Raw genomic sequence first — 57671 nt, forward strand, 5'->3', positions numbered from 1 at the left:
GGCAGCCATGCTGCGGATTTTAACGGAGTTAGGCGTCGATCTGAGTAACGCTAACATTGTCGATGGTTCAGGGCTGTCACGCTATAACTTGCTCAATGCGCAGCAGTTAGCGGCGGTATTGGCACTCATCCATAAGGACAGCCGCTTTAGCCCGTTAATGACCAGTCTGCCGCAAGCAGGAATAAGCGGCACCTTAAGGTATCGCATGGGTTACAACAAGCCGCCGCTGAAACAGCAAATTTTTGCTAAAACAGGCTCGATGCAAGGCGTGTCTAACTTAGCGGGGTTTATCCGTTTGCCTGAGCACAGTGACACCCTGTTTGTGGTGCTTGAGAATGGCATGAGTCCCGAGCTTAAACATCAGCATAAACCATCGTTTAATGCCGAGTTTCTCAAGCAATTGATTTCAGTGCTGCAAGTGCCATCCCCCACCACAGCAGCGCTTAGTACCGCTGCTCACTCGGTCCAAGATTAAATACTGCCGAGTAGAAACAGCATGATATAAAACAAAAAAGCACTGAGTCATCAGTGCTTTTCTCGTTTTTATTTCGTTTTTATTTAAACGAATCCATCACAGCCTTGTTAAAACAACTCTGCAGGCATCGCCATAGTGGTCGCATCACCGGCTCTGACTTGAGCAATATGGTAATCCGCTTTAGGCAGTAACTTATCAAAATAGAACTTAGCTAAATAGGCTTTCTGCTCGGCGAACGCTTTATCTTCATGATCAGCGACTTTATCGACCATAGCCAACCAGTAGAAACCATACAGGGTGTAACCAAAGGCATCTAAGAAGTCGACCGCGCAAGCATTGATAAGCGCAGGTTGAGCGACTTTGTGCTCATTAATCGACTCAGCGACTATGACTAATGCATCTAAACGTGCGCATACTGCGGCCACTTTCACCGCATCAACGTGAGTAAATGCGCGCATTTGTGCTTTCAAGTCAGCGACAAATTCGTTTAATGCGGCAAGATTATCGCCCGTGACTTTACGGCCAAGGAAATCGATGGCTTGAATGCCATTGGTGCCTTCATAAATTTGTGCGATACGAGTATCACGAACTAATTGCTCAATACCCGTTTCACGAATATAACCATGTCCACCAAAGACTTGCTGCGCCATGATCGTCGCATCAAGACCGCGATCGGTTAAAAAGGCTTTAGCGACTGGCGTTAATAAACCCACATAACGCGCTGCTTTAGCTTTAACTTCATCTTGAGCATATTTGGCCAAATCTAGCTGTTGACCAGTAAACACAGACAAAGCACGGCCCGCTTCTGTCATCGCTCGAATGGTCAACAACATACGGCGCACATCGCCGTGGACGATAATAGGATCAGATTCACTGCCCGTCGGCGAGCCGCCAGCGGCAACGCCTTGATTACGCTCTTTAGCATAATCGGCTGCCATCTGATACGCCGCCTGAGCACTGCCCAGCCCTTGAATACCAATCGCTAAACGCTCGTAGTTCATCATAGTGAACATGCACACGAGACCGCGATTGGGTTCACCAATCAAGAAACCTTGTGCATTATCAAAGTTCATCACACACGTTGCTGAACCTTTAAGGCCCATCTTGTGCTCGATAGAACCGACTGATACACCATTCGCATTCGCTAAGCTGCCATCGGTATTTACCGATATTTTAGGCACTAGGAAGAGTGAAATCCCTTTGCTATCCGGTAGCTTGGCAAGCACTAAGTGGATGACGTTTTCAGTTAAATCGTGATCGCCACCCGTAATGAAAATCTTGCTGCCCGTAATGGCATAACTACCATCATCCTGCGGTAAAGCTCGAGTGCGAATATTACGCAGATCAGAACCCGCTTGCGGCTCTGTCATATCCATAGCACCCGCCCATTCGCCGGAATATAACTTAGGCAAATAAGCTTGTTTTAATGCTTCGCTGCCGTGGGCATTGATACATAAAGCCGCCCCCGCAGTTAACGAGCCATAAAGCGTAAATGCATTACAGGCACTGTAAGCCATTTCGTCGACTAAGATCCCCAGCATCTTTGGCATGCCCATGCCACCAAACTCAGGATCGCCACACAAGCCAATCCAACCGCCCTGCGAATACTGTTCATAAACGGCTTTGTAGCCATCAGGGGTAATCACTTGATTGTCTTGATGCAACACGCCCTGCTCATCGCCCGTCCGGTTCAACGGATGGATCAACTCACTGCTGATCTTGGCTGCTTCTTCAAGAATGGCATTGGCCGTGTCAATATCGACCATTTCAGCAATCTCAGGCAATTGTGCCCAGGTGTTTGGGGCATCAAATACCTGTTCCAGTAGGAAACGCATATCCGTTAACGGAGCTTGATAAGGGTTCATTGGTAGACTCTTAAACGTAGGATTAAAACAGTTGTTTTAATTTATACCAGTTCACTGTAGAAAACAATCTCATTACAAATACAGCCGCGAATAATATGGAGGTACGTGAGCAAAGTATAAATTCAACCCATAAAAAAACCCTTAAGCTTGAACTTAAGGGTCTCTATTTTATAAGCTTTACCACAGGATTGTCGCAGCGTTAGCTCACAAGCTTGTGCTTATTACCACATTAAATCATCTGGGATCGCATAATCAGCATAGGGATCATCTTCAACCACCACAGCTTTAGATTCATCCTGTTGCCACAGATAACCGCACCACTGCGGCACCAGCAGTTTCACTCGCTCGGCTAACTTATGTGGTACTAAGTAACTCTTATCTTCGTAGCGCACTATGCCTAACTGCCCTTTGAGCAATTCTGCCTGCAGTTTTTCATCTATGTATAAAGAATAGATTTTATTATCAAGAGTATAGTTAAACTTCACTTCAGCATAAGTTGGGATCTTAATCGCAGACTTAGTGAACTCTGTGATTAAACCGCGCACCTGTCCACGTTCTGATGCCTCTGCAAAACGTTGTTCGTTCAGCGCTTTATCTTTTAGCGCCTGAAGACGTTTTTGCTCGGCCACTTCTTGCTTAAAAGCACTGGAGCCATCATCTATTCGTGATTTTTTGTCACGGCGTTTTTGGGTCTTAACGTCGCGAACCTTTTGTTTACTGGCAAGCCCTGCTTTGAGTAGCTGCTCTTGTAATGCATTAGCCATGGATCATTACCTACTTAATCTATATAAAATCAAAGTTCTCGATTTTGAATATCAAACATCTAAAACCAAACTACATTTTTGCGGCCAATTCGCCAAGCTCTGTCATCGCAATACTGGCGCCGCCAAGTGACCAACCGCCATCAACCGGCAGCACAACTCCCGTAATATAGGACGCCAATTCAGAGCCTAAGAATAATGCTGCATTGGCGATATCCTGACCTGCGCCGTTGCGTTTTAATGGAACGGATTGGGCAACCTTCTGCTGTAATGCGGCGCTGGGTGCGAGGCGATTAAAGCCTTCAGTGTTAGCTATGGGGCCTGGCATAATCGAATTAATTCTCAGCCCCTCACAGCCCCACTCTAACGCTAAGGTTCGCGTCAGCATATCCACGCCCGCTTTTGCCGCGCACACATGAACTTGCATGGGCATAGCAATTGAAGCCTGCGGCGCCGAAATCTGGATAATATTGCCATTGGGGCGACGCAGCAAAGGATAAGCCTGCTTTAGCACTTGAAAACTGCCGAGCAAATCAATGTCCATTACCGACTTAAAACCATTGGCCGAAAGCTTTGCGGCGCTGGCAGGGAAATTACCCGCCGCGCCGCTAACTAGCACATCGATAAAACCAAACTCAGAAGCGATTTTATCAAAACCAACGTCAAGGGCGCTAAGATCGCGCACATCAAAACTCACACCCAAATGAATTCCGTCAGGATTGGCCTGTTGCAACTGCAATACCGCGGCATCGATTTTATCTTGACTGCGACTCGCGACTGCGACATTGGCGCCAGCCTGCGCGAACGCAATTGCAATGGCGAGATTTATCCCACTGGTGCCACCGACAACGACAACATTCTTACCTTGATAGTTAAACATCGTAGCATTAAACATGGGCGTTCTCCGTGAACTGTGAGATATGCACTCAGGGTGTGATTAATTATTTTATGCCAATGATTGGTGAATCGCTTGCAATGCCGCTAACGGATCGGCGGCTTTAGTGATTGGACGGCCAATCACTAGGTAATCTGAACCCGCTGCAATCGCTTGAGGCGGCGTCATCACCCGGTGTTGATCGCCAGCATCACTCCCAACTGGGCGGATCCCCGGCGTAACGAGTTTGAAGTCCTTACCTAACAGTGATTTTAACGCTGTTGCTTCTTGGGCTGAACACACCACGCCGTCGAGTCCTGCTTGCTGCGTCAGCTTAGCTAATCGCTGAACATGCTCAAACGCAGGCACATTGATGCCGAGTAATTTAAGATCATCATCACTCATGGAGGTTAATACCGTCACAGCGATCAGCATAGGCGCTTTGTCGCCGTATGGCAGCAAGGCCTTTTTGGCAGCTTCCATCATGGCTAAACCACCACTGGCATGCACGTTCGTCATCCATACACCCAGCTCTGCGGCAGCGGCCACGGCTTTGGCGACAGTATTGGGAATATCGTGAAATTTCAAATCGAGGAACAAATCAAAGCCACGATCATGGATATCTTTCACCAGTTGCGGGCCAAACAAGGTAAACATTTCTTTGCCGACTTTAAGGCGGCACATGTTGGGATCGAGTTTTTCTATCAGTTGTAAAGCGTGGTTTTTGTTATCGTAATCAAGCGCTACGAGGATAGGTTTAGTCGTCATCATCTCTCCAACAGAGTTACACTAACTATAGATATTATCTTATTTACTCGCCGTCTAAGCCTCTGATCCGCTTGATACTGCCCCAGTTTTTACAGGAAGGACAATGCCAGTAAAGTGCATGGGAAGGGAAACCACACTCTTTACAACGGTAGCTTGGACGGAATTTAATTTGTTGCTCAACGAGCTGCTCTAGCATAGTTAAACTTTGCTTGGCTTGCCCTTCCTCAGCTTGACGCAAATGCATCTGCATCAAGTGCTGAAAACCTTTCATGGTCGGATGCCGATATAGGGCATCGAGCACCATGGTCTCTGCCGCTTTAATCTCATCCAGACTTATCATGTGCTGCGCTAAGGCGACAACTACAGAAGCACCCGCGCCATCGGCCATGGCGCCCGCCAGTAACTCTTGGAAGCCTTCTTTGTCTTGTGTGTCGCGATAAACTTGTTTGGCCGTAGGGATTGCATCGGCAAAAAGCTCGATATCGGCTTTTTTCAGTTGCAGCAGCATTTGCTTGCACTGGGCATAATCTTGAATATCGAGGTATTTTTTCGCCAAGGTCAATAACGCTCGGCCGCATTGGGGATCTTGCTTCAGCGCCTGTTGCAGCAGTTTAATCTTCTGTGCATCGTCGCTGGCTTCATCGGCTAACTGGCAATAGAAATGCGCCGTTAACGGCTTTAAGACTTGCTGACGTTTACGACTTAGACGCTTAGTGATATCAATGGCTTTTTGCCACTCTTTAATCACTTGATAGATAGCAATCAGCTGAGTTTCAGATTCTTCACTGTGATCGTCTTGGCTAACCAAGTTGATAAAGATCTCTTCGGCCCTATCGTAAAATCCTGCGGCCAGATAATCTTTACCCAGCTCCATCATAGCGATGTCACGTTGTTCATTGGCTAGGTTTGGACGGGCAATTAAATTCTGATGGATACGAATGGAGCGGTCGACCTCGCCTCGCTTACGAAAAAGCGAACCGAGTGACAGATGGGTATCTATGGTTTCATCGTCAACATCTAGCATACTGATGAACAAATCAACGGCTTTATCCGATTCGTTCGACAGTAAGAAATTGAGGCCAGTAAAATAATCCCGGCTCAATTGTTTACGTTGATTGCTTTGATTCTGCCTTATGCTCCGTCGCCCCATATACCAACCGTAGGCGGCAGCAATGGGAAGCAACAGAAAGAGTATCTCAAGCATATTAGGCGTCTACATCCTGAGGGGCTTTAGCCATCACTTGGTTTAGTTTCTTTCTCGTTGTCGCTAAGCTCAATTTCAAGCGCACGATATAGTAGCTTGCAACTAACCAGCTCAAGATGAAACCAGCAAAAAAGACGATCGCTAGCACAACAGGTAAACGATATTCACCCTGTGCGACAAAATAGCTGATGGTCACCACTTGTTCGTTACGCGCGCCAAAGATCAACGCCAGAATAAATAACAGTGCCACAAGCACAGTTGCTACAAATGATTTCACGCTGCACTCCCTAAACGCGTTTCAATTTAATGATTATCCAAGAAATTCACTGAGCTGACCAGCATTGCCTTGCAATAGATACAAAAAAGCCTCCTAACGGAGGCTTTTTACTATGCGGTCAATCACACATTAACGGCGTCAACACGCTCGCGCAGTTCTTTGCCTGGCTTAAAGTGCGGGACGTATTTACCTTCCAAATCGACTGATGAACCAGTCTTTGGATTACGGCCAGTCCGCGGTGCACGATAGTGAAGCGAGAAACTACCAAAGCCACGGATCTCAATACGATCACCGCTTTCTAATGTTGTTGCCATTTGCTCCAACATTTCTTTGATTGCGCCTTCAACCTCTTTCGCCGACAGCTGCGACTGCCTGGTGGCGAGTTTTTCGATAAGTTCAGATTTCGTCATCCTAGCTATCCCCTATTATCAAGCCAAACACAGTCGCCTAATGGGGAGAGAAGTCTCCCCAAACAACAGGCGATTATTTACGAGCTGCTTTAAACGCTTCAGCCATTGCATTGCTAATAACAGCGTCATCTTGTTTGTTCAGAGTCGCCATTACTTCTTTCTCTTCAGCTTCGTCTTTCGCTTTGATTGACAGGCTGATAGAGCGGTTCTTACGGTCAACACCCATGAACTTAGCTTCGATTGCATCACCTACATTATAGACAGTAGATGCATCTTCGATACGCTCACGTGAAATGTCAGCTACACGGATGTAACCTTCAACAGTGTCAGCCAGTTCAACAGTCACACCTTTAGCATCAACAGCAGAAACAGTACCGTTTACGATAGTACCTTTCTTCTTGTCAGCCAAGTATGCGTTGAATGGATCATCTTCAGTTTGCTTAACACCTAAGCTGATGCGCTCACGCTCTGGATCTACAGACAGAACCACTGCATGGATTTCATCGCCTTTCTTGTATTCAGAAACTGCATCTTCGCCAGTACCGTTCCAAGAAATGTCAGACAGGTGAACTAGACCATCGATACCGCCGTCAAGACCGATAAAGATACCGAAGTCAGTGATTGACTTGATCTTACCAGAAACCTTGTCGCCTTTGTTGTAACGAGTTGCGAAGTCATCCCATGGATTGGTCTTACATTGTTTCAGACCAAGAGAAATACGACGACGCTCTTCATCGATGTCCAGAACCAGAACTTCAACTTCATCACCTAAGTTAACAACTTTAGATGGGTGAATGTTCTTGTTAGTCCAATCCATTTCAGAAACGTGAACCAGACCTTCAACGCCTTCTTCGATTTCTACGAAGCAACCGTAGTCAGTTAGGTTAGTAACGCGACCAGTTAAACGTGTGTTTTCTGGGTAGCGTTTGCTGATTTCTAACCATGGATCTTCGCCAAGTTGTTTCAGACCTAGAGACACACGAGTGCGCTCACGATCGTACTTCAGTACTTTAACGTTGATTTCATCGCCAACATTGACGATTTCTGATGGATGTTTAACACGTTTCCACGCCATATCTGTGATATGTAGCAGACCGTCAACACCACCTAAATCTACGAATGCACCGTAGTCAGTCAGGTTCTTAACGATACCCTTAACTGCTTGACCTTCTTGCAGGTTTTCTAACAGTGCATCACGCTCAGCGCTGCTTTCTGATTCGATAACTGCACGACGAGAAACAACAACGTTGTTACGCTTCTGGTCTAGCTTGATAACTTTGAATTCTAATTCTTTGTACTCTAAGTGAGCGGTGTCGCGAACTGGGCGCACATCAACTAGAGAACCTGGTAAGAAGGCACGGATACCGTTTAATTCAACAGTGAAACCGCCTTTAACTTTACCATTGATGATACCGATTACAGTTTCAGCATCTTCATAAGCTTTTTCCAGAACGATCCAAGCTTCATGACGTTTCGCTTTTTCGCGAGACAGTTGAGTCTCACCGAAGCCGTCTTCAACAGAGTCAAGAGCTACGTCAACTTCATCACCAACAGCGATTTCTAAAACACCTTGAGCGTTTTTGAATTGTTCAGCTGGGATTGGGCTTTCAGACTTCAGACCCGCGTCAACCAGTACCATACCGTTTTTGATTGATACAACAGTACCACGAACGATAGAACCTGGACGGAATTCCAGAGTTTGAAGGGATTGTTCAAATAGATCAGCAAAAGATTCAGTCATGTTTAGGTTACTTTCTTTATTAAACCACTGTCCGTCCTAGACGTGGAGTCAGTCAAATTATCCGTATCATCCTTAATACGAATACCTATCCGGTGGGCTAACTTAGTTAGTGTCGGATAATTTTTGGTTGATAAAGTTAAGCGCAAGCGCTAACACTTCATCAATACCCTTTCCGCTTGTATCGATAATGAGCGCGTCCTCGGCGGGGACTAAAGGAGCCACCGGACGATTCATATCGCGGTCATCACGTTCGATAATTTCACTTAAAAGGCGCTCGATATTAACATCGAAGCCCTTGTCCTGCAACTGATTATAGCGTCTTTGGGCACGCTCTTCAGCTGAGGCGGTTAAATATAATTTTGCCGGCGCACTTGGGAAAACCACAGTTCCCATGTCGCGACCATCGGCAATTAATCCTGGCGCCGTTTTAAAGGCCCGTTGACGACGTAATAACGCTTCTCTCACCCGTGGAAACGCGGCGACTTTTGAAGCGGCATTTGAGCACTCTTGAGTGCGAATGTCGGTGGTGACGTCTTCACCTTCCAATATCACTTGAACCGGATCGGTATCATTGCCTGTTAAAAACTTCACATCGAGATGTGCCGCTAACAGCGTGATAGATTCTTCATTTTCCAGTTCAACGTTATGATGAATTGCTGCGAGCGCAAGAACTCGGTAAATAGCACCACTATCAAGTAGTTGCCAACCTAGATGCTGAGCCAATAATTGACTAATTGTACCTTTGCCAGCACCACTTGGGCCGTCGATTGTGACTACAGGAGCCCGTTCAGACATACATTCCTCCGCAAAAAATTACCATCATCCGTGAGTTCATCAAGTGAGCCCCCGAAAATGAGCGCGCCGCATTGTACAACAAAAGACAAACAAAATCCGTGGATTTTTTATGAAGATTAGCAGCCGCGCAAATACGGCTGACTATTCTTGACATCGCTTGTTGTTACAAAAACAAAACAGAATGAATTAGCCTTGCAGACTCGCAAACTGCTTAAAGTAGTCTGGGAATGTTTTAGAAGTGCAATCAGGGTCATTGATGGTAATACCGCAATCTGCAAAGGCCAGCATCGAAAAGCACATAGCCATGCGGTGATCATTGTAGGTATCGATTTCTGCGGTATGAATTACCACAGGCGGGGTGATTTTAATGTAATCGTTGCCCTCTTCAACCTCGGCGCCGACTTTACGTAATTCCGTCGCCATGGCCGCTAAGCGGTCGGTCTCTTTAATACGCCAGTTATAGATATTGCGGATAACCGTAGTGCCTTTAGCAAATAACGCGGCAGTTGCAATGGTCATGGCCGCATCGGGAATGTGGTTCATGTCCAAATCAACCGCCGTTAATTGAGATCCACGCGCGATAATATAGTCTTCGCCCCACTCGATATCTGCGCCCATTTTTTCGAGCACATCGGCAAATTTCACATCGCCTTGAATACTTAAACGGCCCACACCGGTGACTTTGACTTCGCCGCCCTTTATCGCCCCTGCCGCGAGGAAATACGATGCCGATGACGCATCACCTTCTACCAATACTTTACCCGGTGATATATAACGCTGGCCTGCAACAATCTCAAAACGGGCATAGTTATGGTTAATGACTTTAACGCCGAACTGCGCCATCAAGGCGATAGTGATATCGATATAAGGCTTAGAGACTAACTCGCCTTTGACATGGATATTCACGCTGCCCTTTGCGAGCGGCGCCACCATCAATAAGGCGGTTAAAAATTGGCTTGATAAGTCACCCGCAATCTCAACATCGCCGCCATTAAGACCGGTGGCATTAATCGTCAGCGGAGGGAAACCGTCATTTTTAAGGTAAACGACATTGGCACCGAGTTGCCTTAAGGCATCGACTAAGTCGCCAATCGGGCGCTCTTCCATACGCGGTTCGCCCGTGAGGGTAAATTCGCCTTGGCCAAGAGTTAAGGCGGCGCACAAGGGGCGCATTGCCGTGCCTGCATTACCTAAAAATAATTCCTGCGCAGATTCAGAGGAGATCACACCGTCTAAGCCATCGAGTTCACACACAGTATTGTTTTGCGATAAACGGTAGTTCACCCCTAACTGCTTGAGGGAGGCCAGCATGTGGCGAATATCATCTGAGTCGAGCAGATTGGTGAGCGTGGTCGTGCCTTGGGCTAAGGTGGCCAATAGTAAGGCACGATTTGAAATACTTTTTGAGCCCGGAATATTGATCTCACCGCGGACTTGCACAACAGGTTCAAGACGTAATTGCTTCATGAATAAATCTTCTTTCTCTATAGGGCGTCATCATCACGATCACGCGGACTGAATACGCAAAATGGCAACTTCACGCTACACAGCGTCAAGTTAAGATTACAAATAAAAGGAGATTGGGGCCTTGTTGGTGCTTCGTCGTTATAAAATTACCGATTGTCGCTAAGGATTCAACCGTTTTTTCGAGAAAAATGGCATTTTGGTCAGATTATTTACTGAGTTCAGTGTAAAAATAACAAAAACGCAAAATTTAAGCGGTTAATTTAGGATTTAACCGTATTTTTTGCAGACTTTTTTGCCAAGATAACTGGTGTGTAATCACAGTTTTCACTTTAAATACTTTACCTTTCCGCGCTATTCTAAGCTCCAAACGATAAATAACGCATATCTGATACAAACAATCACGTTTGCACTATAACCAGAAAGGTAGATGGAGCTATGTTTAACTCACTCATCGCAATGCCAGCAGATCCCATCCTTGGCTTGTTGACTCAGTACCGCGAAGACACCCACCCACAAAAAGTGGATTTAGGTGTGGGCGTTTATAAAGACCCTACAGGCGTTACCCCGATCCTCAGTTGCGTGAAAAAAGCCGAGAAATTCCGTCTCGATACCGAAACCACCAAAGTGTATATCGGCCCAACAGGCTCGCCACAATTCAACACCTTAATGACAGAATTAGCCTTCGGTGCTGACCACAGTGCCATTATCGCTAACCGTATCCGCACCGTTTCAACACCCGGTGGTACTGGTGCACTGCGCGTGGCCGGCGACTTTATCAAACGCTGCAACCCGAATGCGGTGTTATGGGTAAGCGACCCAACTTGGGCAAACCACATCGGTTTGTTCGAAGCGGCTGGTATTACCGTTAAAACCTATCCGTATTATGACTACGATAGCAAATCATTGAAATTTGATGAGATGCTTGCTGCCCTATCGCAGGTGAGTCCTGATGATGTGGTGTTATTCCACGCCTGTTGCCATAACCCGAGCGGAATGGATTTAACCACAGTGCAATGGGATAAAGTGGTTGCCCTGACAAAAGAGCAAGGCTTTACTCCACTGATTGACATGGCATACCAAGGTTTTGGTGATGGCGTTGATATTGATGCCTACGGCGTGCGCAAAATGGCGGCAGCGGTCGATAATATGATCCTTTGCAGCTCATGCTCGAAAAACTTCGGTCTGTACCGCGAGCGTATCGGTTCCTGCTCTGTGATTGCCAAAGATGCCCATACTGCCAATGTCGCGCAATCTGTGCTGCTTTATGTGGTTCGCTGTCTCTACTCTATGCCGCCTGCCCACGGCGCCGCGATTGTTGAGACGATTTTAGGATCGGCAGAATTGACCCAAGAATGGCTTGATGAGCTGAAAGTAATGCGCGATCGTATCAACGGCAACCGCGCCATTTTAGTGGATAAACTTAAAGCCAATGGCGTAGACCGTGACTTTAGCTTTATCGCCCGCCAAAAAGGCATGTTCTCCTTCCTCGGGGTGGATCCAGAGCAAGTGGCGCGCCTACAAAAAGAATTCAGTATTTATATGGTGGGTTCAAGCCGCATCAGTATTGCTGGGATCAGTGAAGATAACGTCGATTACTTAGCCCAATCAATTGCTAAAGTGCTCTAAGCACGGCTGAGTTTATCTGCACCGCTCACTCTGCTGTACTCCCGCAATAAAGGAATACAGCAGAGTTCATTTACCGCCTCAAGTGTTAAATTATTCAATCGTTCTACCCGATAAGTTTTGACCTTTTATTCTCTTCGTTTTATCCCCAAATATGGCAAGATGCGCCACGTCTCACTGTTTCAAGCATTTATTTTCAATCGTAAAACCACATTCTAATGATTTTGACATCGCGGCTTTATCGCAAGAAACCACAAATTGTGACCTCGGTCGGCGGATTTCCATTTCATCAATCAGTGCTGCGGCTATTTTCACTTTTTAAAGCCAGAGTCGCCCAGTAGATTAATGGTCGTCATAGAACTTGCGGATATTACGCCATGTTATTACAAGATAAATTAGTGCAAATCGTCACCAACCCGCAGCTTTCATCTAAGCAAAAATCCAACTATTTAGCGTTGGAGGCAGAGGCGAGCTTGCCCTACATGCCGATATCGACTGAGGTAAAAGCCGCGATGAATGACGGCATTATCTGCGATATGTTTGAAGGCCATGCGCCTTTTAAACCGCGCTATGTGTTGCCAGATTATGCTCGCTATCTAAATCAAGGTTCAGAATATTTAGAGCTTTCACCGGCGCAGGATTTAGATGAAGCCCTCAATGCCTTGACCATCCTTTATCACCACGTGCCTTCTGTGACCAATATCCCTGTATATTTAGGTCAGCTGGATGACATTTTGATGCCTTTCGTTGAAAGAATGGATGCGGAAGTCCTTTATCGTAAATTAAAACTGTTCTGGATCATGCTCGACCGAACCCTGCCCGATGCTTTTATGCATGTGAATATTGGCCCTACAGATAACATCGTTTGCCGCACCCTACTGCGCATTGATGCCGAGTTAAAACAAGTTGCCCCCAATTTGACCTTTATGTACGACCCCGCCGTCACACCGGATGAATTGTTGTTGCTTGCGACCACCAATATTTGTCAGTGCAGTAAGCCGCATATCGCGAATTACCCTCTGCATTCCGGTGCGTTTGATGAGCGCGGTTTTGGTATTGTCAGTTGCTACAATGCCTTGCCATTAGCGGGCGGCGCCAATACCTTAGTTCGACTTAATCTTAAAGAAGTGGCGTTAAAGGCCAATTCTATAAACGATTTTTTTGATACTGTATTGCCAAATTACTGCTCACTCACCTTCGAGCTCATTGAAGCACGCTCGGCATTTTTGCATCAAGAATCACACTTCTTTGACAGCTTTTTAGTTAAAGAGCAATTGATTGATGAATCGCGCTTTGCACCCATGTTTGGTATTTACGGCATGGCAGAAGCCGTGAATATTCTGCGGACATTCACGGCTACTGATGCAACGAAGTTATCTCAACGAGATCAACACACTGGCTATGGTCATCAGACAGATGCAAACCAACTTGGCTACCGTATTTCTGCCACGCTCGATGCCATAGTGAAATCCACACCCGTCGCGCATGGTTACCATGGGCGAGCACTGCTGCATTCACAGGGCGGCATCAGTATCGATAAAGACGTGACCCCAGGCGTTCGCATTCCCTATGGTACTGAGCCCAATCCCATCGCTCATATTCAAGCCTTAGCGCAACATCATCAGTATTATACGGCGGGGATTAGCGATATTTTGACTATCGATGAAACCGTAAAATCCAATCCCCAAGCCATGTTCCAACTGTGTAAAGCGGCGCTTGAGTTAGGCTTTAGGGAATTTACCGCCAATGTGGCCTCTAACGATTTAATGCGCGTGACCGGCTATATGGTAAAACGCTCGGATATTGAAGCGTTTAAGCAGTGCGGCTCACGCCTCAATACCACAGGCTTAGCCGCAGAAGCGGCAGTTAATACGGGGATATTGCAGCGCCAAGCACGAGTCATCGCCCATGAACACTCCCCTTGTGTCTTTGAATTGGCAAGTAATGGTCAGTCAGCTATTGCCCTTTTCCTGCGTTGACGGGCCTGGCAGCAGGCTCGTGTTATTCCTGCAGGGCTGCAACTACCAATGCAAAAACTGTCACAACCCACATACGATAGGCTTTTGCGATGCCTGTGGCGATTGTGTCGCTACCTGCCCTGACAATGCGCTGACATTGATAAACCTCTATAACAAGCCTCGCATTCGCTGGGATAGTGAGCGTTGTAGCCAATGCGATAACTGTCTTGCCGTGTGCCCGAAACAAGCGAGCCCTAAGGTCACGCATTACACAGTTGAGGAAATACTAGGGATTCTGCACAGTCAGCGTCACTTTATTAATGGTATTACCGTGAGCGGCGGCGAAGCGAGTCTGCAACTACCGTTTATTATTGCGTTGTTTAAAGGGATTAAGGCGACAGAGTCGTTATCACACTTAACTTGCATGCTCGATACCAATGGCAGTTTGAATCTAACCGGTTGGCATAAACTGCTGCCGTTTTTAGATGGCGCTATGGTGGATCTTAAAGCGTGGCAGCAAGATACCCATAGATACATTACTGGTCGCGACAACCATGCCGTGTTCAAATCCATTCAGCTATTGGCGCAGCAGCAAAAACTGTATGAAGTAAGATTGCTGCACATTCCGAGCATCACGGATTATGAGCAGGAGATAGAAGCGCTGGCAACCTATTTGCTTCAGCTAGGTGCGGATATGCGGGTCAAGTTAAATGCCTTTCACCACCATGGCGTTGTCGACGACGCGTTAACGTGGCCAAGCTGCACACAAGCCGATATTGAACGCTTAGCCGCAAAGCTTGCAAAGCGAGGCGTCACCAATCTTATCTTACCCTCTTGCTATATTTAGCGACTGCAAAGCAAAATTTGCTCGTACAGCCAGCGCAGCGCGGGATCTTTCATACTTTGTCTATGCCAAACGAGACTGTAAGCCACTTTGCCATATTCTATGGGTAAGGATTTAACGGTTAAGCCTTTAGCTTGGCTGGCAATAGATGCCCAGCGGCGCGAGCAGGTGAAAAGCAGTTCACTGTGGTGACACATTAACGCTGCGCTGCCAAAGTCAGGGACTGAAATGAGTACAGCACGTTTTTTAGATTGCTGGGCGAGCAAAATATCAAAAAATGGCGTACTCAGATCTGTGTCCGTAATGCCAATATGGCGGTAACTTAGGTAATTATCGAAGCTGATCTGCGGCTGTTTAGCCAAGGGATGGGACGAATTCATCAGACAGACCATTTCATCGCTGAACAAGGTTTCCCACACCAGATCGTCTTGAAGAGGATTAGGTTGACTCAGATCGTGGGGTAACAGCACAAAATCTAACGAGCCTTTGATGAGTCCATCAAAACCAATATTGTCTTTACTATAAATATCGAGATGGATATGGGGGGCCAAATTGAGAATATGGGCACTTAATTTGGCGGCCAGCAGTTCAAAGGTACTTTCGCGCATCGCAAGTGAAAAACGCCCCTCAAAATGGGCTGAATTAAACGCATCTTGACTCATGATCTGATTCATATCATTGATCATTTGCTGCACGCTTGGCCCTAGTCGTCTTGCCAAAGGTGTGGCGACCAGTGAGTTGCCATTACGATAAAACAGTTCATCGTTCAAACTGTCCCTGAGCTGGCTTAAGGTTTTACTGACGGATGAGGGGCTAAGACATAAACGTTCGGCGCTGGCGGTTACGCTCAGGGTATCAAGCATCACATGCAAAGTGATCAAGTGCTTCATACTAATGCGCGAAAGCTTGGCCAAATCCATCTGTGACATCCTATTGATTTATCTTCTATGCACACTCAAATGCGTACTTTTAAGCATGATAAACAATAGCATGCAACCAACCCAACACATTGCTGAGAATATTCCCCAGTAATGCGCGTCAGCTCACAGGCTTGCTCACTGCCCTCTCTAATTCAAGCCATTTTTAATCCAAGCCATTTTTAATCCAAGTTATCTTTAATATAAGGTTCTTCCCAAGGTCATCTTGCTTAACGCCACTGTCGATAAATTACAGCCAACAAAAAAGCGAATGCATTTGAGCATTCGCTTTTGGGATGTCTAACTTGGGATGGCTAACTGATGATCAACATTCAATAAGCATAACGTTGATATTCAGGCAGCAAAGCCTAGACACTAAGCGTCGCAAGCTAGTGAGTAACTCAATACAGCTAAGCCTAGCTATGTTTGTTTGCAAACTCATTCATAAACTTGACCAAAGCAACTACACCATCGAGTGGCATTGCATTATAGAGGCTAGCACGCATACCACCTACGATACGATGGCCCTTTAAGGCAACGAGTCCAGCTATTTGGGCTTGCTTTAGGAACTCACTATCGAGCGCTTCGTTAACTAATTGGAAAGTCACGTTCATTTGTGAGCGGTTCGCTGCAACAACCCCATTACGGTAGAAAGCATTACCATCAATGCATTGATATAACATCTGCGCTTTTTGTTGATTAATTTTTGCAATACTCGCAATGCCGCCAATGGACTTAAGCCAAGCAAAGACTTCAGCGGCGAGATACCAAGCAAAGGTTGGCGGTGTGTTGAACATAGAGTCATGCTCAACGGCTAAACGATAGTCCATGATGGACGACTGCGGTAAACTCGGCAGTGTTAACATGTCATCGCGCACTATCACTATCGACAGACCCGATGGACCTATGTTCTTTTGTGCGCCAGCGTAAATCAAACCGTAGCGGCTGACGTCGATTTCACGTGACATAATGGTTGACGATAAATCGGCAACAATTGGCCAAGGTGAGTCTAATTCATCAAAAATTTCGATACCATCTACTGTCTCATTAGGGCAGTAGTGAACATAGCGATAATCGGCATCGATTTTATGTAAATCAGGTAAGACAACCGCATTGATTCCATTGTGTTTTTCAACAATATTCAAGCTATCAATCTGCGCTTCACCCACGAGCTTTTGTGCTTCGGCTAATGCGGCAGATGACCATTGACCACTGACTAAATACAGAGCTCTGCCATGATTACCTAAAAAATTATTCACAACAGCGGAGAACTGTCCACGACCACCGCCGTGCATAAATAGCACATGGTAATTTGTGGGGATCTGCATCAGTTCACGTAAATCGGACTCGGCTTGTTGTGTAAGCGCGATGAACTCTTTACTTCGGTGGCTGATTTCCATCACGGAAACGCCTTGGCCATTCCAATCAAGTAATTCCTGTTGTGCTTTTTTCATTACCGCTGCGGGTAACATTGCAGGTCCAGCACAGAAATTATAAATCGCGCTCACTGACACTCTCCTTAATCCCAACCATGATGTAGGTATTGATAAATACGAAACCATTCTAAAACGAACAATGCTATCAACATCAATGCCATTAAAAAAACGAGCGTCCAATTGGACGCTCGTTAATATGACACTTAATTACTCTTCGTCTTGCTCATCATCAGCAAGTTCGTCTTCATCTTCGTCCAACTCTTCTTCGTCCAACTCTTCTTCGTCATCCAGCGCTTCTTCAAGAGCGTCGTCGGCTAATTCGCCTTCGATAATGACAGGAACAATCGGTAAACCGTTTTCATCCAGCTCGACTTCATCTTCTTCAGTTTGGATTTCGTCGATACGTTGTAGGCCGACCACTTTCTCGTCGCCCGCAGTGCGGATAATCGTTACACCTTGAGTATTACGGCCAATGATAGACACGCCGCCCGCAGGTGTACGCACTAAGGTGCCTTTATCACTGATGAGCATCAGTTCGTCATTCAGACCCACTTGTACTGCGCCAACAACAGCGCCGTTACGCTCGCTCACCTTGATTGAAACCACACCTTTAGTCGCACGGCTCTTCGCAGGGTATTCAGACAGTTGCGTCCGTTTACCGTAACCGTTTTCAGTCACAGTCAGAATCGCGCCATCACCTTTAGGTACGATAAGCGACACGACTTTTTGACCTTCTTCTAAACGGATACCACGAACGCCCGTTGCAGTACGGCCCATAGGACGTAAGGACAAGACTTCTTCACCGGTTTCTGGATCGAGTTTCACTTCGCCTGTTTCAGAATCACGGACTTTCTCACCAAAGCGAACCACTTTACCTTCGTTCGAGAACAACATGATTTCGTCATCACCGTTCGTGATATCGACACCGATCAGTTGGTCACCGTCTTTGAGGTTAACGGCGATAATACCGTTTGCACGTGGGTTGCTATAAGCAGTCAGTGCGGTTTTCTTCACAGTACCGTGTGAAGTCGCCATGATGATGTATTTATCAGCGGCGTATTCACGTACTGGCAGAATCGCCGTAATGCGTTCACCTTCAGCCAAAGGTAGCAAGTTAACAATTGGACGACCACGTGCCGTACGGCTCGCTAATGGCAATTGATACACTTTAAGCCAGTACATTTTACCAAAGTCAGAGAAGCACAAAATGGTGTCATGGGTATTGGCAACTAACAGTTTTTCAACGAAATCTTCGTCTTTTACCTTAGTTGCCGCTTTTCCTTTACCACCACGGCGCTGAGCTTGGTAATCGGTTAACGGTTGATACTTGGCATAACCTAAATGCGACAGTGTGACCACAACGTCTTCTTCGTTGATAAGATCTTCGAGACTCATATCGACTTCGTTGGCATTGATCACGGTACGACGAGCATCACCGTATTCTTCAAGGATTTGAACTAACTCTTCCTTGATGACTTCCATCAAACGCTCAGGACTGCGCAGAATAAACAGCAGACCCGCGATAAATTCGAGCAGCTCTTCGTATTCGGCGATGATCTTATCGTGTTCAAGACCGGTTAAACGGTGTAAACGCAGTTCCAGAATCGCCTGAGCTTGTTGCTCAGTCAGGAAATATTGACCGTCACGGATACCGTATTGTGGCTCTAACCACTCAGGACGCGCGGCGTCATCGCCCGCTTTTTCCAGCATGCCTTGAACGTGGCCTAATTCCCAACCTTGCTCAACCAATTTAACTTTGGCATCCGCAGGCGTTGGCGAGGCTTTGATCAGCGCAATAATCGGGTCGATGTTAGCCAGTGCAACCGCCAGTGCTTCCAAAATATGGGCACGCTCACGGGCTTTACGCAGTTCAAATACGGTACGGCGCGTCACGACTTCACGGCGATGCAGAATAAAGCATTCGAGCATTTCTTTAAGATTAAACAGTTTAGGCTGACCATTGGTCAGGGCCACCATGTTAATCCCGAAAGAACACTGCATTTGCGTTTGAGCATAAAGGTTGTTTAATACCACCTCGCCCACTTCGCCGCGCTTAATTTCGATAACGATACGCATACCGTCTTTATCAGACTCGTCGCGTAGACCGCTGATCCCTTCAAGCTTTTTATCTTTAACCAGCTCGGCAATCTTTTCGATTAAACGGGCTTTGTTCACTTGATACGGGATTTCAGTCACGATAATGCGCTCACGGCCATTATCTTCGGTTTCCACATCCGCCAGTGCACGCATGATCGCGCGGCCACGGCCGGTTTTATAGGCATCAATAATGCCTTTGCGACCGTTGATAATTGCTGCCGTTGGGAAATCCGGACCTGGGATGTATTCCATCAACTGTTCAATCGACAGTGAAGGTTCTTCAATCAATGCCAAACAGCCTTTCACGACTTCCGTTAGGTTGTGTGGTGGGATGTTGGTTGCCATACCGACCGCAATACCCGATGAACCGTTAATTAACAGGTTAGGTACGCGTGTAGGTAGTACAGCTGGGATCTGTTCTGTGCCGTCGTAGTTAGGGACAAAATCCACTGTCTCTTTTTCAAGATCGGCCAGTAATTGGTGCGCCAACTTATCCATACGGATTTCGGTATAACGCATTGCCGCCGCTGAGTCACCGTCGACCGAACCGAAGTTACCTTGGCCGTCTACTAAGGTGTAACGCAGTGAGAATGGCTGGGCCATACGGACGATAGTGTCATAAACAGCAGAATCACCATGGGGATGATATTTACCGATGACGTCACCGACCACACGGGCAGATTTTTTGTAAGGCTTGTTCCAATCGTTCTTCAATTCACTCATGGCAAACAGAACACGGCGATGAACCGGCTTTAAGCCGTCGCGCACGTCTGGTAATGCACGTCCCACGATAACGCTCATGGCGTAATCAAGGTACGAATTCTTTAGTTCGTCTTCGATATTAATTGGCGAAATAGATGATGCCAGATCAGTCATAAACTGCTCGTTCCCCTGAAAAATAGCCGACAACGTATAATCCGTATCATTGCCTAGCCCAAAAACGTGATTTGGCATTCTAACACAGTTATTTAATGTCGCCAGACCTATCATTATCGAATTGAGAGTCTGGTGGCTTAATAGATGAAAACACTGTCAATTTGGTCGTTTGAGCGATAAACAAGCGTTGAAATTCGTGGCTTAGGATGAGAAAAAATCGTCAAAGGGATAAAGTAAAAGGTCGATACGGAGCACAACAATTAACATAAAAGCAGAAAACTGCTGAAAATTCACTCAACCACAAGGGCTTAGCTCAGTCGAACACTTTGTTTATCAAACATAGTCGTTATAATAGCCGCACAATACAGCTACTTCAGGTAATAGCATGCATCAGAATACCAATGTTGACCCACAGGAAATCGCAAAGTTTGAACGTATGGCCGAAACGTGGTGGGATCTCAACGGTGAATTTAAGCCGCTGCATCTATTAAACCCGCTGCGCTTAAATTATATCGATCAAACTGCTGGCGGCATTTTCGGTAAGAAAGTGCTCGACGTTGGTTGCGGTGGCGGGATTTTATCTGAAAGCATGGCCCGTATCGGTGCCGAGGTTGATGGTCTTGACATGGGTGATGAGCCCTTAGAAGTCGCCCGCCTACATGCCCTCGAAACCGGCGTAAGCATTAATTATGTAAAAAATACCGCCGAGACCCACAGCCAAGATCATCAAGCCTATTACGATGTGGTGACCTGTATGGAAATGCTGGAGCATGTGCCCGATCCACAATCTGTGATCAAGGCTTGCTGTGACATGGTTAAACCCGGTGGCTTTGTGTTTTTCTCCACCATCAACCGCAACATTAAATCCTATGTGCACACGATTCTGGGCGCAGAATATTTACTGAAGATGCTGCCAGTTGGTACCCATGAGCATAAAAAATTCATTAAGCCTTCGGAATTGATTGAACTTGTGGACAATACCGATCTTATCTGTACCGATGCATTAGGCATCAGCTACAACCCGCTGACGGGCATTTTTAAATACACGCCTAAAGTTGATGTCAATTACATGATAGCGACGCGTAAGGTTGATTAATATGAGTCTGGCACAGATCAAAGGCGTACTGTTCGATCTCGACGGCACCTTAGCCGATACCGCGCCGGATCTGGTGCAGGCCCTTAATTTAAGTCTTCAAGACGTCGGCATCGCCGCGCAGCCGTTAGCGGCCATGCGCTACGCCGCATCCCACGGCAGTTTTGCCTTAGTCGATGCGGCGATACCCAATGCAGCGAATGATCTTCGCACTCAAGTTCAACAAGGGCTGCTCGCCCACTATCAGCGCATTAATGGCGATCACTGTGCGCTATTCGCAGGTATTGCAGCATTACTCGACTGGCTCGAGTTAATGCAGCTGCCATTTGGGGTGATCACCAATAAGCCAGCGCGCTTTACCCGTCCCTTATTGCGAAAACTGAATTTACACTTGCGTATGCCAGTGATTATCAGTGGTGATTCGACCAAACACCCAAAACCCCACACAGCACCTATGTTATTAGGGGCTCAGCAACTGAACTGCGCTCCAGAGCACATTTTGTATCTTGGGGATGCTGAGCGAGATTTGCTCGCAGCCAAGGCAGCGGGCATGTTAGGTGGCGTTGCCCTATGGGGTTATCTGGGGGTCAACGACAAGCCATCGCAGTGGCCTGCCTACGCGCACTTTGCCAGCCCTACTGAGTTACATCAGGCATTAGCCGACGCATTCGCCTGAAAACTCGCCCATAAAATGGTTAACAAACTTCACTTTTGCACTCGAAGATACACCTTTTACTAAAGTGACTATGCAGACGCACATATGTGTGTTTGCTTGATTTTTTACCTGCGAATAAAATCAGGCTGCGAAAGGTCGGCGGATAAAAGATCGGCACTTGTGCGCGATCGCGATCTAAAGAAAAGATCGCCTAAAAATCCCCCATGAGTGCGACACGCTAACCTGAAATTGAGCTTCAAGGTTAGTCGTTACTAACGCTAAGGCTTATCCTCAACTTATCCACAAGATGTCCCCTGAATTCAGACTTGCAAATAGGGGCAAACCTCACTATCTTGTATCCCAGATAATTTAAAACACCATATCTTGTGTATAGGTAGCAATCAGACACACTAGAAGTTCGCCGCTTAATTGACTTGTTTTCCACCAGTCAGCTGTATTTAAGGGACGGTTATTGATTGTTTTACAAGGATACGTACGGTGAACTTGCTCACCTAAATAGATATAAGAACCAAGGCCTATCTCCAAATGAATAGCACTATGACAGTCACAAAACGCTGTGGCGATCGTGAGAATATCGATCTCGAAAAAATACACCGCGTAATTACTTGGGCAGCCAAGGGATTAAAAAACGTTTCTGTTTCTGAAGTTGAACTTCGCTCGCACCTACAGTTTTTCGATGGCATCCCAACCGAAGCCATCCATGAAACCATTATCAAAGCGGCGGCGGATTTAATTTCTCCAGAATCACCGGACTATCAGTTCCTCGCCGCCCGTTTAGCGGTGTTTCATTTGCGTAAGAAGGCCTTCGGTCAATTCGAGCCGCCAGCACTGTATACTCACGTGACTAAGTTAGTTGAGCTTGGCAAGTATGACATGCACATTCTGCAGGATTACAGCCGCGAAGAACTCGACGTGATGGATACCTATATCGACCATTGGCGCGATATGGACTTCTCTTACGCAGCGGTAAAGCAGCTTGAAGGCAAATATTTAGTTCAAAACCGTGTGACACACGAAATCTACGAGAGCGCGCAGTTCCTCTACATTTTGGTCGCGGCATGTTTGTTTGCCCGTTATCCAAAAGAGACGCGCCTGAAATACGTTAAAGATTTCTATGACGCGGTATCAACTTTTAAACTGTCGCTGCCAACGCCAATTATGGCCGGTGTGCGCACCCCAACGCGTCAGTTTAGCTCTTGCGTACTGATCGAATGTGGTGACAGCTTAGATTCCATCAACGCGACCGCTTCGTCTATCGTGAAATACGTCAGCCAACGTGCGGGTATCGGTATTAACGCCGGTCGTATTCGCGCCTTAGGTAGCCCAATCCGTGGTGGTGAAGCCTTCCACACAGGTTGTTTACCTTTCTATAAGTATTTCCAAACCGCAGTGAAGTCGTGTTCTCAAGGCGGCGTGCGTGGCGGTGCTGCGACCCTCTTCTACCCTATTTGGCACTTAGAAGTCGAATCTCTGCTGGTATTGAAAAATAACCGCGGCGTCGAAGACAACCGTATCCGTCATTTAGACTACGGTGTGCAGCTGAACAAAGTCATGTATCAACGTCTGATCAAAGGCGAAAACATCAGCCTGTTTAGCCCATCTGACGTACCTGGCTTATATGATGCTTTCTTTGAAGATCAAAACGAATTCGAACGTTTATATGTGCAATATGAGCAAGACAGCAGCATTCGTAAGAAAACCATAAAGGCAGTTGAGCTGTTTTCACTGATGATGCAAGAACGCGCTTCAACCGGCCGTATCTACATTCAGAACGTGGATCACTGCAACACCCATAGCCCGTTCGATTCTAAAGTCGCGCCGATCAGACAATCTAACCTGTGTCTTGAAATCGCCCTGCCGACAAAACCATTGAACAACATCGATGATCCTAATGGTGAAATCGCGCTTTGTACGCTGTCAGCACTCAACTTAGGTTCAATCAAAGAATTATCTGATATTGAGCCATTAGCCGACCTCGCGGTACGCGCACTGGATAATCTGCTGGATTATCAAGATTATCCTATCAAGGCAGCACAACTTGCCTCGATGAATCGCCGTACCTTAGGTATAGGCGTAATTAACTTCGCTAACTACTTAGCAAAAAATGGCATGAAGTATTCCGATGGCAGCGCGAACGAGCTGACCCACAGAACCTTCGAAGCGATTCAGTACTATTTACTGAAAGCCTCAATGAACTTGGCCAAAGAGCAAGGTGCGTGTCCGTTATTCCACGAGACCACTTACTCTCAAGGTATTTTGCCAATCGATACCTACAAACGTGACCTAGATAAAATTTGTGCAGAACCGTTGCACTTAGACTGGGAATCACTGCGTAGCGATATCAAGCAATATGGCCTGCGTAACTCGACGCTGTCGGCATTAATGCCATCAGAAACCTCGTCGCAAATCTCCAATGCGACCAATGGTATCGAACCACCGCGTGGCCTTATCAGCGTGAAATCGAGCAAAGACGGTCAGCTAAAACAGGTGGTACCTGATTTCGATACACTAAAAGATAGCTATGAATTGCTATGGAAAATGCCAAGCAACGACGGTTACTTACAGCTAGTGGGTATTATGCAGAAGTTCGTTGATCAAGCGATTTCAGCTAACACTAACTACGATCCTTCGCGTTTTGAAGGCCGTAAAGTACCGATGCAAACCCTGCTGAAAGATTTGCTCAATGCTTACAAGTTAGGTGTGAAAACGCTTTACTACCATAACACTCGCGATGGTGCGTCGGATTCACACGATGACATCACCAATTTAGAGAAAGAAGACGATGGTTGCGCCGGTGGCGCGTGTAAAATCTAGTCTTTAACGTTAACGCGGCTCTTACAAATAAAAAGTATAGGGATCCCGATTGAGTGGATCCCTATCCATTGGAAAATAGCACCATGGCCTACTCTACCTTCTGTCAAACACCCAACGATGCCACCCGTGAACCTATGTTTTTAGGTCAATCGGTCAACGTGGCTCGTTACGATCAACAAAAATATGAAGTGTTCGAAAAACTGATAGAAAAGCAGTTATCTTTCTTTTGGCGCCCGGAAGAAGTAGACGTCAGTCGCGATAAAATTGACTACGGTGCATTGCCCGATCATGAAAAACACATCTTTATTTCTAACCTGAAATACCAAACCCTGCTCGACTCGATTCAAGGTCGCTCACCCAATGTGGCCTTTTTACCACTGGTGTCGCTGCCTGAACTAGAGACTTGGATTGAGACTTGGTCTTTCTCTGAGACGATTCACTCGCGCTCATACACCCATATTATTCGCAATATCGTTAACGATCCTTCAGTGATCTTCGACGATATCGTCGTGAACAAAGAAATCTTAAGCCGTGCAACCGATATCGCTGCTTACTACGATCACTTAATCCAATTGACTCAAGTGTTCCATTTACTCGGCGCAGGGACCCATGTTATCGATGGCAAAGAAGTCATAGTCAATACCCGCACCCTGAAAAAAGCCTTGTACCTGTGCATGATGTCAGTCAACGCACTAGAGGCGATTCGTTTCTATGTTAGCTTTGCCTGCTCATTTGCCTTTGCTGAACGTAAGCTAATGGAAGGTAACGCGAAAATCATTCGCCTTATTGCCCGTGATGAAGCCTTACACTTAAACAGCACTCAGCATATTTTAAGCATAATGCAAGGCGGTAAAGACGATCCAGAAATGGGTGAAATTGCCGCAGAATGCCAACAGGAAGCTTTCGATTTATTCTTCAAGGCCGCAGAGCAAGAAAAAGAATGGGCCAAATACCTGTTCAAAGACGGCTCTATGATAGGTTTGAATGAACAGATCCTCTGCCAATACGTTGAGTTTATTACTAACCAACGCATGAAGTCGGTGAATCTGCCACAACCTTATCCTGAAATAACCAATCCATTACCTTGGATGAAAAACTGGTTAGAAAGCGATGCGGTGCAAGTCGCACCACAGGAAGTGGAAGTGTCTTCATACCTAGTCGGTCAAATCGACTCAGCGGTTGATGGCGATGAATTCCTCGACTTCGATCTCTAAGACGCTCAAAAGTGACATTTAAAATGGCATTGCAACAGTGACATCGAAAAAACGACCACAAAATCTGTTCGCGAAGGCGCCAATCGTGCGCCTTCAAGGTCAACCTGTGTTGCTCTTTACCGAGCAACAAGGCACCTTGCTGCAAGCGCTCGAAGCCAAAAAAGTCAAAATCTTCTCAGAATGTCGCAATGGTTTCTGCGGTGCCTGCAAAACACGCGTCATCAGCGGAAAAGTCAGCTACTTAAACGAACCCTTAGCCGAACTTAAACATGATGAATGTTTACCCTGCTGCTGTGTGCCTACCGAAGATTTAGAGCTCGACTTGTCACCTGAAGGTGCGGCCGTAGTCACCTATGCTGCCAAAGGGTCACAACACATGGGCCGCAACGGCCATTCACCAACACAGAGCGCTATATCCCACGGTTCAAAGCAGCAAGTCTCGCCAACATTCATCGAAGTGTGCGAAAAATGACCTCTGAGTCTGATAGGGGCTAATTGAGCCTAGCGGTTTAAATGTCTTTTTTCGCCATCACCCTATGCAGCTCATTGACCTCTGTCAGCGCCGCACTGCCATACCAAGGTAATAATTCCAGCACTAGACTGCCCGCTTGAATTGCAGGATCGGTTTCCGTTAAGGCTTTTGCCTCTTCAACCGTATTAACGTCAAAGACATAAATACCGCGTAATTCGCCATCGTGTAAAAAGGGCCCCGCCAGCACTAATTTGCCCTCATTGGCAAGGCGGGTGATATTGTCCAAATGCGCCCTTTGCAATTGTTCGGCCTGTGCCTGTGTTCTATCCCGATTAGGGCCCCGCTTTAAAAAAGCCATTACATAGTGCTTCATACCGTATTCATCGGCACCGGCATTTTTAGCACGCTGCGCGTCAAACGGTGGAGTACTGTGGGCCGAAAAACTCACCATTAATCCACATAATAGGCAAGTGATAAGGCTGATGGTGATCTTAGCGTTAAAGACAGTGTTAAGCTGCATAGCGGTTCCCTCTGCGTGGGTTATGGGCGAGTTATGTTGCTTAATTTAAGCATTTAAACCTTAGCGTATTTGCGGCAACTATGTTGAAAAGGCAATAAAAAAGCCTGATTAAGACTCAGGCTTTAGATGCTATATGGGCTTTTGAAAATGACTATAAACGCATCGCCAGTTCGGCGCCTTGGCGAATCGCCCGTTTAGCATCAAGTTCTGCGGCGACATCGACACCGCCAATTAAATGCACTGGCATGCCTGTCGCTTTCATCTCATCCACCAAAGTGCGATTCGATTCTTGGCCAGCGCAGAGGATAACATTATCCACTGGCAATACTTCTGCTTGCTCGCCAACGCGAATATGTAAACCCGCGTCATCAAACTTATCGTAACTCACGCCTGTTTTCATCTTCACATCATGTTGCTTAAGCACAAGACGATGGATCCAGCCGGTGGTTTTACCTAAGCCCTTGCCCATCTTCGACGTTTTACGTTGCAGTAAATAGACCTTACGATGATCGGTATTGTCGGAATGTGGTTCTGTTAGGCCGCCCGCATGCTGGTAAGTTTTATCTATGCCCCACTGTTGCAGCCATTTATCTGGGTCCAAGGTGCTAGATTGGCGCTCACATAAGTAATGCGCCATATCAAATCCGATACCGCCAGCACCAATCAAAGCCACCGTATTACCGACAGTCACTTCACCCGAGAGCACTTTTTGATAATCGACCACCCGTGGGTCATCAAAGCCGGGTAAGACTAAATCACGCGGCACAACGCCTGACGCTATCACTACTTCATCAAATTTTTCGGTCGCCAATACGCTGGCATCGAGGCGAGTGTTTAATCTCAGCTCCACCTTATGCAACTTAATTTGATTGATGAAATAACGGATAGTCTCGTTAAACTCTTCCTTTCCAGGGATTTTACGGGCGAGATTAAACTGTCCACCCACCTCGGATTTCGCTTCAAACAAGACAACATCATGGCCACGCATGGCGGCATAAACAGAAAACGCCATGCCCGCAGGGCCTGCCCCCATCACCGCAATACGCTTTTTATTTGCTGTGGGTAAGAAGTTGATTTCAGTCTCATAACAGGCGCGAGGATTCACTAAGCAGGTTGCGCGCTTGAGGGAAAAGGTATGGTCAAGACATGCTTGGTTACAGCCAATGCAGGTGTTGATAAGCTCCGGAGTGTTCGCCGCGGCTTTATTCACAAACTCAGGATCAGCGAGGAAAGGCCGCGCCATCGATACCATGTCAGCTTGACCAGAGGCGATAATCTGCTCACCAATCTCAGGGGTGTTAATGCGGTTAGTCGCAATTAAGGGCACAGAAACTGATTGTTTGAGCTTTTCAGTCACCCACGCAAAGGCGCCGCGGGGCACACTTGTCGCAATGGTCGGTACGCGCGCTTCATGCCAACCAATACCAGTATTTAAAATAGACACGCCAGCTTGCTCTAACCACTGGGCGAGCTGCACCACTTCATCCCAAGTCGAGCCGTTATCCACTAGATCGAGCATAGATAAACGGAAGATAATGATGAAGTCTTTACCGACTTTTGCCCGTATCGCGTTAACAATCTCAATCGGGAATTGCGCCCGCTTTTCAAACGCACCACCCCATTCATCGGTGCGGGTGTTGGTGCGCGCACTGACAAACTGATTGATCAAATAGCCTTCAGATCCCATCACCTCAACGCCATCGTAACCGGCTTTCTTGGCAAGAGCGGCTGAGCTGGCGTAATCCTTAATGGTCGAGCGCACTTGGCGACTAGACATAGCAGACGGCGTAAAAGGTGTAATGGGTGATTTAATTTTGCTCGGTGCTTGGGAAAAAGGATGATAACCGTAGCGGCCCGCATGCAAAATTTGCATGCAGATCTTACCGCCGGCCTCATGTACAGCCTGCGTGACCACGCGATGCTTACCGACTTGCCAAGGAAAACTCAGCTGACAGGCATGGGGCGTAAGGCGACCGCGAAGATTGGGGGAAATACCGCCCGTTACAATCAAACCCACGCCGCCCAGAGCGCGTTCTTTGTAGAACGCTGCCAGTTTCTCAAATCCGCCCTTTTCTTCTTCCAAACCTGTGTGCATTGAGCCCATAAGCACGCGGTTTTTGAGCTGGGTGAATCCCAGATCTAAGGGTTCTAATAAATGGGGAAACGACATTCAAACATCCTTTTAAAACAAGTGATTTAAATCAGCATACCTTGAGTCAAATCTAAGCTCAACCGTTGGATCGAGGCCATTAGTCAAAATCCTTTACAATTGTGTTTAGCCTGTAGCGCCATTTTCAGTTAGCATGGGCAGATTGGACTTATAAAGGAGTGGCAAATGTCCGCTAACCCATCGTTTTTCAAGAGAATATGTTTGTTTATTTGGCACACCCTCAACGGGACGCGTAAACTGATACTCAATCTGATCTTTTTTGGCATCTTAGCCGCCATTATCATCTCCATTGGCAGCAGCGAAGATATTCAAGTTGAAGATAATTCAGCACTGGTGCTTAATCTGGCTGGTTCGATTGTCGATCAGAAGCAACAGGTCGATCCCTTAGAAGCCGCATTCAAGCAAGGCAATAATGGCAATGCCGATGGGGAAATCCTGCTCGCCGATGTGCTATATGTGATTGATAATGCCGCGCAAGATCAAAGGATAAGTACCCTAGTACTTGATCTAGCCGATTTGAAACGTGCCGGGATCAGTAAGCTGCAATCTATCGGTGATGCGCTCAATCGCTTTAAAGAAAGCGGTAAAAGAGTGGTCGCCATAGGCAATTACTACGAACAAAATCAATATTTCCTCGCCAGTTTTGCCGACACCATTTACCTCAATCCCCAAGGCGGCGTGTCGCTTGATGGTCTGAGTATGTACAACCAGTACTTCAAATCGGCCTTAGATAAACTCAAAATTAAAGCGCATATTTTCCGCGTAGGGACCTTTAAATCCGCGGTTGAACCCTACATGCGTGACGATATGTCCGACGCCGCTCGCGAAGCCAGCAGCGCGCTTTTAGCGGATGTATGGCAAAGCTACACCCAGACTGTCGCAGGCAATCGCAATATTGAGCCTAACTCGCTGGTGCCCGATGCAACCACTTATTTGGCCGAGCTCGATAAAGCCAATGGTGACTCTGCGGCAATGGCCATCAACATGAAATGGGTTGATAGCTTAGCTACCACGGAAGATTTTCGTCAAACCATGCTAGAAACCATGGGCAAAGCCAGCAGCGGTGACAGTTTCAAGCAGGTGAGTTTTTATGATTATTTAACCTTAGTGACGCCATTGCCAAGCTTTGTTGAGCAAGACAGTGTCGGCATTATTGTCGCAAGCGGTACGATTCTGAACGGCACTCAACCTGCGGGCCAAATTGGCGGCGAAAGCACTGCCGAGCTGTTACGTAAGGCCCGTTTCGATAAACACGTTAAAGCCTTAGTGCTGCGCGTCGATAGCCCTGGCGGTAGCGCCTTTGCCTCGGAGCAAATTCGTCAAGAATTACTGGCACTTAAAGCAGCGGGCAAACCTGTTGTCGTCAGTATGGGCAGTTTAGCCGCATCGGGTGGTTATTGGATTTCGGCCAGTGCCGACTACATCTTCGCAACGCCAACCACGCTCACGGGCTCAATTGGGATCTTCGGCATGATCACCACCTTCGAAGATTCTCTGGCCAGCATAGGCGTGCATACCGATGGCGTATCGACGTCGGAATGGGCGGGATTGTCTGTGACGCGCACGCTGTCACCGCAAGTTGAAGCGATTATCCAACGTCATATTGAACGTGGCTATTTAGACTTTATCTCGCTGGTCGCTAAAGAACGTAAAATGACCATAGAACAAGTCGATAAGATTGCCCAAGGCCGTGTTTGGAGTGGTAAAAAAGCCCTTGAGCTTGGCTTAGTCGATGAACTGGGTGATTTAGATGAGGCGATTGCTAAAGCCGCTAAACTCGCTGATATGACACTATTTGATACCCGCGTTATCGAACAAGAACTGACACCAGAGCAACGCTTTATGCAACAGATGTTTGCCTCAGTCTCGAGCTACCTGCCCGCCTCACTGAGCCAATCATCGATGTTAGAGCAAATGCTAGCGCAATGGACCAGCAGCTTGAAAACGTTAACCTCTTTTGATGATCCAAATAACGTCTACATCTACTGCGATACTTGCAACATGATGAACTAAATCTGCCAGCGTCTAGGTTGCAGCTCGCAACTTCAAGATGATGACAAAGACAAAGCCCGGATCTCCGGGCTTTTTTATTGGGTTTATGTCAGTTAAATCGTATAATTCGGCCACTTGAAGCTAAGAAAACGACAAGAATGACTAAACGCTCCATTTATGTTGCCTATACAGGCGGCACCATAGGTATGCAAAAAACCGATAACGGCTTCGTCCCCGTGGCGGGATTCCTGACTCAGTGCGTGCAATCTATGCCCGAGTTTTACCATGAAGAAATGCCGACATTCGTGATCCACGAATATTGCCCACTTATCGACTCTTCCAATATGGCGCCGACTGATTGGCAGATGATCGCTGATGACATACAAGCTAATTACGATAAATACGATGGCTTTGTGATCCTCCATGGCACAGATACCATGGCGTATACGGCTTCGGCGCTGTCGTTTATGCTGCAAGGCTTGTCAAAACCTGTGATAGTAACGGGCTCACAAATTCCCCTCGCCCAGCTGCGCTCAGACGGACAAACTAATTTATTAAATTCACTCTATATTGCGGCGAATTATCCGGTCGCAGAAGTGTGTTTATTCTTCAACAACAAACTCTTTCGAGGTAATCGCTCGACTAAGGCCCATGCCGACGGTTTCGATGCTTTTGCTTCGCCTAACTTCCCGCTACTGCTTGAAGCTGGGATCAAAATCAATCTGCGCGCTGGCAAAATCACCGTTGCCAACGATACCCCATTGGAAGTGGCGCATATTAGCCCGCAGCCTGTCGGTGTGGTGACTTTGTATCCAGGTATCTCGACCCAGATTTTTGAGAACATTCTGCAGCAGCCGGTTAAAGCCCTCATACTACTGACATTTGGTGTGGGTAACGCGCCGCAGGATGCTGCCTTACTCAAAACCTTAAGGCAAGCGGATGAACGTGGCATAGTGCTGGTGAATCTTACCCAGTGTTTCCAAGGTAAGGTGAATATGGGCGGCTACGCCACAGGCAATGCACTCGCAAAAGCGGGCGTGATCAGTGGCGCCGATATGACTATAGAAGCAGCCTTAGCTAAACTGCATTATTTACTATCTAAAAATTTGCAGCCAGCCGAGATAAAAGCAGCCATGTTACAAAACTTGGTCGGTGAATTGAGCATAGATTAAAGATAGTGTCTGTTAATCTGTTCGTAGTTCTCAATCACTAGCAACAAAAAAGCCCATATTTAATGGGCTTTTTTATGTTAACTCAGATTAAACGACGTCAAATGAGTACTTGTCTAGGTGCTTTTACAGAGAGCTATTTACAGAGGCTATTTGCATTGAAGTTATTTGATACTAAATCAATATTAACGTCACATAAACAGCTAGTCCTAGATCCACGCCTAACATCTTAGCAAACTCAAACCACCTTGAAGTCAGTGAGTAATTTATAAATCCTGCACTTTAAACTCAGCAATCGGCTCACCGCGGAATTGCTTTTTCAGCTCGGCTTTAGACAATTCATTGATTTTACCGTCAGGCGCAATAGTGAAATGCTCAGTTTGCTCAAGCTTGCGAGCTTGATACAACATCACGACCTGCAGGGTCGATTCACGCTGCGCTTCACTTAACACAGTGCCATCTTCCCACTTACCCAGCTCTGCTGCAGTACGAAGCCTTTGATAGACTTCAATGGGCATTTGATCGATCACTTGATTAATATCTGTCATACACTTTTCCGCTTATGTAACACGATTCTGACTCGTGTGATGAGATAACCCACAAAACCAAACACAAAGCATATTCCAGCTATATTCGCCCGCATACCTTCGGCAGGTTCACCACCCCAAAACCAAATCACCACACCAGCAATAAACAAGGTCATAGCAACAAAACTCTGATTCATTAAGCTGCTGGACTTTTGAATATGACTAATGCGCGATAAAGACTCATTGTCACCATTGGTGCTCGCTTGACAATGGGGACATGAAGGCGCCTTACTCGACATCCGCTTGCGACACACTGGACATTCAATTAATGCCATATCAGCCTCGCCCTAACGTAATTTATCAACAACGGCGAGCATGGCGATAAGCGATGCTTCACCTAAATAAATACTGCGCTCTGGCGACCAACCCACAAAAGGATCGGCCAGATTGTTATTGTCTTTAAAAGGCATTTCGAGGGTATTGGATAAACACTCAAAGGTCTGAGCGACCCAATTAGAGGCAACCGTTAGATTCGCTTGGCCTGGCTCGTCTTTGTCATAGCCAAACTGAGTTTGGAAATCGGCACTGGCTAAGGTCAATGCTTGACTGAAGTCCGCTTGCAGCTGCGCCAGCTTATCATTGTAGGCAGGCACGCCCTCACAACCCGCTAGAAACACATAAGGTAAGCCTTCATCGCCGTGGACATCATAAAACAAGTCGACACCGGTTTGCTGCATCTTGTTGACAACGTGGTACACCTCGGGACTCTTTTCTAAACTCGGCGTTTGCCACTCGCGGTTAAGATTGATGCCAATCGCATTGGTACGCAGATGGCCTCTGACACTGCCATCGGGATTCATGTTCGGCACTATATAGAAATTGGCTTTGTCGAGCAGCGCTTTGGCAGTTGGGCAATCATTATCGAGTAACCGATTCACCAGACCTTCGACTAACCATTCAGCCATGGTTTCGCCCGGATGTTGTCTGGCGGTGATCCAAATATTGCGTTTAGAAGGATCGCCATTCCCTACTTTCATCAGGGTAATATCGCGGCCATCTAAGGTCAGGCCCAAATGCTCTAAATTGACATCTGGGTGTAACTGGGCGCTGCTGAGTAAATCTAAGTGACGCTCATAGCTGTATGGCGCAAAGTAAGCGATTTGAATCGCATCGCAATCCAGCTCTAAGCTAATGCTCAGTTTGCCGTCTTTATACTGTGTAGGAATACGGAACCAATGCTGACGGTCGTAACTGGCTACTGCTTGATAGTCTTCCCATCCCTTGGTATAGGAAGCCGTCCCCGCGTTGATGATATTTAAGGTGTAATGGTTACCCACCTCACCTTCGAATCGAAAATTGAACCATTGATAAAACTCGCCGCCCGCATCGGGACGAATAGCAAGTTGAATATCGTCTTTATTATCAAGATTGACGACTTGGATATTTCCGCCATCAAAGTTGGCACTGATCCGCATAATGATTCCTAATAGGTTGTTAAAGCTAAGGGCAGTTAATGGCACGCGACTGATAGCACGCGGCACATTTTATTATATGGCCGATAGGATAAACCAAAACATCCCAAGGGGAAAACGAAAGCCAGTAAAATCAGTCAAGGCAGTTGCAGTCGACCTTTTATTGACCAAGTTTCACGCCAAACATCCCTCAAACTTAGCCGTTAACGAGGTGGTAAACGATGGTGTTAAGCCATAAAACTATAACCTTGGCCTCGCACTGTATTGATTAAGTTACGCGGCAAGCTGATGTTGGCTAATTTACGGCGCGTGTTACTAATGTGCATATCAAGATTGCGGTCAAATCGGCCCAGATCTTTTTGTAATACTGAGCGTTGCAACTCTTGTTTCGTGATGACTTGACCTTTTCTTTCAAACAGATATTTAAATAATTTAAATTCGGTTTGAGTCAAATCTACATACCGTGTACCAATGGTGATCCTATAACTCATATCATCAAAGTTAATCACTTTCGCCGCCACAGTCGCTATTTGCGGCGAGTGAGATTGACTGACACAAAGACGCCGCTCTAAAGCACGTAAGCGCACAAATAGCTCTTTGATACTAAATGGTTTACTCAAAAAATCATCGGCCCCCAATTCATAACCTGTGATGCGATCGTCTTCATTATCCCGCGCAGAGACCATCAATACCGGCGTTGAGCATTCCCGCGCTTTTAGCAGCTCAAAACCATTCATTTGCGGCATGACCAAATCGAGCACTATGATGTCGGGTGCAAAACGTTCAATACATGCCAGACCATCGACACCATTCACCGCACATTCAACTTCATGTCCTTGCGTGCCCAAGGCATCGGCCAACCAAGCACTAAACAAGGGATCATCATCGACTAAGAGTATTTTACTCATCCTTAAAACCCAAACGAGAATCTATATCATTTATATTACCATGCGAATCGAGATGACTCTAGACCTATTACATTCGTTAAGAAGTGTGATGTTGAAAACTGTGAACAAAATACGAAATTTAGGGAAAATTAAACGAAAATTGGCTATTCAAAAGTGAAGAGTAAAATGATGCTTAGCCACTCAAAAATCTGTGTCTGGTTCCATTTCGCAATAAAAAAGCGCCCTAAGGCGCTTTTTAAACACTAAGAGTATTAACTTAGCTTAGAACTTAACCGTTACACCACCGTAAATAGTACGGCCAATGGTGTCGTACACTTCAGGAACTGTACCTGCATCACTACCGTTAGTAACGTATAGAGGCTTCTCGTCAGTAAAGTTCTTAACACCTAAGCTAACTGTGGTGCTGTCATTTACGTGATAAGTCCCTGAAATATTGTGATACAGAATAGAATCAACACCTCTTACCGCAGCAAATGGTTCATCATTCACATCATAGTCAGTGTAATTATCATTCATAGAACGGATATAGCGGTTGAAGTACATTACACTCCAATCATCTTGACCCGCAGAAATGCTGAAGTTGTTACGAACACGAGAGTAAGCACCGAAGTTCCCATCGATAGTGCCAGTATAGTTTTCACCATCTTGCTCATAATTAATGAGGTATGTAGTGTCATTACTGACTTTCCAGTCTAACCCAAACAATGCAAAGCTATAAGCTAAGTTGAAATCAACACCGCTAGTATCCTGTGACCCAACGTTTGTTAATGCACTTGTTAAATTAAACAAATCACCATCGGCAGTAATATTGAATGTACTACATGCTTCAGCATCACCTTTATAACAATCATCTAAACCAACTTGAACATCTGCACGAGCAATAGCATTGGTTACTTTGAAACGCCAGTAGTCTAAAGTCAGAGACATACCATCAATATAGCTTGGTGAGTAAACTAAACCAGCGGTATATGACTCAGATTCTTCAGGTTTTAAATTTTCATCAGATGTGCGATTAACTAAAATCTGTCCAGTTTGTTCACTCAGAGGTAACCAAGGGTTCGTTAAATAATCAAAGGAACCTGAATTACCACCATATAATTCAGCAACACTTGGAGCACGGAAACCTGTAGCAGCGACAGTACGTAACATAAGTTCGTCGGATGCGACATATGTCAACCCAATTTTCCACGTAGTTGCTTTACCAAATGTTGAATAATCATCTAAACGCAGTGCAAATTCACCCGTTAATTTTTCTGTAAATGGTACGCTCACTTCTTGGAAAATAGAGATAACGTTGTAGTTACCACTTGTAGGGTCTTGCTGAGCAGCAGTACTATCGCCAGCGACAACAACTGGATCTGGATTATAGAAACCACTTTCACGACGGTATTCAGCGCCAATCGCAAAGCCCACAGCACCCGCACTTAAATCGAAGAGTTCACCATTCAAACCTGCAGACAACGTTTGTTGTTCATTGCCACCAGTTGATTTCTCGTCATACGAAACGTCTTTCATCTCATTCGTCAGTGGAGACCCTTCAAACCACGCATATGGGTCTGCATAAATAGAAGCAGCCATTAATGTTGCGTTAATTGAGTTATCAACACCAGTTTTAGCCTCGTTCTTACCAAATGTGTAGTCCACATTCCAGTTCATACCAGTATGAACATCCAAAGAACCCGCTAATCCACCAGATAAACGCCAAGTATCAGTATCTTGGCTGTAAACACGAGGTCCAACATCATTCATACGTCTGTTATATTGCACTTGTCCGCGAGCGTCAGCTTTAATCCCTGCATCAACCATGCTTTGGTCAAGATTAAGGCAACCAGCAGTTGGATCTGTCACTCTTGGGTCGCCACAAACATTTAATTTGATTTGAGCAGGCTGTGCCGCAAGCTGTTGGTTTGAACGACGATTGGTATAGATAGCATCCGCGGTTAGTACCACATCATTACCTAACTCTTGTGTCATATTTGCAAATAAGCTACGGCGTTCGCTTGGCGTTTGGAAGTAAACGTCATTCGAATAATCATAACCTGTGGCTCTGTTAACCCAATTACCATTTGCATCAATAACCTTCTGGTTTAATGCACCAGTTGGAATAATTGAACTCGTATTATCGAGTGGGTCATACCAATCTCGATCACCTTGGATAACACCACGACGGTCAGCATAAGCAGCACCAAAGGTGTAGTTACCACCCTCTGTGTTGAAACCATATAATGCACTTACATCACCACTCTCACCGTCACCTTTGTCAGTGCCACTGCCGTTAAAATCGAGCTGGAAACCTTCAAAGTCTTTCTTAGTGATAATGTTCACTACACCGGCAATCGCATCTGAACCATAAACCGCTGAGGCGCCATCTTTCAGAATTTCAACACGTGCGATCATAGCCACAGGGATTGAGTTCAGATCCACTGCACTATCAGCACCAGAACCTGAGTTCACCATACGACGGCCATTCAGTAATACAAGCGTGCGCTGTGAACCCATACCACGTAAATCAACTTGCGCGACGCCATCAGCACCATTGTTAGTGCTTGAACCCACGGCTGCACCCGCCATAGATGTTTGTACTTGTAGCATTTGGTCAACAGAAGTAAAACCTTCCGCTTTAATCGCAGCAGCATCAATAACGGTCACAGGAGAAGCTGTTTCCATATCTTGGCGCTGAATGCGTGAACCCGTGACTTCAATACGTTCAACTTTTGCTTTCTCTTCCGCTGCAAATACGCTTGTCGTAACAAATGCACCTGAAGTGATAGATGCAACGATAGCTAAGTTAATAGCCGACGCAACTTTGGTTCTTTTGATCATGTATGAATGCTCCCTAGATCTTACTATTATTTTTATGCTTACAGCTTGTACAACTATTGATGTACTAGTGTTGCACTCGATACTGAGGATTCACTTTAACTCCGTCAACACTCAAAATATTAACCAACGAAAAAGCAATGTTAAAAAATCTAGGTTACTTTGTTTTTATTTATGACGCATATTTTCAATAAAACTTAAGCATCATATTTTATTAGAAGTTAAATCTTAATGAGGACAAGTAATAAGTGATTAACACTGTTAACGAGTTACTTTTATGAAACATGTTCAGCATCAAAAAGTGTGATCAGGATCACGTTTAATTATTCAAGCGAGAGCCGTAAACTGGAATGAGATACTGATTAACCACCACTTAAATTGCATAGTCATGAACATTAGCAACTTATATGCAGCCATAATTATGGAGATAACCTTGCTAAATCAGTGCATAGCAGAAGATACAAACAGTATCAATTGTGCTATTTATGCACACAAAGAAAATCACCTTCGAAATTTAAACAATATTGCTACAAGTTATTCCGTATACCAAACCCTAGCAAAAGATAACTGTAGTGAGTATTTGTGTTGAGGATTTAGTAACCTAAGGCAAATTATTAAATTAAGTTAATCTCAGAATGAAAATCAATTTTGATAGTGGATAGTTCATATTTCTGCTCAATAAACAAACTAAATAGATACATTTGTTAATTAGTTTAGGTTCGCGTCAATTAACTATAAATATACAGTTTTCTGTATAAAATCTATTATAATCGTCTAAATACTGAGCTTAAAAAGACGGGAAGTTCTGGAATGCTGATACAACTTAATAATGAGAAACTCATAGCTATCAAGTTTTAAAAAGTCTTATATTTAACGCCATTTCAAACGCTATTCGATTTGCCAAAATCTCACCCCTATTGTAACCAAAGTTAAATTTCACCCATAAAAAAGCGACCACTTAGGTCGCCTTTCATTATCGGTATTATCAAGCAAATGGTTATTCAGGTTTGATTAGCTCAAAATGCTGGTATGCCCGTGCGGTTGCAATGCGGCCGCGGGGCGTACGTTGGATAAACCCTTGCTGGATCAAGAAAGGTTCTAACACATCTTCGATGGTTTCACGTTCTTCGCCTATGGCCGCGGCTAAGTTATCTAGCCCAACGGGTCCGCCCATAAACTTGTCGATAATAGCCAGTAATAGCTTGCGATCCATATAATCGAAACCTTCACTATCCACATCTAGCAAGTCTAAAGCGTGTTCAGCCACAAACTTGGTGACTGCGCCATCATGCTTCACCTGCGCGTAATCGCGCACGCGGCGCAGCAATCGGTTAGCTATTCGCGGTGTGCCGCGGGAACGGCGCGCAATTTCAAATGCACCTTCGGCATCAATATCCAGCTCCATTACCTGCGCCGAACGCGTGACTATGGTGCTTAAATCTTTGATGTTATAGAACTCAAGCCGTAGTGGGATCCCAAAACGCGCCCGCAGTGGTGAGGTTAACGCCCCTGCCCGTGTTGTAGCGCCTACTAGAGTGAACGGCGGTAAATCAAGCTTAATAGAACGCGCAGCAGGCCCTTCACCTATCATGATATCGAGCTGATAATCTTCCATCGCCGGATACAAAATCTCTTCTACCACAGGGCTTAATCGATGGATTTCATCGATGAATAACACATCACCGGATTCAAGATTGGTCAAGAGAGCTGCGAGATCACCCGCTTTTTCAAGCACTGGCCCTGAGGTGGATTTAATGTTTACCCCCATCTCGTTCGCCACAATCATAGCCAAGGTGGTTTTACCCAGTCCTGGCGGACCGTAGATCAACATATGATCTAAGGCTTCATTACGATTCTTTGCCGCTTGAATAAACACCTTAAGTTGCGCCCGAGTGTCATCTTGGCCCGTGTATTCATCGAGCATTTTAGGGCGCATTGCCCTGTCGATGGATTCATCTTGAGCTTGGATCTGCGGCTGGATGAGTCTATCTGCCTCAATCATTATTATTCCTTCTCGCAGCTTTCATCTTAATTATCATCATTCAATTAAAGCATCGACTTAAGGGCAGCTTTGATCAGTGTTTCTGAATCCATGCCCTCTTTGTAGGCTGCAGAAACCGATTTGCTCGCCTGCGGCGGTTTATAACCCAGCGAAATTAAAGCTGAAATAGCATCTTCTTCTGCGCTATTGACTGTCGGCGCAGGAGAGTAATTAGATTGCAGCACAAACTCACGCTCTGAGCCTGCAGAGGCTTCCATCAAGCTCTTGAGCTTATCGCGCATTTCTACCAGTAACCGCTCGGCGGTTTTCTTGCCAACACCCGGTAATTTCACTAAGGTCACTATGTCATCACGCTCAACACAACCGACAAAGTCACCTGCAGTCATACCAGATAAAATGGTCAGTGCAAGCTTGGGACCTACACCATTGGTCTTGATCAGTAAGCGAAATAACGCCCTTTCCTGCTTAGTGATAAAACCATAAAGTAACTGTGCATCTTCACGCACCACAAAATGGGTGTAGACCATAGTTTCATGGTTAACTTCAGGCAGCTCATAAAAACTGGTGAGCGGCATCTGTAACTCGTAGCCCACACCATTAACATCGATCAAAATTTCTGGCGCTTGTTTCTCAACTAACACGCCCCGTAAACGACCTATCATCTGTACCGTCCGTATGTTCTTGCCGTTGCCCGGCCACTCAATGCAATTAAACTCTGGCTGGTGTGATAATGACACACAGCAACACCGAGTGCATCTGCGGCGTCAGCTTGTGGGGCTGCGGGTAGTTTAAGTAGTTGTTGGATCATGTGTTGTACTTGGGCTTTCTGTGCTCGCCCTGTGCCAACGACTGCACTTTTAATTTGAGTCGCACTGTATTCCGCCACAGGTAAATTGGCGACAGTGGCGGCGACAATGGCCGCTCCGCGTGCTTGGCCAAGCTTGAGCGCAGAATCGGCATTTTTTGCCATAAATACCCGTTCAATCGCAAATTCGTCCGGTTGATACTGACGAATAATTTCAGTGATCCCATCAAAAATTTGCTTGAGCCTACCAGGAAGCTCTTCAGACGAAGTGCGAATACAGCCACTGCCGAGGTAAATCTGATGCCGCCCCTGACATTGGATCACGCCGTAGCCTGTGATCCGTGAACCTGGGTCAACACCTAAAATAATTGCCATTTAATGCCTTATATGGGATCTGAAATTGAGTCCCTGTTCCTAAGTTAGCGTGTGCGAGCTGAAATTGGCCTACATTGACGCCCAAATCCAGCTCACAGTCAATCTAACCTAGGCTTGCCATCACGTCATCGGAGATTTCCGCATTATGATACACTTCTTGCACATCGTCATGATCTTCAAGGGTATCGATAAGGCGCATAAATTTTTCGGCTGTGTCTAGATCAAGCTCAGCTTTCGTCGAGGCTATCATCGCGATTTCAGCGTTATCTGCCACAAAACTCGCTTTATCGAGCACATCTTTCACCATATAGAAATCAACGGGATCGGTGAAGACGTCAATCGCGCCATCATCATAGCTGACGATATCTTCCGCACCCGCTTCAAGCGCCGCTTCCATCAATGCATCTTCATCGGTTCCCGGCGCATAGGATAACACCCCACGCTTAGTGAACAGATAAGAAACCGACCCATCCGTGCCTAAGTTGCCGCCCGATTTACTGAACGCATTGCGCACACCGCTCACAGTCCGATTACGATTGTCCGTCATGGTTTCGACCATCACAGCGGTGCCGCCTGGGCCATAACCTTCATAGAGAATGGTTTCGAGTTGCTGACCTTCTAATTCACCGGCGCCGCGTTTAATCGCGCGCTCAACCGTGTCTCGGGTCATATTGCCGCCGAGGGCTTTATCAATGGCGACACGTAATCGTGGATTGGAATCGGGATCTGAGCCGCCTTCACGGGCTGCGACGGTTAATTCGCGAATGAATTTAGTAAAGAGTTTACCGCGTTTAGCATCTTGAGCTGCTTTACGGTGCTTAATGTTGGCCCATTTACTGTGACCTGCCATGGGAAGTCTCCTTAACTGAGGTGTCATCGCATAGCTTATCAAGAGCCGAGGTGTAATGGATTGAATAACGGCTATTTAGAATTGAACTAACTGATATTGATAAGCAAAGAAATGACGGTTCACTAAAACAGACCGAGGCTTGAGCCTCGGTTTTCGGTACGAATAAAAATAACTGATAAGGACTAATGCTAATAGACTAACGCCAATCGCCTTTCACAAAACGAGTTACACAACGTCGACTTGAATAAGATCAATTTGCATAAGATCAATTTACAAAAGCCCTCTTACAAAAGATCAGTCTTCCGCTTTAACAGCTTTCTCAACCACGGCAATGCCAAGTTCAGCTAACTGCTGTGGATTAGCAAATCCTGGTGCGTTAGTCAGCGGACAAGCGGCTGTAGTCGTTTTCGGGAACGCCATCACATCGCGGATTGAGCTAGCGCCCGTCATCAGCATGATGATGCGGTCTAAACCAAACGCTAAACCTGCATGTGGCGGAGTACCGTAACGCAGCGCTTCTAACAGGAAGCCGAACTTCTCTTTAGCTTCTTCGTCGGTAATACCCAAAATACGGAATACAGCAGACTGCATTTCTTGGTTGTGGATACGCACTGAACCACCGCCTAATTCGCAGCCGTTTAATACCATATCGTAAGCATCAGAAACGCGATTAGCTGGGTTAGCTTCAAGTTCTGCCGCCGTGACGCCGCGCGGTGCGGTGAACGGATGGTGAACAGCGTGGAAATTGCCGTTGATTTTCTCAAACATTGGGAAGTCAACCACCCACAGTGGACGCCATTCGCCTTGTAATAAGTTGAAATCTTCGCCCGCTTTAAGACGCAGTGCGCCCATAGATTCGGCAACCACTGTCGCTTGGTCAGCACCAAACAGGATAATATCGCCAGTTTGCGCGCCAGTGCGGCTGACGATTTCATTGACTATGCTTTCGTTTAAGAATTTCAGCACAGGTGATTGAATGCCTTCTAAGCCAAGGCTTAGGTCATTAATCTTCATCCACGCTAAGCCTTTAGCACCATAGATGCCAACAAACTTCGTATAATCATCTATTTGCTTACGAGACAGTGCAGCGCCGCCTGGAATACGCAGTGCAGCAACACGGCCTTCTTCGTCGTTTGCAGGACCAGAGAATACCGCAAATTCCACTTCTTTGAGTAAATCGGCAATGTCCACCAGCTCTAATGGGTTACGTAAATCGGGCTTATCTGAACCGAAACGACGCATCGCTTCGTTGTAGGTCATGCGAGGGAATTCGCCCAGATCCACATTCAGCATTTCAAGAAACAGACCGCGCATCATCTCTTCGGTTTTCGCCATCACTTGCTCAGAGCTCATGAAAGACGTTTCGATATCGATTTGGGTAAATTCTGGCTGGCGGTCGGCACGCAAATCTTCATCACGGAAGCATTTTACGATTTGATAGTAACGATCAAAGCCTGACATCATCAGCAACTGTTTAAACAGCTGTGGCGATTGTGGCAAGGCAAAGAACTGACCTTTATAAGTACGGCTTGGTACTAAATAATCGCGGGCACCTTCTGGGGTTGCCTTGGTCAGGATCGGTGTTTCTATGTCTAAGAAACCGTTTGAGTCGAGGAAACGACGCACAGAACTGGTCACTTTAGCGCGGAAAATTAATCGCTGCGCCATTTCTGGACGACGTAAATCTAAGTAACGATACTTAAGACGTTGCTCTTCGCTGTTGTTCTGGTAGTTATCCATGCTCAATGGCAGCGGATCGGCAGCGTTGATGATAGTCAGGGCTTGGCCTAAGACTTCAATTTCACCGGTCTTCATTTGACCATTGACTTGGCTGTCAGGACGGGCGCGAACTAGGCCTTTAACCTGAACGCAAAATTCGGCGCGCAGCGTGCTGGCGACATTGAACACCTCAGGTAAGTCTGGATCATAGACCACTTGGATCAGACCTTCTCTGTCTCTTAAATCTAAAAAGACAACGCCACCCAAATCACGGCTACGATTAACCCAACCTACCAAGGTAACTTCTTGTCCAACGTGAGACTTATTGACGTCTCCACAATAATGACTGCGCATCTAACTCTATCCTTTATCCGGAAACCGGTGCTTTGGAAATAATCAAAACGAGATAAAAGCGGCATTATAGTAAAATAATGCCGATTACCAAAGTACTTCACACTTAGGCGGTGAAGTATCAAACAGTTTTACGCCCTTGACTAGAGGCGAACGCACTATCTGAGCATGAGCGTTCAAAAAAACATCAAGCTGAGCGATAACAACGCCCGCCGCAACTTTTTGCTTGGTACATCAGTTGATCGGCTTTTTTCAATAAGCCTATCGCGGTATCACCATCGCGGGGATAAATCACCACGCCCATACTGACCGCTATGCTGACACTGACGCCTTGAATAAGCAAAGGGCTCGACAGTGCCTGTAGAATATTATCAGCAACTTGGGTTGCAGCATCGAGATCTTGCACACGATTTAGCAGGATAACAAATTCATCGCCGCCAAATCGCGCCACGGTATCTGATCCACGGATAACCTTGGTTAACTTTTGGGCAACCTGTACCAGCAATTCATCGCCAATCGGATGACCATGTTGATCATTAATCTGTTTAAAGCCATCCAAATCGATGAATAGCAAGGAAAAGTGTGCTTGCTCGCGCTGATGGGACAGCAAAGCTTGCGCTAATCTGTCATCGAGTAAGGCGCGGTTCGGTAACTGAGTCAAAGCATCGTGGTTCGCCACATGCTGCAAACGTTTTTCAGCAACTAATCGCTGGGTGATCTCACGATTTAAGCGGCGATTCACGAACAACACCGCCACCATCACTGAGCATAAGACTATTACGCCAAATACGATATAACGCAGCCATTGCAGATAGTTAGCGCTTTCTGTCGCCACTGTAAATGATACCCAGCGCGTATATATTTTTTGTTGATGTTGAGCATCAACCAAAGCCAAGGCTTTGTTAATCAGTGGCACCAGCGGCGCAAACTGAGGATAAACACCAATATGGCTATGCTGATCGGCAAGATCGCTCAGCAGCGACATTTTCAGTGTCGGGTAGTGGCTGGTTTTAAGTTCGGAGGCCAACGTCACTACTTTATCGATAAACACATCCGCATTGCCATTCGTCACCGCCGCCAATCCCGCCTGCGTGTTTGGCACTATCACTAACTTGAGTGAAGGTTCTAGACTCATCAATTGGGCCACCAAATGATAGCCCTCGACCACAGCTACCCTTTGTCCTGCGAGCTGGGCAATATTGAATACCGAGACTTGCTCCAATTGCGACACTAATGCCCACGGCGATGGCCAATATGCCTCACTAAACGCTAAACGCTGCTGGCGCTCTGCCGTTTGGGCGACACTGCCGGCTAAACTCACCTCGCCCTTTTGCAGTGCGTCGATTAACGAATGCCAATCATCAAAGGCAACGGGCGTCAGCTTAAGTTTGAGCTGTTCCTTGAGTAATTTGACGATATCGCTATTGATCCCCGCAAACTCGCCCTGCTCATCCATAAACTCCATCGGCGGCCACTGCTTTAAATAGCCCACTTTAAGCTCGCCTACACTTTCCACATAGGCCTGTTCTACAGTGCTTAGGCTGACATGGCGCTCAGCTTGGGAAAAAACATGATCTTTGGGATTGAGCATCCATTTATTTTCAATATCGGCAAACTCTTGATTGCTAATATTGTTAAAGCCATTGGCGATCCGCTGCGTCAGACCAGGATCATCACTGCGAGTCAGCACATAAATGTTGGTGCTAAATTCGAGATTGGGATACTGGCTAAAGTCAGACCAGCCTTTATTGAGCAGTAAATAATGGGATGTCCATGCACCCGAAGCCACAAAGCCAACAATCTCGCCCGATCTTGCGCCCGCGACCATGGCATCCATATTGTCGTAATAACGCAGTGCCATTTGGGGTAAGGCTTTACGTAACTCCACCAGATAAGGCGCCGTCGGCACCACCCCGATACGTTTACCTTTTAAGCTGTCTAAATCGGTCAACTGCTGCTGAAAGAGAAACAAGCGGCTCTTAACCGTATATAAGTGCCAAGCCCGATTAAGCCCCGTTTTGACATCATCACTCTCTGGATAACCAATGTGCGCATCGGCAAGACCACGACGAACATCATCCACACTGGAGTTCATATCGCCAGAAATAAAATCAACGGCGATTCCGGTTTTCTCGGACCACAATTGCCACATGTCCACATACAAGCCATGGGGTAAACCATCGACCCCTAAGTCCACAAAAGGCTCGGCGCCCAGTTGCATGGAAATAACAATCCCAGCTTGTTGACGTTGATAGCCAAGCCATCGTCGCTCTGTTTGTTGGATAAAGTGCGGATCGAGCGCGGTGAAACCTTTATTGATCCTATCAACTAAATCGAGATTGCCCTTTTTGACCGCAGGAACAAATTGCATCGCCTTAATTTGGATACGCGCCGTATTGGGATAATTCGCGGCAACCTCTTGGGACGAAGCGGGATCTTTCAAATAACCTTCTAAGCCCGCAAACACCATAATCTCGCCGGCGGCGACCCCAGCGAGTAATTTCTCACGACTTTCGTAGCGTTTAAACACGAGTTGAGGTTCGATACGGTGCAATTCCGCTTCGTGGGATGAAGCCGCCACCACACCAATTTGAAATGGGATCAGTTCTTTAATGGACTTTTTACCCTGCAGGGATTTATGCAAATACAAAAAAGTCCCAACATCGGCGATGGGCACAGCAAAGTCGAACTCTTGCTCACGCTCAGGGGTTTTCCCCATGCCGATATGCACTTGCGCCTTACCTTGCCGCAGTTGATCAAGGGACTCGTGCCAATGGCGCGCCACAAAAACTACTTGGGTATGGCTTTGTTTCGCCCACTCTTTCCATAAATCGACCAGTAGTCCGGTCGGCTCGCCGTCGTTGTCGACATATTGATAGGGAAAGCTATCTTCACCCATCACCACAATTAATGGCTCGTCGGGCAATGGACTTGCCTGCCCTGTTATGCTCAAAAAACAGCCGCACAAGATCACGATTAAGTGGATCACAAACTTCAAGTTGAGCCCTTAGTACTTGATGTACATGTAACGATTTTGTTATCTATGGCGTATTAGACAAAAATTTATCGCAAATTACCAGTATGAGACTTGCTGCTAATCGATCGGATTCGTTAAAATGCCGGGTTGAATTCCCATGAAAAATCTCAGATGAACGTTTCTCAAGACACTATCTACGCTCAAGCGAGCGAGCATATTAGCGATTTCCAGTTTGATAACCGTGTAGCAGGCGTGTTCAGTGACATGATCCGCCGCTCCGTGCCCGGATATACGCAAATTATCAATACCATAGGCGATTTTGCAGATCGTTTCGTCATGCCAAATACTCAAATTTACGATTTGGGTTGCTCACTCGGCGCCGCGACCTTAAGTATTCGTCGCCAAATCCAAGGCCGTCAATGCCGCATTATCGCCGTTGATAACAGCGAATCTATGGTTGCCCGCTGCCAAGAGAACCTGAATGCCTATGTCAGTGATACAGACGTCGATCTGGTTTGCGGTGATATTCGCGATATCGATATTCAAAATGCCTCACTGGTGGTACTCAATTTTACCTTGCAGTTTTTACCGCCAGAAGACAGAGAAACCCTGATAGCCAAAATTTATCAGGGCCTAAACCCCAGTGGGATTTTAGTGCTGTCGGAAAAAATTCGCTTTGAAGATGCCCCGATCCAAACCCTATTGGAAGAGCAACATTTAGACTTTAAACGCGCCAATGGCTACAGCGAACTAGAGATCAGCCAAAAACGCAGTGCGCTGGAAAATGTCATGAAGCCTGACACCTTAACCACGCATCAACAACGCCTAACCAGCCAAGGCTTCAGTCACTTTAGTCTCTGGTTCCAATGCTTTAACTTTGCTTCTATGGTGGCCATCAAGTGATCAGCTTTAGCTCGTTTTACCAACAAATCGCCGATTCAAATCTACAACACTGGCTCGAAACCCTGCCGAGCATTTTAGGCAAGTGGCAACGGGATCATAAACACGGCAACTTGCCAAAGTGGGAAAAAGTGCTCAACAAGCTGCACTATCCTGCACCCGACCAAGTGGATTTTGTCGATAGCGTGACCGTCGGTAGCGGCGAGCAACTTAGCTCTGGCGAAAAAGAGAAGCTAGAGAACCTACTGCGCCTGTTTATGCCATGGCGTAAAGGTCCCTTCCACATTCATGGCATTCATATCGATACCGAATGGCGCAGTGACTGGAAATGGGATCGCGTGAAGCAGCATATTTCACCACTGAAAAACCGCACTGTGCTCGATGTCGGTTGCGGCAGTGGTTATCACATGTGGCGCATGTTGGGCTCAGGTGCCAAACGTGTAGTCGGTATCGACCCTTCACCGTTGTTTTTATGTCAGTTTGAAGCCGTAAAACGGTTAGTGGGCACACATCACCCTGTGCACCTTTTGCCTCTTGGCATTGAAGAACTGCCACCGCTCGATGCATTTGACACGGTTTTCTCCATGGGCGTTTTATATCACAGACGTTCGCCTATCGATCACTTGTTACAGCTGCGTGATCAATTGCGCACCGGTGGTGAGCTCGTGCTAGAAACCTTGGTGATAGATGGTGATGAAAACGCCGTACTCATGCCTCAAGATAGATATGGCAAAATGAATAATGTATGGTTCATTCCGTCCGTTGCCGCGCTCATGCTCTGGTTAAAGAAGTGTGATTTCACTGATATCCGTTGTGTCGATACCGATGTCACAGCCCTTGCCGAGCAACGCCGTACCGACTGGATGCCTAACGAGTCACTGGTTGAATACTTAGATCCTAACGACATCACCAAAACAGTTGAAGGTTATCCTGCGCCCAAACGTGCCACGATTATCGCAGTGAAAAATCAACCTAATCAAGATTTAACCTGACCTTTTCAGTCTGAAGTAAGCGGATATCAGTCATTGCGTCCTCAGGGTTTGAGCTAGTAATGGCTGATATCAAAAGCCGAAAGATCACCATTCCTCTCGTTTATCTGGAATATACAAGTGTTCAGCCGCTCATTGCTACTCCTTCCTGAATAGCAATACATTTGCGACTCTCACCCTTACCGTTGACATCGATAACGGAACAGGGTTTCATGCATAACAATGACTTGAAGCTAGCTCAATTAGATACTAAGTCAAAGTTAACTCATTCCATCACAGATGCAGAACACATAACCCATGTTAAAACCCACTTTACTGGTTAGCCTGCTTGGCTTAAGCCTTTATGCTACGAATGCCGCCTATGCGGCGCCAAGTCCTGTTCCCCTCTTGGTTGAGCAATGTCTGCGTTTGCCAAACATTGAGCTCGCGTCAGCCTTCGCCAACGCGCGCTTAACGACAGCGCAATTAACCTTGGCCCAGCGCGCGCTTATTTTTGAGCAACAGACGATTGGGCCTAATAATATCAACGACAGGCTCAACTATTACCGTGGGTTTAACTTACCGAGTGAAGAACGCGAAGGCTTACTGCAATGCCAGTTACGCCTCGCCGATACCCTGTCGCAACTTCTCAACCAAGCAGAATTTAGCCAACTGGCTTACGCCTTAGCCCAAGGTAATGCTGAACAAATACTGTTAAGCCAACAACTTAAACACTTGCTACAACAGCATTGGAGCGCCGAGGAAAAAGCGAAACTGCATACGGCGCAGGCCAGCATAGGCCAAGGGTTAGGCAGCCAACAATTTAGTCTTGCCTTCAATGACAGCCAATGCCAACCCGAAGCGACTCAGCAGCAACATCATCTGCATAAAGAAGAGGATAAAAGTAACGAGCCGAAGCGCAGTAGTTCAAAGCTGAGCGATTTTTCGGGCACTATCGTCAGCTACTTACTGACACAGGAAAACGCCGTATGTCGCCAAAATGTATGGCAGGCTTACCAAGCCAGAGCGAGTGAAACCAATCAAACGGCATTACAGCGAATTGCAGAGCAACGCCATCAAGCCGCCACTGCGGCAGGCTTTACCGATTACAGCGCATTAGCGCTTAGTTCGCAGCAGTTATCATCCCCTGAGTTGGTCAAAGCATTTCTTGATAGCCAAACACAAGATTTGCAAGTGGCTCCCTGGGATATTGGACGTACACTGTCACAACAAGCATCAGCCAAGGGCCCCAGATGGCAGACCTCAGACGTCTTGAGTCGCAGCTTTACTTATCTGCAAGTGTTTGGTTTGCAGTTTGAGACCATAGCAACCGCCAACGCCGAGAGAACACCAACCGATCATAATCGGCCGCATATTGTCAGGGTCTACCACCAGCAAAGATTGTTGGGTGAAATCTATGTGGCGTACAACCAAAATCCACAGCAAAGTAGTCAACAGCAGACATTGCGCCAAAGTGTACTCGGCCAGCAATTTGGACAACAGGCGTTGGATCTTAAGCCGCAACTGAGTAACTACAAAGACATTGAACAGTTAACCGAATCCATCGCAGAAGCAGTGACTTCCCTTGCTAAAGCGAGCCATTTCTACCTCAACAATGCCATGGGGCAGAGTCAGGATAGCCATTTTGTGGCGAGTCTCTGGTTAGCTGAAGTGCTGCGCCATCAACTCTTTCCGCAATTTGAGCAAAGCTATTTACAAGAGCGTGAAACACTGGCTAAAGCTTATTCGAAACAGCTCAAAGTCTTTCGCGCTAAGGTTGCAGTCAACTTTTATCAAGATGTAAATTCACAAGTCTATCCGGATCTCGGTGCAGAGTTTAGTGCTAGCTTCGGCCAAAATTGGCCGCAAACCAAGGATTATCCCTACAGCTTCAATGCTATCGCCAACGAAGGGCCGCTCTACTACCAATCGCTCTGGCAAGCATCGTTAGCCCAGTTGATTGATCAAGCAACATTAGGCTGCCAAGACAAACTTCAATTATTCAATTTGTTAGTCGTCAATGAAGACGCTTTAAACGTAAGTGAACAATTGAATGCCATCATTGGTGCGCCCGTTGATAGCGCTTCACTGATCCAAAGGATCTCCAATAGCGCCGCTTCGGAGCATACTGGTAATTCTGACAATCAAGCTTTCGACGCCACAGGTTCTTGTGCGTTTTAAGAGTGAATGCATAAGCTGTGTTTGTGACTCGCTCGGGCACAGACACAGCAAATCGTCATGATTCGCCTCTCGAACACCTCAATAACTTAGCGCGACATAGCTAGCAGTATGTCGTGAGAATGACTGACTCTATGATATTTAATTGAAAAAGTCGTAAGAAGTGGCCACTATAAGCCTCAATCTATCGTTTTTTTGAGATTATAATGACTCGAGCTAAATCTACCTTAGAACAATGGCGTATTTTGCAAGCGGTCGTCGATTTTGGCGGCTATGCCCAAGCGGCCGAAAAACTCAACAAGAGTCAATCGTCACTCAACCATGCGGTTGCCAAATTACAGCATCAATTAGGTATTGAACTACTCGAAGTCAAAGGCCGTAAAGCCTATCTCACCCAGCAAGGCGAAGTACTGCTGCGCCGCTCACGGCATGTCACCCAAGCCGTCAACGAGTTAGAACAGCTCGCGAGTAACCTCGAACAAGGATGGGAGCCGACACTCACGATTGCCCGTGAAATTATCTATCCGATGGAAAGTTTAGTGTGTGCCCTCAATGCGTTTCTGCCCCACAGCCGTGGCACTCGCATCATCATGCTGGACTCTGTGATCACCGGCACCCAAGAGCTCATTCTGCAGAGTAAAGTCGATATTGCTATCTGTGCAGGGGTACCGCCTAAAGGGTATTTATCCGAGCCTTTATGTGAACAAGAACTCTACCTCGTTTGTCATCCAAGTCACCCACTCGCTGACTTAGGTTCGATTGAAGACGATAAGCTACTGGCACAGTATTTACAGTTAGTGATCAAAGATACCGGCGTGCAATCCAATATCGACATAGGCTGGCTCAAAGCTGAGCAGCGCTGGACCGTTTCTAACTTCCACGAGGCAAAAGTCATTCTGAACCAAGGTATTGGTTTTTGTTGGATCCCGTCTTTTTTAGTCCAAGAGGAATTAGCATCTGGCAATTTAGTGCGTTTACATCTTGATGGCAGTCAAAAACGCCGCATCATGTTGAGCCTAGTGATCCCTAATAGGGATCAACAAGGACCAGCATCCAAACTGCTTGCCTCTTTGATTTTAAAACAGCATGGAATTGAACCGACGAATAGCAATTAATCGCAAGATAACCAAACGAGTTATCAATTCGAGTGAGCAAGACGCTAAGAGCCTAGTGCTGGCTTAGTGCGGAAGAATAAATGCAGAGAGGTTGCTTGAAAAAAGAGAATGAACAGCTGAATGGACATAGTTAAAGCCTAATCTTACACACTAAAATCAACATAGCGTGCTGGTTGCTGACCCAAGTATTGCGGCTGAATCAATCCAGCTTCTTGCGATGTATTATCTTCAACACTTGACTCACTCTGCAGTGACGCACTGCGATTCTCACTCGCACTGATGCTTGAGGGCGACTCGTTTACCTCGTTGGTATCTTTTGCTGCCAGAGTTGGAAGAACAGTAGCGGATTGCGCATTATTAGGCAGCTCGTTTACAGGGGCTAGATTAGAAGGCTGAATATTGACTTGCTGCGTTACGTCAGCACGGACTGAAGGTCCAATGCTGGCTTGTGCAACAGCGGCATAATAACGACTTGCGGTACTATCGGGTCTTGGAATAAAACGGGTCGCTAAATCAGCAGCAGTTGATGCTTTTCCAAATGCTAAGGTTGCAGTCGGTGGCTCAATGGTTTCCACTGTCGTTGGGGTATTAACTGAGCCGCTGGTACTAGAGGTATTAGATGGAGTTTCCGAACTAGGATTAGAGCTAGTATCTGTCGTCGCTGCGGTTTTGGCCCTCTGCGCTTCAACCCTTTGAATAAGCTTATCGACTGCATCTGATACTGGTGTTGAGACGGCATTTTGGGGCTGAGCGATATTCCCTGACTCGTCAACTTTCCCCGTTACTACGGGTGTGTGTTCTTGCAACGGCGGTAGCTCTTTAATCTGCGCATCGGCGCCCACTAAGATTTGGGTTGTTTGTAAGTCTACAATCTGTTGTTGCCGCTCTTCAGCAAGCTTCACCTTTGCTTCATTCATTTTTTGCAAAGCTTCAGCGGCAACGCGGATATCCGCAGATGAAGGATCAACCGGAGCCATTGCCGCCGCGTACACTTGCTTCATTTTGTTTATTGTTGCGAGTGGATCGCCTCCGACAGCAGAAACATCGATCTGCACTTCACCATCGGTAGCATAACGTTGCCCATCGGCGCCCTTCTCATACTTAAAACTCGGACTCTGAGCATATTGCCCGCCGACTGTAGCATGCGCATGTTCATGGGCTTTAACCTCAGAATCTCTGGCCTTAAGTGAATCAACTTGTTGTTGCTGTTGCGCCTGCGCTTTTTCTTGGGCTTGTTTTGCTTGCTCCTGAGCCTGCTGTGCCTGTGATTGCGCTTGTGATTGTTGCTGCTTTGCTTGTTCCGCTGCAGCTTGCTGTTTCTGCGACGCTTCTTCCTGTGCTTGCTTTTCAAGCTGAATATCATTTTTAGCAAAAACATCGGCTAAGGCTTGCTGACGATCATCGGGGTTAGACGCTATAGCAGGATCTTCTACCTGACGAACTTGAGCCTTAGCGTCACCGAAAACCTGGGTAAATTGTTCCAACACTGTCGGTTGAGCAACTTCATTGCGAGCGGATTGATCTGCTGCTTGTGCAGAGTTTGACTGCTCAACAGTCCCTTCACTCGCTGCTGAACTATTACCACTTATACTTCCAGAATTTCCAGAACTGTTATTTACAGAGCTATTACCTGCTGGGTTAGAGGTGGAGGAGTCAACTAACGCAGCTCCAGTAAAGACAGTTTGTGGCCCAAACACTGCGGCTAAATCAGGCGTTACTGGAGAAACACTGCCTTTAGTCGATGGATTGAAAGCAGGAAGCTCTGTGCTACTCGTGCCAATTGATGAACTCGGAGGCGTAAAAATATCGGCGGGAATACTGCTCGTGACACTAAGACTCGGACTTGTTGTAGATAAGGCGTTTGCGCCAAGGCTAGTTCCTATAGTACTCGTGATTGATGAAAATGCCGAAGTCGACACAGGGGCGGCAATTTGTCCCCCACGCACACCAGAAATGGATCTTGGCCCCGTTAATAAGCTAAAACTGGCATCGGCATGTAAACTCGCCCGATCTTTTAACCCATTGACTCGAGGAGCATTGGTTTTAGGAAGTGTAACCTGCGGCCTTGATTCAGCAAAAGGACTGGCCTTTAGTGCTTGGCTTGCGCCATTAAACGTTGGTAGTACAGGCGTAGCATCAGCAATTGCAAGCGGCGCTTTTACAGCATCAATGCCAGCGACATTTGAACTTATGGGTGTCGCGGTATTTGTCCCGTTGAATAAAGGCGTTGATGATATAGCTGCAGGCGTTGCAGAAAATGTTTGAGCGCTCGATTGCAATGAACTAGCTGCCAAAGAACTCGCATTAAAAGACACATTGGGTGATGAGTGCAGAGATTGGGAAACGTGAGGTGCTAATGAAACAATAGGCGCGGCTTGAACCGGAGCGGTTGAGGTTCCAGTAAAATGTGGTTCATAGGCACCACTCGCTTCAAGTTTTGCGGAGCCTGCTTGAGTGCTGACTCCTTGATAAGTGCTATTAGCGTGAGTCTTGCTTTGAGTCTTGCTTTGACTGTGACTTTGGCTTAAATCAGTGCTTAGCGTCTTATCATGTGCCGAAAATGAAGAGGATGGCGCTCCAACCTGAGGTGATAGCGCCACTACTGACATGATGTTTACACCTTAATGTTAATGATCGAACCTATCGTTTCTGAATCAGTTTCAATCACCTCTGTAGAGGCTTCACCTTGTCTTAATGACTCATTTGCCGCCAATAGTGCCGAGGTTTTATCGGGCTGGGCAACATCTCTGGCAGGCTCTGCCGGAGTCGCACTTTGCGTCTGTGTAGGTTTAGCCACATCTATTGTTGCTTGAGTAAGCCCAGATTGAGCACTTTGCAAGCCTTGCAGACCGGATGAATAAGCAGATTGGATTTGCATAACGGTATTCCTGCACGCTGTGATTAATGGGTCAATTATTGACCAGTAACGTGCAAAAGTACAGATTTTATCCACATTCTCAGCATTTATTTACGGCCAGATCTATCCTGTGATCCAATTAGCTTCCCAATCCTTAAATACGGGATTAAAACCCTGCCGTTGCATCTGTTGGATAACTTGCTCGACACTGCGATCATCGCTTATCTCAAATTGATCGAGTTGACTGTCAGGCGCTTGATAGCCGCCCGGTTGTGTCGAACTGCCCGCACTGATTTGAGTGATCCCAAGTGGCAAAATATTATCCCTCAGCTCAGGGCTTTCCCTTGTCGACATGCTGATGTCAAGCTGTTGATTAAAAAGTCTAAATGCACAAATCATTTGCACTAAACCTAGATCCGATAGCATGACTTTTGGGGTGATCCCGCCAGTACAAGGTCGTAACCTTGGTAGCGAAATACTAAAGCGGGTGCGCCAATAGCGTCGCTCTAAATAGTCGAGATGATATCCCATCATTAACGCATCTAAACGCCAATCATCCAGCCCTAATAAAACCCCAAGACCAATTTTATCAACGCCCGCCGCTGCAACTCTGTCTGGTGTTGCTAAGCGATAAGCAAAATCCATTTTTTTACCTCGGGAATGGTGACTAGCATAAGTCTCTGGCTGATAGGTCTCTTGATAAATCATCACAGCATCTAAACCTAGCGCGACTAACTGGCGATAATGGTCCTCACTCATGGGTTGAACCTCCATCGCCACATGGCTAAATTGCTGCTTCACCAGCGGCAACATTTGCTTGAAATAATCGATACCGACCTTAGTTTCATGCTCACCCGACACCAGTAAAACAGAATCGAAGCCCCTATCTTTGATAATGGCCATTTCGGCCATCAACTCCAGCTCATTCAAGGTCTTGCGTTTGAGTTTGTTACTCATGCTAAAGCCACAGTAATCACAATCATTAGCGCACAGATTCGAGACGTATAGCGGTAAATACATACCCAGATTCGCGCCAAATCGCTGCCGCGTAAGCGCCGCTGAACGTTGTGCCATGGTTTCTATATAAGGTTCAGCCGCAGGTGATAACAAGGCCAGTAAGCTACGTAAATCCCCTGCTGGACTCACTAACGCCCGCTCAACATCCTGGGCAGTGCAAGAATACAAATCGAGTAACAGTTTATCCCGTGGGATCTTGGCAAATTCCGCTACAAAACTCATTGGTTTAAAAATCCCGTCAGAGGACTGGTATGTACCGCGCCCGTTTGTACTCGGCCAAGCCCTGCTTCAAAGGCCCGTCTACCGCATTGCACCGCCTCCCTAAAACACTCGGCCATCACTATCGGCGACGCGCTGCTGGCGATGGCGGTGTTAACGAGCACCGCATCGGCGCCCAGCTCCATTGCTCGCGCAGCCTGCGAAGGTGCGCCAATGCCGGCATCGATCACCACTGGCACCCGCGCTTGCTCTATGATGATTTTTAAAAAGCTTTCAGTGACTAAACCTTGATTACTGCCAATCGGACTCGCCAGTGGCATCACCGCAGCGCAGCCTACCTCTTCCAAGCGGCGACAGAGCACAGGATCGGCATGCACGTAGGGCATCACGATAAAGCCTTTCTCACAGAGGATTCTAGCCGCCTCTAAGGTTTCAATCGCATCGGGCATTAGGTACTTAGGATCCGGGTGGATTTCGAGCTTAATCCAATGAGTTCCCAGCATTTCACGGGCAAGCTCAGCCGCAAACACCGCTTCCTTGGCGTTTCTCGCCCCCGAAGTGTTAGGCAATAGCCGGACACCCGCTTGACGTAACGGCGTGAGTAAATCATCAAGCCCCATTTTAAAATCAATTCTTTTCATCGCAACTGTCACTAACTGCGATTTTGAAGCCGATATCGCCTCAAGCATCACTTGGTTATTGCTGAATTTTCCCGTTCCGGTAAATAACCGTGATTCAAACTCCACATCGGCAATCGTTAACATACTAGCCTCCCGCTACAGCTGAAAAAAGTTCTAATTTATCTTCATGTTGGCAGAGAATCGATTGCCAGCTATTACGCGGAACCACCTCTGAATTCAACACGATAGCGACCGAATCGAGGGCTATATCTTGCGCGAGGATCACCGCCGCGAGTGAAGTCGGTTCCGTTAAGGGCTGCGGGACATTATTTATGTGAACTAAAATCATATCAAACCTCAAGATTATCTTTATTTGATGATAGATAAACCCCTTTGGGACCACATTCGTCACACTGGGGATCCCGCGTTAATATCGCCGCTGTCCATGAAAGTGATTTAGCGTCGAAGCGCCAAAAACGTCCC

The 57671-nt window shown here is 46.5% G+C and carries 46 protein-coding genes and 1 pseudogene (2 of these 47 running past the window's edge); 15 read left to right on the top strand and 32 right to left on the bottom strand.

Annotation, left to right across the window (positions count from 1 at the left end):
- Positions 1-475: the 3' portion of a D-alanyl-D-alanine carboxypeptidase/D-alanyl-D-alanine-endopeptidase gene (dacB, locus tag Q4Q54_RS04200; protein ID WP_311987785.1), read on the top strand. The gene continues 1034 nt to the left of window position 1, outside the view; 475 of the gene's 1509 nt are visible here — the last part of the coding sequence; its start codon lies off the left edge, out of view; its stop codon occupies positions 473-475.
- A 107-nt stretch (positions 476-582) separates the two neighbouring features.
- Here the strand turns inward: dacB and Q4Q54_RS04205 are convergent, their stop codons facing one another.
- The 10 genes and pseudogenes from Q4Q54_RS04205 to aroA all read right to left on the bottom strand — a co-directional run bounded on the left by Q4Q54_RS04205 (position 583) and on the right by aroA (position 10637).
- Positions 583-2340: an acyl-CoA dehydrogenase family protein gene (locus Q4Q54_RS04205; protein ID WP_012089278.1), complete on the bottom strand. Its 1758-nt coding sequence runs from the start codon at positions 2338-2340 to the stop codon at positions 583-585.
- Positions 2341-2561: 221 nt separating this feature from the next.
- Entirely contained in the window at positions 2562-3104 is a 543-nt protein-coding gene (locus Q4Q54_RS04210; RefSeq protein ID WP_011846778.1) for a DUF2058 domain-containing protein, read from the bottom strand.
- A gap of 70 nt (positions 3105-3174) precedes the next feature.
- A complete protein-coding gene (locus tag Q4Q54_RS04215; RefSeq protein WP_311987786.1) occupies positions 3175-3996 on the bottom strand; it encodes an SDR family oxidoreductase in 822 nt (273 codons plus the stop codon).
- Between the two features lie 51 nt (positions 3997-4047).
- The gene (gene pyrF / locus Q4Q54_RS04220; protein WP_006081715.1) at positions 4048-4743 is read right to left on the bottom strand and encodes an orotidine-5'-phosphate decarboxylase; all 696 of its coding nucleotides are present in this window, start codon (positions 4741-4743) and stop codon (positions 4048-4050) included.
- Between the two features lie 43 nt (positions 4744-4786).
- Entirely contained in the window at positions 4787-5947 is a 1161-nt protein-coding gene (gene lapB, locus Q4Q54_RS04225) for a lipopolysaccharide assembly protein LapB (RefSeq protein WP_006086760.1), read from the bottom strand.
- A gap of 1 nt (position 5948) precedes the next feature.
- Complete coding sequence (locus Q4Q54_RS04230) at positions 5949-6224, bottom strand: LapA family protein (RefSeq protein ID WP_006081717.1); 276 nt, start codon at positions 6222-6224, stop codon at positions 5949-5951.
- 122 nt (positions 6225-6346) lie between these two features.
- The gene (gene ihfB, locus Q4Q54_RS04235) at positions 6347-6634 is read right to left on the bottom strand and encodes an integration host factor subunit beta (protein ID WP_006081718.1); all 288 of its coding nucleotides are present in this window, start codon (positions 6632-6634) and stop codon (positions 6347-6349) included.
- Positions 6635-6707: 73 nt separating this feature from the next.
- Positions 6708-8378: pseudogene (gene rpsA, locus Q4Q54_RS04240) on the bottom strand (30S ribosomal protein S1); the annotation flags it as partial.
- 99 nt (positions 8379-8477) lie between these two features.
- Positions 8478-9170: a (d)CMP kinase gene (gene cmk, locus Q4Q54_RS04245; RefSeq protein ID WP_006081720.1), complete on the bottom strand. Its 693-nt coding sequence runs from the start codon at positions 9168-9170 to the stop codon at positions 8478-8480.
- A 186-nt stretch (positions 9171-9356) separates the two neighbouring features.
- Positions 9357-10637, bottom strand: a complete 1281-nt coding sequence (aroA, locus tag Q4Q54_RS04250) for a 3-phosphoshikimate 1-carboxyvinyltransferase (RefSeq protein WP_311987787.1) — start codon at positions 10635-10637, stop codon at positions 9357-9359.
- Positions 10638-11072: 435 nt separating this feature from the next.
- Here aroA and Q4Q54_RS04255 point away from each other — a divergent pair, with 435 nt between their 5' ends.
- The 3 genes from Q4Q54_RS04255 to Q4Q54_RS04265 all read left to right on the top strand — a co-directional run bounded on the left by Q4Q54_RS04255 (position 11073) and on the right by Q4Q54_RS04265 (position 15065).
- On the top strand, positions 11073-12263 hold the full coding sequence (locus Q4Q54_RS04255; RefSeq protein WP_311987788.1) for an amino acid aminotransferase: 1191 nt from the start codon (positions 11073-11075) through the stop codon (positions 12261-12263).
- 374 nt (positions 12264-12637) lie between these two features.
- Positions 12638-14239, top strand: a complete 1602-nt coding sequence (locus Q4Q54_RS04260) for a YjjI family glycine radical enzyme (protein WP_311987789.1) — start codon at positions 12638-12640, stop codon at positions 14237-14239.
- On the top strand, positions 14169-15065 hold the full coding sequence (locus Q4Q54_RS04265; RefSeq protein ID WP_311987790.1) for a YjjW family glycine radical enzyme activase: 897 nt from the start codon (positions 14169-14171) through the stop codon (positions 15063-15065). Before Q4Q54_RS04260 ends, Q4Q54_RS04265 begins: the two co-directional genes overlap by 71 nt.
- Here the strand turns inward: Q4Q54_RS04265 and Q4Q54_RS04270 are convergent.
- The 3 genes from Q4Q54_RS04270 to gyrA all read right to left on the bottom strand — a co-directional run bounded on the left by Q4Q54_RS04270 (position 15062) and on the right by gyrA (position 20388).
- Positions 15062-15982 carry a LysR family transcriptional regulator gene (locus tag Q4Q54_RS04270; RefSeq protein ID WP_311987791.1) on the bottom strand — a complete coding sequence of 307 codons (921 nt, stop codon included), beginning with the start codon at positions 15980-15982 and terminating at the stop codon, positions 15062-15064. The two genes, Q4Q54_RS04265 and Q4Q54_RS04270, sit on opposite strands and share 4 nt — an antisense overlap.
- 413 nt (positions 15983-16395) lie before the next feature.
- Positions 16396-17487 (bottom strand): 3-phosphoserine/phosphohydroxythreonine transaminase, encoded by a 1092-nt coding sequence (gene serC, locus Q4Q54_RS04275; protein WP_311987792.1) that lies wholly within the window; start codon positions 17485-17487, stop codon positions 16396-16398.
- A 135-nt stretch (positions 17488-17622) separates the two neighbouring features.
- Complete coding sequence (gene gyrA, locus Q4Q54_RS04280) at positions 17623-20388, bottom strand: DNA gyrase subunit A (protein WP_311987793.1); 2766 nt, start codon at positions 20386-20388, stop codon at positions 17623-17625.
- 385 nt (positions 20389-20773) lie between these two features.
- Between gyrA and ubiG the strand changes: the two genes are divergently transcribed.
- The 5 genes from ubiG (at position 20774) to yfaE (ending at position 26657) form a co-directional block, all read left to right on the top strand.
- A complete protein-coding gene (ubiG, locus tag Q4Q54_RS04285) occupies positions 20774-21484 on the top strand; it encodes a bifunctional 2-polyprenyl-6-hydroxyphenol methylase/3-demethylubiquinol 3-O-methyltransferase UbiG (protein ID WP_006086768.1) in 711 nt (236 codons plus the stop codon).
- A gap of 1 nt (position 21485) precedes the next feature.
- Positions 21486-22157: an HAD-IA family hydrolase gene (locus Q4Q54_RS04290; RefSeq protein WP_311906185.1), complete on the top strand. Its 672-nt coding sequence runs from the start codon at positions 21486-21488 to the stop codon at positions 22155-22157.
- A gap of 525 nt (positions 22158-22682) precedes the next feature.
- Positions 22683-24971 (top strand): class 1a ribonucleoside-diphosphate reductase subunit alpha, encoded by a 2289-nt coding sequence (nrdA, locus tag Q4Q54_RS04295; RefSeq protein WP_311987794.1) that lies wholly within the window; start codon positions 22683-22685, stop codon positions 24969-24971.
- An 83-nt stretch (positions 24972-25054) separates the two neighbouring features.
- Positions 25055-26185: a class Ia ribonucleoside-diphosphate reductase subunit beta gene (nrdB, locus tag Q4Q54_RS04300; RefSeq protein WP_006081731.1), complete on the top strand. Its 1131-nt coding sequence runs from the start codon at positions 25055-25057 to the stop codon at positions 26183-26185.
- A 37-nt stretch (positions 26186-26222) separates the two neighbouring features.
- The gene (yfaE, locus tag Q4Q54_RS04305) at positions 26223-26657 is read left to right on the top strand and encodes a class I ribonucleotide reductase maintenance protein YfaE (RefSeq protein WP_259399863.1); all 435 of its coding nucleotides are present in this window, start codon (positions 26223-26225) and stop codon (positions 26655-26657) included.
- Positions 26658-26694: 37 nt separating this feature from the next.
- Here the strand turns inward: yfaE and Q4Q54_RS04310 are convergent, their stop codons facing one another.
- Complete coding sequence (locus tag Q4Q54_RS04310; protein WP_259509724.1) at positions 26695-27177, bottom strand: YciI family protein; 483 nt, start codon at positions 27175-27177, stop codon at positions 26695-26697.
- Positions 27178-27328: 151 nt separating this feature from the next.
- Positions 27329-29347, bottom strand: coding sequence for an NADPH-dependent 2,4-dienoyl-CoA reductase (locus tag Q4Q54_RS04315; protein WP_311987795.1), 2019 nt, complete (start codon positions 29345-29347; stop codon positions 27329-27331).
- A gap of 165 nt (positions 29348-29512) precedes the next feature.
- Here Q4Q54_RS04315 and sppA point away from each other — a divergent pair, with 165 nt between their 5' ends.
- Both sppA and ansA read left to right on the top strand, forming a co-directional pair.
- The gene (gene sppA, locus Q4Q54_RS04320; protein WP_311987796.1) at positions 29513-31360 is read left to right on the top strand and encodes a signal peptide peptidase SppA; all 1848 of its coding nucleotides are present in this window, start codon (positions 29513-29515) and stop codon (positions 31358-31360) included.
- Positions 31361-31497: 137 nt separating this feature from the next.
- Positions 31498-32511, top strand: a complete 1014-nt coding sequence (ansA, locus tag Q4Q54_RS04325) for an asparaginase (RefSeq protein WP_006086774.1) — start codon at positions 31498-31500, stop codon at positions 32509-32511.
- A gap of 263 nt (positions 32512-32774) precedes the next feature.
- Here the strand turns inward: ansA and Q4Q54_RS04330 are convergent, their stop codons facing one another.
- The 11 genes from Q4Q54_RS04330 to Q4Q54_RS04380 form a co-directional block, all read right to left on the bottom strand.
- Positions 32775-33056, bottom strand: a complete 282-nt coding sequence (locus Q4Q54_RS04330; protein WP_311890867.1) for a DUF1315 family protein — start codon at positions 33054-33056, stop codon at positions 32775-32777.
- Positions 33053-33370, bottom strand: coding sequence for a hypothetical protein (locus Q4Q54_RS04335; RefSeq protein WP_006081737.1), 318 nt, complete (start codon positions 33368-33370; stop codon positions 33053-33055). Before Q4Q54_RS04335 ends, Q4Q54_RS04330 begins: the two co-directional genes overlap by 4 nt.
- Before the next feature lie 12 nt (positions 33371-33382).
- Positions 33383-34510: a M14-type cytosolic carboxypeptidase gene (locus Q4Q54_RS04340; protein ID WP_006086776.1), complete on the bottom strand. Its 1128-nt coding sequence runs from the start codon at positions 34508-34510 to the stop codon at positions 33383-33385.
- Between the two features lie 224 nt (positions 34511-34734).
- Positions 34735-35415: a response regulator transcription factor gene (locus Q4Q54_RS04345; protein WP_311987797.1), complete on the bottom strand. Its 681-nt coding sequence runs from the start codon at positions 35413-35415 to the stop codon at positions 34735-34737.
- 261 nt (positions 35416-35676) lie between these two features.
- A complete protein-coding gene (locus Q4Q54_RS04350) occupies positions 35677-38238 on the bottom strand; it encodes a TonB-dependent receptor (protein WP_311987798.1) in 2562 nt (853 codons plus the stop codon).
- Between the two features lie 994 nt (positions 38239-39232).
- Positions 39233-40237 (bottom strand): Holliday junction branch migration DNA helicase RuvB, encoded by a 1005-nt coding sequence (gene ruvB, locus Q4Q54_RS04355; RefSeq protein WP_006081741.1) that lies wholly within the window; start codon positions 40235-40237, stop codon positions 39233-39235.
- 44 nt (positions 40238-40281) lie between these two features.
- Positions 40282-40899 (bottom strand): Holliday junction branch migration protein RuvA, encoded by a 618-nt coding sequence (ruvA, locus tag Q4Q54_RS04360; protein ID WP_311987799.1) that lies wholly within the window; start codon positions 40897-40899, stop codon positions 40282-40284.
- Entirely contained in the window at positions 40896-41417 is a 522-nt protein-coding gene (ruvC, locus tag Q4Q54_RS04365) for a crossover junction endodeoxyribonuclease RuvC (RefSeq protein ID WP_006081743.1), read from the bottom strand. The genes ruvA and ruvC overlap by 4 nt, the downstream gene beginning before the upstream one ends.
- 103 nt (positions 41418-41520) lie before the next feature.
- The gene (locus Q4Q54_RS04370) at positions 41521-42267 is read right to left on the bottom strand and encodes a YebC/PmpR family DNA-binding transcriptional regulator (RefSeq protein ID WP_115334537.1); all 747 of its coding nucleotides are present in this window, start codon (positions 42265-42267) and stop codon (positions 41521-41523) included.
- 294 nt (positions 42268-42561) lie between these two features.
- Positions 42562-44340, bottom strand: coding sequence for an aspartate--tRNA ligase (gene aspS / locus Q4Q54_RS04375; protein WP_287479486.1), 1779 nt, complete (start codon positions 44338-44340; stop codon positions 42562-42564).
- Between the two features lie 184 nt (positions 44341-44524).
- Positions 44525-47335: a transporter substrate-binding domain-containing protein gene (locus tag Q4Q54_RS04380; protein WP_311987800.1), complete on the bottom strand. Its 2811-nt coding sequence runs from the start codon at positions 47333-47335 to the stop codon at positions 44525-44527.
- Between the two features lie 150 nt (positions 47336-47485).
- Between Q4Q54_RS04380 and cmoA the strand changes: the two genes are divergently transcribed.
- The 4 genes from cmoA to Q4Q54_RS04400 all read left to right on the top strand — a co-directional run bounded on the left by cmoA (position 47486) and on the right by Q4Q54_RS04400 (position 52475).
- Positions 47486-48217: a carboxy-S-adenosyl-L-methionine synthase CmoA gene (gene cmoA, locus Q4Q54_RS04385; protein WP_311987801.1), complete on the top strand. Its 732-nt coding sequence runs from the start codon at positions 47486-47488 to the stop codon at positions 48215-48217.
- Positions 48214-49206: a tRNA 5-methoxyuridine(34)/uridine 5-oxyacetic acid(34) synthase CmoB gene (cmoB, locus tag Q4Q54_RS04390; protein WP_311987802.1), complete on the top strand. Its 993-nt coding sequence runs from the start codon at positions 48214-48216 to the stop codon at positions 49204-49206. Before cmoA ends, cmoB begins: the two co-directional genes overlap by 4 nt.
- Positions 49207-49500: 294 nt before the next feature.
- Positions 49501-51363, top strand: coding sequence for a M3 family metallopeptidase (locus Q4Q54_RS04395; RefSeq protein ID WP_311987803.1), 1863 nt, complete (start codon positions 49501-49503; stop codon positions 51361-51363).
- A gap of 203 nt (positions 51364-51566) precedes the next feature.
- Positions 51567-52475 carry a LysR family transcriptional regulator gene (locus Q4Q54_RS04400; RefSeq protein WP_006086789.1) on the top strand — a complete coding sequence of 303 codons (909 nt, stop codon included), beginning with the start codon at positions 51567-51569 and terminating at the stop codon, positions 52473-52475.
- Between the two features lie 143 nt (positions 52476-52618).
- Here Q4Q54_RS04400 and Q4Q54_RS04405 read toward each other — a convergent pair whose 3' ends face one another.
- The 6 genes from Q4Q54_RS04405 to Q4Q54_RS04435 form a co-directional block, all read right to left on the bottom strand.
- A complete protein-coding gene (locus Q4Q54_RS04405) occupies positions 52619-55084 on the bottom strand; it encodes a putative metalloprotease CJM1_0395 family protein (RefSeq protein WP_311987804.1) in 2466 nt (821 codons plus the stop codon).
- 5 nt (positions 55085-55089) lie between these two features.
- Complete coding sequence (locus Q4Q54_RS04410) at positions 55090-55353, bottom strand: hypothetical protein (RefSeq protein ID WP_006081755.1); 264 nt, start codon at positions 55351-55353, stop codon at positions 55090-55092.
- A 102-nt stretch (positions 55354-55455) separates the two neighbouring features.
- A complete protein-coding gene (thiH, locus tag Q4Q54_RS04415; protein WP_311987805.1) occupies positions 55456-56571 on the bottom strand; it encodes a 2-iminoacetate synthase ThiH in 1116 nt (371 codons plus the stop codon).
- Complete coding sequence (locus Q4Q54_RS04420) at positions 56568-57332, bottom strand: thiazole synthase (protein WP_311987806.1); 765 nt, start codon at positions 57330-57332, stop codon at positions 56568-56570. Before Q4Q54_RS04420 ends, thiH begins: the two co-directional genes overlap by 4 nt.
- Position 57333: 1 nt before the next feature.
- A complete protein-coding gene (thiS, locus tag Q4Q54_RS04425; protein ID WP_311987807.1) occupies positions 57334-57537 on the bottom strand; it encodes a sulfur carrier protein ThiS in 204 nt (67 codons plus the stop codon).
- 1 nt (position 57538) lies between these two features.
- Positions 57539-57671, bottom strand: the 3' portion of a protein-coding gene (locus Q4Q54_RS04435) for a ThiF family adenylyltransferase (protein ID WP_409438278.1). It continues 2603 nt past the right edge of the window; only the last 133 of its 2736 coding nucleotides appear in the window; its start codon lies off the right edge, out of view; its stop codon occupies positions 57539-57541.

This window comes from Shewanella sp. SP2S2-4 (assembly GCF_031932025.1).
Classification (GTDB): Bacteria; Pseudomonadota; Gammaproteobacteria; order Enterobacterales; family Shewanellaceae; genus Shewanella; species Shewanella baltica.

What these genes read in the sequence shown, in the direction of transcription:
- sppA (WP_311987796.1), top strand. Translation starts at nt 29,513, where the DNA reads ATGTCCGCTAACCCATCGTTTTTCAAGAGAATATGTTTGTTTATTTGG.
- Q4Q54_RS04395 (WP_311987803.1), top strand. Translation starts at nt 49,501, where the DNA reads ATGTTAAAACCCACTTTACTGGTTAGCCTGCTTGGCTTAAGCCTTTAT.
- cmk (WP_006081720.1), bottom strand. Translation starts at nt 9,170, where the DNA reads ATGTCTGAACGGGCTCCTGTAGTCACAATCGACGGCCCAAGTGGTGCT.
- Q4Q54_RS04290 (WP_311906185.1), top strand. Translation starts at nt 21,486, where the DNA reads ATGAGTCTGGCACAGATCAAAGGCGTACTGTTCGATCTCGACGGCACC.
- Q4Q54_RS04335 (WP_006081737.1), bottom strand. Translation starts at nt 33,370, where the DNA reads ATGGCATTAATTGAATGTCCAGTGTGTCGCAAGCGGATGTCGAGTAAG.
- Q4Q54_RS04215 (WP_311987786.1), bottom strand. Translation starts at nt 3,996, where the DNA reads ATGTTTAATGCTACGATGTTTAACTATCAAGGTAAGAATGTTGTCGTT.
- Q4Q54_RS04345 (WP_311987797.1), bottom strand. Translation starts at nt 35,415, where the DNA reads ATGAGTAAAATACTCTTAGTCGATGATGATCCCTTGTTTAGTGCTTGG.
- ansA (WP_006086774.1), top strand. Translation starts at nt 31,498, where the DNA reads ATGACTAAACGCTCCATTTATGTTGCCTATACAGGCGGCACCATAGGT.
- Q4Q54_RS04310 (WP_259509724.1), bottom strand. Translation starts at nt 27,177, where the DNA reads ATGCAGCTTAACACTGTCTTTAACGCTAAGATCACCATCAGCCTTATC.
- Q4Q54_RS04340 (WP_006086776.1), bottom strand. Translation starts at nt 34,510, where the DNA reads ATGCGGATCAGTGCCAACTTTGATGGCGGAAATATCCAAGTCGTCAAT.
- gyrA (WP_311987793.1), bottom strand. Translation starts at nt 20,388, where the DNA reads ATGACTGATCTGGCATCATCTATTTCGCCAATTAATATCGAAGACGAA.
- aroA (WP_311987787.1), bottom strand. Translation starts at nt 10,637, where the DNA reads ATGAAGCAATTACGTCTTGAACCTGTTGTGCAAGTCCGCGGTGAGATC.
- thiS (WP_311987807.1), bottom strand. Translation starts at nt 57,537, where the DNA reads ATGATTTTAGTTCACATAAATAATGTCCCGCAGCCCTTAACGGAACCG.
- Q4Q54_RS04350 (WP_311987798.1), bottom strand. Translation starts at nt 38,238, where the DNA reads ATGATCAAAAGAACCAAAGTTGCGTCGGCTATTAACTTAGCTATCGTT.
- ruvA (WP_311987799.1), bottom strand. Translation starts at nt 40,899, where the DNA reads ATGATAGGTCGTTTACGGGGCGTGTTAGTTGAGAAACAAGCGCCAGAA.
- Q4Q54_RS04370 (WP_115334537.1), bottom strand. Translation starts at nt 42,267, where the DNA reads ATGGCAGGTCACAGTAAATGGGCCAACATTAAGCACCGTAAAGCAGCT.
- thiH (WP_311987805.1), bottom strand. Translation starts at nt 56,571, where the DNA reads ATGAGTTTTGTAGCGGAATTTGCCAAGATCCCACGGGATAAACTGTTA.
- aspS (WP_287479486.1), bottom strand. Translation starts at nt 44,340, where the DNA reads ATGCGCAGTCATTATTGTGGAGACGTCAATAAGTCTCACGTTGGACAA.
- Q4Q54_RS04205 (WP_012089278.1), bottom strand. Translation starts at nt 2,340, where the DNA reads ATGAACCCTTATCAAGCTCCGTTAACGGATATGCGTTTCCTACTGGAA.
- pyrF (WP_006081715.1), bottom strand. Translation starts at nt 4,743, where the DNA reads ATGACGACTAAACCTATCCTCGTAGCGCTTGATTACGATAACAAAAAC.
- nrdB (WP_006081731.1), top strand. Translation starts at nt 25,055, where the DNA reads ATGGCCTACTCTACCTTCTGTCAAACACCCAACGATGCCACCCGTGAA.
- Q4Q54_RS04400 (WP_006086789.1), top strand. Translation starts at nt 51,567, where the DNA reads ATGACTCGAGCTAAATCTACCTTAGAACAATGGCGTATTTTGCAAGCG.
- ruvC (WP_006081743.1), bottom strand. Translation starts at nt 41,417, where the DNA reads ATGGCAATTATTTTAGGTGTTGACCCAGGTTCACGGATCACAGGCTAC.
- Q4Q54_RS04405 (WP_311987804.1), bottom strand. Translation starts at nt 55,084, where the DNA reads ATGTCAGTAGTGGCGCTATCACCTCAGGTTGGAGCGCCATCCTCTTCA.
- Q4Q54_RS04255 (WP_311987788.1), top strand. Translation starts at nt 11,073, where the DNA reads ATGTTTAACTCACTCATCGCAATGCCAGCAGATCCCATCCTTGGCTTG.
- ihfB (WP_006081718.1), bottom strand. Translation starts at nt 6,634, where the DNA reads ATGACGAAATCTGAACTTATCGAAAAACTCGCCACCAGGCAGTCGCAG.
- Q4Q54_RS04210 (WP_011846778.1), bottom strand. Translation starts at nt 3,104, where the DNA reads ATGGCTAATGCATTACAAGAGCAGCTACTCAAAGCAGGGCTTGCCAGT.
- Q4Q54_RS04265 (WP_311987790.1), top strand. Translation starts at nt 14,169, where the DNA reads ATGAACACTCCCCTTGTGTCTTTGAATTGGCAAGTAATGGTCAGTCAG.
- Q4Q54_RS04315 (WP_311987795.1), bottom strand. Translation starts at nt 29,347, where the DNA reads ATGTCGTTTCCCCATTTATTAGAACCCTTAGATCTGGGATTCACCCAG.
- Q4Q54_RS04420 (WP_311987806.1), bottom strand. Translation starts at nt 57,332, where the DNA reads ATGTTAACGATTGCCGATGTGGAGTTTGAATCACGGTTATTTACCGGA.
- nrdA (WP_311987794.1), top strand. Translation starts at nt 22,683, where the DNA reads ATGAATAGCACTATGACAGTCACAAAACGCTGTGGCGATCGTGAGAAT.
- cmoA (WP_311987801.1), top strand. Translation starts at nt 47,486, where the DNA reads ATGAACGTTTCTCAAGACACTATCTACGCTCAAGCGAGCGAGCATATT.
- ubiG (WP_006086768.1), top strand. Translation starts at nt 20,774, where the DNA reads ATGCATCAGAATACCAATGTTGACCCACAGGAAATCGCAAAGTTTGAA.
- Q4Q54_RS04260 (WP_311987789.1), top strand. Translation starts at nt 12,638, where the DNA reads ATGTTATTACAAGATAAATTAGTGCAAATCGTCACCAACCCGCAGCTT.
- Q4Q54_RS04410 (WP_006081755.1), bottom strand. Translation starts at nt 55,353, where the DNA reads ATGCAAATCCAATCTGCTTATTCATCCGGTCTGCAAGGCTTGCAAAGT.
- Q4Q54_RS04330 (WP_311890867.1), bottom strand. Translation starts at nt 33,056, where the DNA reads ATGACAGATATTAATCAAGTGATCGATCAAATGCCCATTGAAGTCTAT.
- Q4Q54_RS04270 (WP_311987791.1), bottom strand. Translation starts at nt 15,982, where the DNA reads ATGGATTTGGCCAAGCTTTCGCGCATTAGTATGAAGCACTTGATCACT.
- ruvB (WP_006081741.1), bottom strand. Translation starts at nt 40,237, where the DNA reads ATGATTGAGGCAGATAGACTCATCCAGCCGCAGATCCAAGCTCAAGAT.
- lapB (WP_006086760.1), bottom strand. Translation starts at nt 5,947, where the DNA reads ATGCTTGAGATACTCTTTCTGTTGCTTCCCATTGCTGCCGCCTACGGT.